We start from the raw sequence: 56,618 nt of genomic DNA on the forward strand, positions 1-56,618 counted from the left end.
CCCGCCGGGCCCACGAGCTGAAGCAGGAGGCGTTCGGTCCCGGCGCCACCGCGCCGCTGATGGTGGTGGCCGACCTGCGCGGTGCCTCTCCCGATGACACCGCCGGGCTGGTCGAGCGGCTGCGCCGCGCCCCCGGCGTCGCCCACGTCGGCCCGCCGGCCACCAGCCCGGACGGCCGGGCCCAGGTCGTCACCGTCGTCCCGCGCACCGACGCGCAGGACGAGGCCACACCCCGGCTCGTACGCGAACTGCGGGAGACGGCACTGCCGGAGGCCGCGGCCGGTACCCCGGTGCGCCTGTACGTGGGCGGGGTGACCGCCACGTTCCAGGACCTCACCGACCGGATGGCCGACCGGCTGGCCGTCTTCGTCCTGGCCGTCGTCGTCATCTCCGCGCTGGTGCTCGGGCTGATGTTCCGCTCGCCGGTCGTGTCCGTGCAGGCGGTGGTCCTCACCCTGCTGTCCCTGGGGGTCTCCTACGGGCTGCTGGTCGCGGTCTTCCAGTGGGGCTGGGCGTCCGGCGTGCTCTCCACCGGCGCCACCGGGCCGGTGGAGAGCTACCTGCCGATGACGCTGATGGCGCTGCTCTTCGGACTCGGCATGGACTACCAGGTGTTCGTCCTCGCCCGGATCCGCGAAGCCCGCCTGCGCGGGGCGGAGGCGGGCGACGCCGTGGCCGAGGGCCTGCGGGACTCACGCCGCGTGGTGCTGGCCGCGGCGCTGATCATGGCGGCGGTCTTCGCCAGTTTCGCGCTCTCTCCCGACCGCATCATGAAGCAGTTCGGACTCGGCCTCGCCGGCGGCGTGCTGGTCGCCGCGGCGGCCGTCCTGGTCGTCACCCCCGCGCTGCTCACGTGCCTCGGCGACCGCGCCTGGCCGCGCACGGCCCGGTACCCCGGCGTCCCGGCGGCCGGACCGCGGCCGGAAGCCGGCGCCCGGAGCGGCGAGCCGACCCGGACGTAGGCGCACCGCCACACCTCCGAACGCGGGCGTGGAACGCACCTCCCGGGCCGGGCGCCGCCGCCGTCCGCCCGGGACGTACGGAGGGCTTGGTCACCACGGTGGTCCGCCCTCCGCGGGGAAGCCGCGCGTCGGGCCGTCGGGCCTTGGCCGTGATCACAGCGGGAGGGCGAACAGGCTCACCGGAGTGGACAGCGCCGCGGCGGCGACGACCAGCACCGCCGTACGGGCGAGAGCCGTGGCCCGCCGCGGCACCAGCAGCCTGGCGGTCCGGGCGGTGACGGCGGTGTCCGCGGCGGCGAAGCCGCCGGCGGGGGGCGGGACGGTGCCGCCCGCGGCGGTGAACCGGGCCAGGGCGTCCGTCAGGTCGCGGCGCGGCAGGCGGCGGCAGCAGGCGTCGTCCGCGCACATCTCCAGCAACAGCCGGACCGCCGCCACGGATGCGAGCAGCAGCGCACTGCGCGGCAGCAGCCGCCGCCAGGCCAGCAGCGGAAGGAGGACGAGATCGTGGCGCTGGCGCAGGTGGGCGCGTTCGTGGGCGACGACGGCGGCGAGGTGCCGCGGGCCGAGGAGGCGCAGGGCGCCGGTGCTGAGCACGACGAGCCCGGGCCGCCCGGGCAGGCAGTACGCGGCGGGGACGGGATGGTCGAGCACTTCGACACCGGGCAGCGCCGCCCGCGAGCGGGCCACGAGCGTCAGCAGGTCGCGGTGGCGGCGCCGGTGCCGGGCGAGGTCCCGGCAGACCAGCGCCAGGCTCCAGCCGCGGGCGGCGAGATACGCGGCGCCGAGCGCCAGGGCCGCCGGGGCGAGCGGCCCCGCGGGGGCGCCGCCTGCGCGCGCGAGGTCCAGCAGGCCGGGCACCAGCCCCTGGTTGGCGGGCGCGAACACGGCGGCGAAGACCAGCCCGAGCAGGGACAGTTCCAGCGTGAGGCCGAGGGCCTGCCAGGTGAGGAGCGCGGTGCGCGGCATCCGCGTCACCCAGCGGGCCCGGGCCAGCGGCCGCACGGCCGCCAGGCAGCAGGCCAGCATGACGGCGAAGTGCAGCAGATGGCTCATCGGCGGCGCTTGCCCTTGTCGTCGGACCCGTGGTGCTCATCCGCTTCGCGGGCCAGCGCGTCGCGCAGGACGTCCGCCTCCGGGCCGGACACGGAGCGGGCGAAGTGCGCCAGAACGGCGTCGCGGTCCCCGGCCTGGGCGAGGACGTCCATCATCAGGCTGGTGACGTAGGACTCCCTGCTGGCCGCCGGAGTGTAGTGCCAGGACCGGCCGATGCGCTCGCGCCGGGCGGTCCCCTTCTGCGCCAGCCGGTCCAGGACCGTGATCACCGTCGTGTACGCCAGCGCGCGGTCCGGCAGCGCGTCGAGCACGTCCTTGGCGGTGCGGGGGCGACCGGCGTCCCAGAGGACGTCCATGACCGCGCGTTCCAACTCGCCAGAACGCCGCACGTGCCCGCTCCCTCCGACGCGACCGCGGTGGCACCGCACTCTACCCCACGTAGAACAACCCCCGGAACCCGCGCGACGCCTTCCCGCGTAGCGTCCCGGCGGGTGACTGAGTACGCTCTGCCGCGGCCCCTCACGGGCGGTGAACTGGTCATGGATCGGGGGGACGTTGGTGGAGGAGACGCAGCCGGAGCGGATCATCGGCGGGCGCTACCGGCTTGTCGGGCAGCTCGGCGTCGGCGGGTTCGGGCGGGTGTGGAAGGCACACGACGAGGCGCTCGGTGTCCACGTCGCGGTGAAGGAGGTGTGGCTGCCGCACCAGGCGGGCTCGGACGCGGAGCACCATGATCGGGTGGTACGCGCGGCCCGCGAGGCCCGCAACGCGGCCCGCCTGCGCGACCACCCGCATATCGTCGCCGTCCACGACGTGGTCGTCGAGGACGGCGCACCCTGGATCGTGATGCGCCTGGTCGACGGGCAGTCGCTGGAGGAGCGGCTGCGCGCGGACGGGCGGTTGCCCGCGCCGCTCGTGGCCGAGACGGCCACCGCCCTGCTCAAGGCCCTGAAGGCGGCCCACGCGGCCGGGATCGTCCATCGTGACCTGAAGCCCGCGAACGTGATGCTCACCGGCGACGACCAGATCCTCCTCACCGACTTCGGCATCGCCGTCCACGAGACCGACACCCGCCTCACCACCACGGGCGGGGTCATCGGCTCCGTCGAGTACATGGCCCCCGAACGCCTCAACGGCCTTCAGGACCAGGCTGCCGGCGACCTGTTCTCCCTCGGAGTCACCTTGTACGAGGCCATCGAGGGTGTCTCCCCGTTCCGCAGGGAGACCCCCACGGCCACCCTCGCCGCCGTGGCCCTCCACGAGCCCCCGCCGATGCAGCACGCGGACCCCGTCCTCGCCTCACTCATCACCGCCCTCCTGGCCAAGAAGCCCGAGGACCGCCCGACCGTGGACAGCACCCTGGCCGTGCTCCGTGCCCGTACCCCTACGGTCACGGCGCCGGCACCCGCGCCCCCGCGCGCGAGCGCCGCACCGGTCGTGCCACCCGCCCCGGCGGCCGCGCCGCCGGCCGGCACCGCGCGGGTCGGGCGTGTGATCACGGGGAGCTGGTTCCTGCTGGCCGGGATCGGCCTCATCGCGTTCGGCTGCTACATGTTCAGCACCGAGGGAGGCTGGGAGGGCGCCTATCCCATCAGTGCGGTCACCGCCGCCGTGGTCGCGCTGTTCTTCGGTCTGGCCGTGATGTTCTACCGGTGGACCGGTCCGGGCAGACCGTCCTTCCGGATCGTGGGCGGGCTCTTCTTCCCCGTCTTCTTCCCGCTGGCCGCGATCTGGGCGGTGTGGAACGCGGTGCTGCTCGCGTAGCGGCGTACACGGGAACCGCTGCCGGCGGCCCGTGGCACAGTGGCGGCCATGACGGTGGACGAGCTGCTGCGCCGGCTGACGACGCTCCGGCGCGCGACGACGGGAACCGGACGGGCACCGCACAGACCACGACAAGCCGCTGAGCACCCCGCGCCCGGGCCGGCGGCCCCGCGGCCGGATCCGTCGCCCCCACGGACACTACGAGATCCGAACTCGTGAGGGCGAGAACCTTCCATCTGCGCAGTTCACGGGGCGATCTGTACAGCGGCCGGCCGGGACTTCACCGATCCTGAACTCGCCGCGTCGGCCGCCGTCAGTCGGTCTTTCGTCCGACTCCTGCGCAGACCCACTGGCGTTCGGCACCGGACGGTGCGGTCGTGTCCGGTGCGGCGGACCACGGCGAGACGGGTGCCGGCTCGGGGCGCCACAGCGACACGGTGGTCAGGCCCGGGTCGAGCAGGTCGAAGCCGTCGAACAGCCGCCTGATCTCCGCGTAGCTGCGGAGTGTGAGCGGAGACCGGGCCTTCTTGTAGACGTCGGCGGCCCTCTGGACCCGGCCGTCGGTGTCGAACTCGGAGGTCGAGTGCGAGATGACCAGATGGCTGCCGGGTGCCATCGCCGCGCGCAGTCGCGCCACGATCCCCGGTGGGTCCGCCTCGTCGTCGATGAAGTGCAGCATGGCCAGCATGATCACGGCTACCGGCCGGTCGAGGTCGATGACCTCACGCAGATCGGGATCGGCCAGGATGTCCTCGGGGTGCCGGGCGTCGCCGTGGGAGACGGCCACCAGGGGCGATCTGCCGAGTAACGCCCGTCCGTGGCTGACGACGACCGGGTCGATGTCGACGTACGCCACGCACGAGTCCGGGGCGACCTCCTGGGCGATCTCGTGCAGGTTCTGGTGCCCGCCGCCCTCGACCGGCATACCCGAGCCGATGTCGATGAACTGCCGGATCCCGGAACCGGCCAGGTACCGTACCGCGCGCCGCAGGAACGCGCGGTTCTCCCGGGCCATGAGGGGTGCGTCGGGAACGTGCCGCCGGACTTCCTCCATGACCGCCCGGTCGTGGGCGAAGTTGTCCTTGCCGCCGAGGAAGTAGTCGTAGATGCGGGGGACGGCCGGGGTCCGGAGCTGGAGGGGGTTCTCCTCCTCGCGTCCTCTCCCGTTCGGCGACGACTTGTGCATCGATCTCTCCCGCCATGCCCCTGCCGTGCTGCAGAATCCGTGGAACCATGCGAGCGTAGCGACCGGCCGGCGAAGTCGCCCGGCCGGAGCCGGTTTCAGCCCGACAACGTTGCCGGGACGTGACCCGAGGAGGGAGTGCCATGCCGGACGGCGGCATCGACAGGATTCCCGGCCCGCCCGCGGGCGGTGACGGCGTCAAGGCGATCGTGGCGGCGGGAGGGCTGCACAACTATCAGCTCAAGCTGCACGCGGAGTTCGGTCCGGTGGTGCGCTTCCCCTTACCGGGGGCGGACGTGGCGGTGTCGGTCGCCGATCCGGTGCTGCTGGAGGCCACCGCGGAGATCAACAAGCGGCCGGAGAAGCTGTTCGAGTTCCTGGAGCCTCTCCAGGAGTCGGGCAATGTGCAGACGCTCCCGGCAGACGAACACGTGCCGTGGCGGCGGGTGATGCTCTCCGTGCTGGCCGGACGGCCCTCGCACGAAGCGCACTTCGCGCAGTTCGCCGCGCTCACGACGTCGATGGCAGACCGGTGGGCGGAGAACGCCGCGCGGGGCCCGGTGGAGCTGCAGAAGGACCTCAGCGAGCTGTCGCTGCGGATGATCTGTGAATACGCGCTGGGCAACGGCCTGCAGTCCGAGGAGGCCGCCGGGCGGGTCGTGTCGGCGTTCGAGGACGTGCTCACCGACTACCTGGCGCGGCTGTACCAGATGGAGGTGGGCGGCACGGAGGAGGAGCGCCGCGTACGCTCCGAAGAGGCTTTGGCCTACCTGCGCGCGACCGTCGACGAGGTGCTCACCGCGCACCGCGAACGCGGCACCACCGAGCACGCCGACCGGAGCGACCTGGTCGCGGCTCTGGTCAGAGCGGGCGAGTCGCCGGCGCGGATACGCGACACGGTGCTGACGACCATGTTGGCCGCCCACCACACCACCGGGGTCGCCATCTCCTGGACGCTCTACCTGCTGGCCCGGCACCCGGAGGTGGCCGGGCGGGCCACCGAGGAGGTCGACCGGGTTCTCGGTGACCGGACCGCACCCGACTACGGCGACCTCAGGCCGCTTTCGTACCTGGACACGGTGCTCCGGGAGGCCATGCGGCTGTACCCGCCGGGACCGTACGGCGCCCGGGAGGCCACCGAGGACCTCACGCTCGGCGAGTACACCGTTCCCGCGGGCACGACCATCTTCTACCCCTTCTGGGCCGTGCACATGAACCCCGAGCACTGGCCCGACCCGGAGGTGTTCGACCCGGACCGCTTCACACCGGAGGCGTCGGCCCAGCGGCACCGGTTCGCGTACATCCCGTTCGGGCTCGGACCCCGCAGTTGTGAAGGCTCCGTCCTCGCGATGGTCGAGGCCAAACTCGTCCTGGCGATGCTGCTGAAGCGGTTCCGGTTCCAGATGGCGCCAGATCAGACGGTCACGCCGGTCGAACGCTTCGTCCTGTGGGCCGCCGAGGACATCCGCATGAACCTCACCCCCCGGTAACCCGCCCGTGCCCCGAGGGGCAGCCCCCGCGTGCGCCGTGAGCACGGCGGATCTGGAGCGGCTGGTGGCCGACGCGAGGCGGCCGGGCTGCGGGTGGAGTGGAGCGTGTCCGGCGAACCCCGGGAGCCGCCGCCGGCCGGCCGACGACCTTGAGGTGGTCGGTGAGGCGGCGAACGGCGTCGATGCCGTGGAACTGGCCCACAGCACCCGCCCCGACGTGGTGGTGAAGGACATCCGGATGCCGGAGCTGGACGGTCTTGAGGCCACCCGGCAGATCGTCGCGGACGGCGATCTCGCCGGGGTCCGGGTGCTGGTGCTGACCACCTTCGAAGTGGACGAGTACGTGCTGCGGGCGCTGCGCGCCGGCGCCGGCGGCTTTCTGGGCAAGGGCGCCGGGCCGCGTGAACTCGCCGACGCGATCCGGCTGGTGGCACGCGGTGACGCGCTGCTGTCGCCCACGGCGACCCGCAGCCTGATCACCCGGTTCCTGGCCCGGCCCGACCGTACGGACGGTGCGGTCCCCGAGTTGCTGAAGGTGCTGACCCAGCGGGAGCGGGAGATCGTCGCGCTGGTGGCCACGGGGCTGAGCAACGACGAGATCGCCGGGCGGCTCTTCCTGGCCGAGTCCGCGGTCGGCCCCCAACGGCTCCGGGAAGTCCACCACCATGCGCGTCATCCTCGGCCTGGCCGGCCCCGACCGCCGGCACCGTGCGGGTAGGCGGACGCGCCCCCGGCGAGCACCCGGCGCCGCTGCGGGAGATCGGGGCGCTGCTGGAAGCCGGGGCCTGGCACCCGGGCCGGTCGGCGTTCGACCACCTGCACGCGCTGGCGGCCACCAACGGCATCGGCAGGCGACGTGTCTCTCAGGTGCTGGACCTGGCCGGGCTGACCGACGTGGCCCGTCGCCGGGCAGGCGGCTTCTCCCTCGGCATGTCCCAGCGCCTGGGCATCGCCGCGGCGCTGCTCGGCGATCCGGCGACGGTCGTGCTCGACGAGCCGGTCAACGGACTGCACCCGGAGGGCATCCTGTGGATCCGTGACCTGCTGAACCTGCTTGCCGGAGAAGGCCGCACCGTCTTCGTCTCCTCGCATCTGATGCGGAAGATGGCCGAGATCGCCGAGCACGTCATCGTCATCGGCCGCGGCCGGCTGCTGGCCGACCTGCCGACCTGCCGACCTGCCGACCTGCCGACCGAGGATTTCACCGGCACCCTGTCCGGACGCCGGGTGTCGGTACGCACCCCACAGGCCCACCGGCTGCAGAAGCTGCTCCTCGGCCCCGGCGTCGGTTCGGGCGGGGATTCTGAACGGTGCTGTACGTCGGTGAAGAGACCAAAACTGAGACCAGAGTGCCGGAGTCATACCTTCTTGACGACGACCGGCTCCGGAACCAGCTTCTCCAGGTCGTCCACGTCCGAGGTGAAGACGGTGACCTGCCCCTTCTGCTGGCGCGCAATGACGGCGAGCACCGCGTCAATCGCGTACTTGTGGCCGTGCAGCTTGACGTCAGCGAGCAGGCGGCGTGCCTGACGTGCCTCGTCCTTGCCGATGTCCGCGGCCTTGATTCGGGAGAGCACCCAGTCCCAGCGCTGCTCGGTGGTTCTACCGTCGTACGCCTCGACCAGCGTCATCGGAGACGTCACCACCTCGGCTTCCCCTCCGGCCGCGAGGTCGAGCCACGCGATCATCTTCCGGTCGCCGCGCACAGCCAGGGACAGGGCTTCGCAGTCGAGTACGAAGACGCGCAGTGGCCGTTGCCCTCGTTCACCGGCCTGCTTCCTCACGCGGCCTCTCCGTCGCTGCGCGTTCCGACGGCCCGGCGGCGCTCGTGCTCGGCGTCGAGCTCCTCCAGTTCTGCGAACGCTGCCGCGCGCTCATCCTCGGTGAGCGGACCATGCTCCTCCTGCAGCCAGTCGGACAGCTCCCGCAGCCGGTCCCGGTCGCGCTGGAAGCGCAGTGCCTCGGCGACGTACGCCGACAGGCCCCGCTCCGCCGCCTCCGCGCGGATCTCCTCCAGGAGGTCCTCGGGAATCGTCACCGTTACCTTCTTCGTTGCCATACAAGAGACCATACTCATGGTGTCGCGCTGCTTACCAGTGACTTCCCGTGACCAGCAGAAGAGCGATCAGGCGGGCACGGCCGTTGTCGATATCGCCCGGTCCGTCGAGCGCCCACCAGCGCACCTGAGCGGCTTCCAGTCCCGCCGGCACCGCGCCGATGCTGCCGTCGTACCGCAGAAAGCGCGCTGGTACCCGTAGGCCGTCAGGACCACCTCCCTCTCCCGGATCCGCCGGCCCCGTTGCCTGCGCGCGGCCGAGAGCCGTCCGGTTTCGGCCTCGCAGCGTCGCGGCGGGCTACCCGGGCATGACGCCGTGGATGCGGGAGAGGGTGAAGACCCGTTCGTCGTCGCGCAGATGGCACCAGGCATAGAGGTGGGGCGGGTCGAGATCGAGCTCGCTGAGTGTACGTATGGTCCGGTTGCCCGAGGCGGCGACGTACTCGACCGTGATGGCCGTGCCGGTGTCGACGGCGTGGGCGAGCTGGCGGACATCGCTGTACGTCAGGTTCTTCGCATGCCCGGCGACGATCTCCTCGGTGTCCGTGCCGTAGGGGGCCTCGGTGCCGGACGGGTCGGGAGCCGGGGGCGTCGGGGAGGCGGACCGTAGCCTGGCGGCCAGGGCGCTGGGGCCGGTGGTGGCCGCCCGAGGTGCCGTCGGCACGGACCGTCGGCGTCGGCCTGGGAGCGGTGGCAGGGCCGCGGTGGTGGCACGGTGACGCCGGGACTTTTCGAGGCGTACGGTCCCGTCGGCCCTCTCGGCCACGGGGGCGTAGCCCACGGCCCTCAGTGCGGCCAGGGTTTTTTCGAGCGGGGTCCGGCTGACCAGCACGGTCGGTGCCAGCAGGCGCAGGCCGAGGTCGCCGAGCCTTCTATGGGCGACGAGTTCGGCGAGGAGGGTGGGTTCTTCGCTGTGGATCACGCAGGCGGCCGGGGCGACGCGCACACGGCCGTGCGTGCGCGCGGTGTCGTGGATCAGGTAGGACAGCGGCTGGGGGAGGACGCCGACGGCGACGTCGGCCAGGTCGGCGGCGATGGCGTCGGCCGTACGGCCGGTGTCCAGGGCGCGGCGGACAGTGCCCGGGCTGAACCGCCACACGGATGCCGTGCCGACGGCTTCCCGGTCCGCGACGGTGTCCAGCAGGGCAGCCAGGCGGGCCGACGGTGTACCCGTGACTACGGCGGTGAGGTCGGCGCCGAAGCGGGCCGTGCTGGTGGCCGTCGGCAGCAGCCGCCGGCTGGCCAGGGCGAGTGCTTCGGCGTCACCGGCCTGCAGGGCGGCACCGATGCGGGACAGGGTGCCGCGGGCGATGACGCCGAGTAGTTCTGCTTCGCGAACCAAGGAGGCGAACGGCGTGGCGTCGTGGGGGAGCTGATCGGCGAGCGGACGATGCCAGGCAACGAGGGGGCCCAAGTCTTCAGGGCTCTTCACTCCCTGGTCTGCTGGGAGCCCTGCTGCGGCGGTGAGCAGCCCGTCCCGGGCTCGCACACAGCCGCTGCAGGGTGGTGCCCCGGCGAGTGCGGGCAGTGCCTTGCCGTCCGTGTCCCGGGTCTGGGTCGGGGTGAGCGGCAGCGTCCGCCACGCCTGGAACAGCACGGTGACCTGCTCCGCCGGCTCTTGCTCCGCCCAGGCGTCGTAGCCTTCCGTCGCCGCGACCCGGTAGCCGTCCCGGGCCAGCAGTCCGGCGGTGTACGCGGTCTCCAGGACGAGGCGTACGACGATGTCGTCGCACTGTGCTGCCTTGCCTATCCGGGACAGCTCACGTGCTCCGACCCCACCGGACTTCAACCGGGTCGGCGGAGACGCGGCGCACGCCCCCAGAACCGAGGCGGCATGGCCGGCGAACGCCGTAGCTGCGGCTGCCGCTTCCCGGTCCACCTCCGCCGGGGCGACGGACGCCGTACGCACCACGGGCGGGACGGGTTCGAACGGCGCGTGCCAGTCGGCTCCGCGCAGGGCGAGCGCCACCTCGGCCGGGATACACACGGGCCCGTACCCGGAGTACCTGCCCTGGACCAGCAACCCCCGCTCCAGCGCCCAGCGCACACCCGGCTCGGAGTCGGCCTGCGGGGTCCCGAACATGATGAACTCCGCCTGGGGCTGCGGCTGTCCGCCCTGGTGGCGGGCTCGCCGCTCAAGCAGTTGCCGGGTGGCCGCAGGCGCCGAAGCGACGACCGCGGCTACTCGCTCCGGATCACTGTGGTGTGCCAGCAGGGCGGTCAGCCGCTGCTTCTTGGTGGTGCCCGGCGACGGGACGCCCAGGGCCGCCAGTATGCGGCGCAGTTCCTCGGAGGTCGTGTCCGCAAGGAGCCGGGCAAGCGGTGCGTCCAGCCCCAGGGGCGAGTCCCACGCCTGCCGTAACGGCGCCGCCATGTGCAGCAGCCCTTCTCCGTCCGGCCAGACGAGTGCACGATCAGCCAGTGTCTCCAGGGCCGTGTCCAGCTCGCGATCGCCCTCCGTTCCGGTCACGTCCAGCAGATCGGCCAGAGCGGCACGTGGAACGGGGCCCATTGCCGCCAGCGCCTCGGCCACCTGCAGGTGCGGCAGCGCGAGCTCCGCCAGAACCGGAGCCACCGACGCCGGGCGCTGAAGACGGTCCGCGAGTTCCCCGAATGACCGTGGTTCCGGCGGGGAGACGGTATCCGGACGAACCGCCAGGATCCGCTCGAGCCGGTCGACTTCCAGGCCACTCAGCCACGTGGCCAGAGATGATCCGCTGTGCTTGCTGATGGAACACCTCACAAAGACGAGCGCCGTCGGACTCCGAACCGGAACTGCTCCTGGACAGGCCCCAGAATGGCGCATCGCGGGGACGTTCACGTCCTGGACTGGCGGAAATCCCCTTCTGAGGGATGGAGATGCCCTGTGGCTTGACCTGGCAGCGCCAGGGCGCGCGGTGATGTGCCTTATGTCAGAAATGAACGAGACCAGAACTGAGACCGGGGCGGCGCGCGAGGAATGACGGCTCCAGCCGCAGCGCCGCCCGGAGTTCTGGCGCGAGTCGTCCCGCGGCTCCCCGCCGCCCGCAGCTCCCGCACCCCGCTGCCGGGGCTGCCAGGACCCGCGATCGGTGTGTGCCTCCCGCACTCCATCGCTGATCCGATGGCGGAACGAAGAGGCGGGTGTCGTCCTGTTACGCGGACCTACTCGGCGGGGAGACGCTTCAGCTCGTCCTCCACCGCGCTGGGTTGCGTCCTGGGAAGTGGTGCACGGGTCCGGCTTGATCCGGGGTTGCTCCGGCGTCGGGTGGGGCCTGCATGGATGAACGGCCACCGGCTGATCTTCGAAGTGTCGAAGCCTCGAAGGGGATCAGCACGATGACCGCACCTGACTGTGTGCCCCTGCACGCTCTGACCGAAGACCATCTCGCCGCGGCGAGTCCGGATCTGCTGCGCGCGATGGTCAAGACGTTCGCCGACGCGCTGATGGCCGCGGAGGCCGATGTTCTCTGCGGTGCCGAATTACGGGCAGGTCAGCGATGAACGGATCAACCGGCGCAACGGCTATCGCCCGCGGGAGTGGGACACCCGCGCAGGCACGGTGGAGTTGGCCGTGCCCGAGCTGAGGCAGGGCAGCTACTTCCCGCACTGGCTGCTTCAGGGAGGCGCCGGGCCGAGCAGGCCCTGATCAGCGTGGTGGCCACTGCCTACTTGCTCGGCGTCTCCCCGCCGCGTCGGGAAACCCGCCGAGTCCGTAGGCGTGACCCGGCTGTCGAAGTCCCAGGTCCCGGCGATGGCCAGGCATAGGACCTGCGGTACCGGAGGCGCAGTTCTCTCCTCGGCTATGGGACTGCGTCGTCGGTGGTGTTGCGCTGGTAGATGTCCGGGATGCCATCGAGGTCGGCATCGGTGTTCTCCTCCTCGTACAGGAGCCGGTAGATACGGTTGCGACGGCGCAACAGCACCACGGCGAGCAGTGCGGCGAGGACGGAGCCCACGAGGACGGCCGCTTTGACCTCCTCGCCCAGCGCGGAGCCGGAGAAGGCGAGATCGCCGATGAGCAGCGAGACGGTGAACCCGATGCCGCCCAGCGCCGCGAGCGCCAGGACGTCGGCCCAGGCCAGGTTCGGGTTGAGCTGTGCACGGGTGAAGCGGGCGGCGAGATACGTGCCGGCGAAGATCCCCAGGGTCTTGCCCAGAACCAGCCCCAGGACCACGCCCAGGGCCTCCGGCCGCGTGAAGACGTCACCCAGGGCGGTGGGGGATACGCCGACCCCGGCGGCGAAGAGGGCGAAGAGCGGCACGGCGACGGTGGCGGAGAAGGGATGCAGCAGGTGTTCGGTGCGCTCGCCGGGCGAGGACTTCTCCCCTTCGTCGCGTGAGGCGCGCAAGAGCAGCGCCATCGCCACCCCGGCGACGGTGGCGTGGACTCCGCCGTTGTACGTCAGCGCCCAGATCACCACGCCCAGCGGCACGTACCACCACCAGCCCGTCACCCGCAGCTTCTGCAGCAAGGAGAAGACGGCGAGTCCGGACACGGCTCCTGCCAGGGCGGGAACGTTGAGGTCGGACGTGTAGAACAAGGCGATCACGAGGATGGCCCCGAGGTCGTCGACGACCGCCAGCGTCAGGAGGAAGGCCCGTAGCGAGGTCGGCAGATGCGTGCTGATCACCGCGAGGACGGCCAGGGCGAAGGCGATGTCGGTGGCCATCGGCACCGCCCACCCGACAAGGTCGCCGCCCCGGAAGGCCGCTGCAGTGACGTAGACGGCGGCCGGCACGGCCATGCCGCACAGCGCCGCCACGACCGGCAGCGCCGCCGTCGCGGGCGTGCGCAGTTCCCCGATGACCAGCTCCCGCTTCAGCTCGATGCCGGCGACGAGGAAGAACACCGCGAGCAGCCCGTCCGCGGTCCAGTGCTGCACCGACAGGTCCAGCCCCAGCTCGGAGACACCGAAGTGGAAGCCGCGGACCTCTTCGTAAACGTGGCTGAGTGGGCTGTTGGCCCACACCAGTGCCACCAGCGCGGCGACCAGCAGCACCAGGCCACCGAGCGTCTCCGTACGAAGCGCCCGGGCGACCGCCTGCCGCTCGGGCCACGGCAGCACACCGAGGAACAAAGAACGACGCGGCGTGTCGGCCACAGCGGCGTAACCTCCAGGGAGCCGATCACGGGCGCATAGGCCCTCGGACCGCCGACCAGACTTCCCGGCACACCCTGCGCCCCGGCGCATTGCCAGCACCTTATCCCACATGCCCGAACACGCTGAGTGACCGATCGAGGAGTTCGACTGCCGGTGGATACCCGGGCCCGGTCAGCCAGAGCGACTGCTGCACGTTGCGACCCCAGCGCCGCCCGGACGTCGGGAAGCGGCGGCTCCCCGCGTACGAACCCGCCGGTAACGCGTATGGCCGAGCGGGGGCTCGCAGCGTTCGAGCACCACGAATTCGATCAGAACGGCGCGTGAAACGGGTCGCGACGTGATCGGCGGCGGCAGAGGGTCCCAGGACAGGTGCGAGCCGGTGGGTACACGCGTGGCTGGGGAGACTCCATGCGCGCGGCGGGCAGGAGTATGCGGTGACGTTTTCGGATGTGGTGTATCTCTGCCTGGGTCTCGGGGCGCTCGCGGCGGCAGTGCTGCCTCGGGTTGTTTCCAAGCGGCCGTTCTCCCTGCCGATGATCTTCCTGGTCGCAGGCGTGCTCATCCAGTTGCTGCCGCTGCCCGTGCCGGCGGTGGACCCCGTACAGGACCGCCTGTGGGTCGAGCACACCACCGAGGTGTGTGTGATCGTGTCGCTGATGGGAGCAGGGCTCGCCATTGACCGGCCCTTCGGCCTTCGGAGGTGGTCCAGTACCTGGCGGTTGCTGGGCGTCACCATGCCGCTGACTGTGGCGGCCGTCGCTGTGCTGGCCTGGGGTCTGCTGGACTGGCCGCCCGCCGTCGCCCTGCTGCTGGGTGCTGTGCTCGCGCCCACCGATCCGGTGCTGGCCGGGGAGGTGCGGGTGGGGGAGCCGCTGGGCACCGAGCATGAGGAGGAGGCGCAGTTCGCTCTCACCAGTGAGGCGGGGCTGAACGACGGCCTCGCCTTTCCGTTCGTCTATGCGGCCATCGCCCTCGCTGCGGCGGCGGGCGCCGGTTGGTCGACGGAGTGGATCGGACGTTGGGCTCTGGCAGACGTGCTGGGCAAGTGTGCCGTCGGGCTGGTCGTGGGTGCGGCCGTCGGCTGGTTGCTGGGGTGGATGTTCTTCCGTGCGAAGACGCCGGTGCTGCGGCTGTCCGAGCACATGGAGGGCTTCGTGGCGCTGGGGGCCACCTTCTTGTCCTACGGGATCGCCGAGGTGCTCCACGGCTATGGATTCCTGTCCGTGTTCGTCACCGCATGCGCTGTCCGTGCCGCAGAGCGCAGCCACGGCTACCACAAGGTTCTGCATGAGTTCACTGAGCAGATCGAGCGGTTGCTCACCGCGCTTCTGCTGTTTCTGCTCGGCGGCTACCTCGCCACCGGCGCCTTGTCTGCCCTGACCATGAGGGGGGTGGTCGTCGGTGTCCTGGTGCTGCTGGTCGTCCGGCCTCTCACCGGGTGGCTGGCTCAGGTGAAGAGCACTATGGGGCGACCGGAGCGCGTTGTCGTAGCGTCGTTCGGTATCCGCGGGATTGGCTCGCTGTTCTACCTGTCCTATGCGCTGGGTCAGAATCCGTTCAGCGGGCTGGAGCGCGAACTGTGGGCCGTGGTGGCCTTCACCGTGGTGGGCTCGGTGGCACTGCACGGCGTCATGGCGGCACCGGCCATCAGCCGTATGGAACGAAGAAGCCGCCGTGCCGAGCCCGGCACGTGCCCGTAGACATGCCCTGACCTACCTGGCCGGACTCCACCTCGCCACCGTTTTCATGTGCTCAAAGCCGTGACCTGTCAAGCATTGTCTGGGTGGTAGGGGCTGAGAGGGTTGCGTGCGCGGCTGATGGGCGGCTGTCCGATGCCCGCCGCATGCCGATCAGGAACGGTCGGTCCCGTACCTGCGCATGCGCTCGGCCAGCGGGACGGGTGTCTCGTCCACCCCCGTGACGGACCCGCTTGCCATCCGTGCGCACACACCCTGGCAGGCCAGCAGCTGCTTGTCGTCGCGGTGGGAGACCACACGCGCGTTCGCAGCCGGGGCGTGACGGTAGTCGGTGCCGCAGATCACACAGGCCAGTCCCCAGATCATCTCGTCGGTGGGTGCTGAACGGCCGCTACGACGGCCGGAGATCGCGTCCTGTGAGTACATGCGCCGCACATCCGTCCTCTTGATCGGTCCTAGGGGCCTGACGGAAGGTGCGCCGACGGCCTCGTCGTTCGCCGAGGGCGACGCTGGAGGGATGGCTGCGTCTGAGACGCACTCGGTACCACAACAGTACTCCCGGACGGGGCGGGGCATGTCGGTAGCGGCAGGCGGTGCCTGCCCGAACGCGCGAACGGATCAGCGGCCGGCGGCCGGTCTCACCGTGCGGGCGGACGCATGGAATATGCCGCGGCATCGGCTACTGCAGCGGTCCGTGAAGTGGCTGCCCTCCGCCGCGGCGAACTGCTCGTGTATTCCGCGGAAGAGGGCCTGCAACTAAGCTCAGGGGGTGGGGGTAGAGGGGTGGCAGGCTGTGGATCTGCGCCAGCTTCGCTTTTTCGTGACGCTGTCCGAGGAGTTGCACTTCGGCCGGGCCGCGGCCCGCGAGCACATCGTGCAGTCGGCGCTGAGCCAGCAGGTGCAGCGTCTGGAGCGCGCCGTGGGGGTGCGGCTGGTGGAACGGAGCACGCACCATGTCGCGCTGACCGCCGCCGGCGCGGCGTTCCTGGTGGAAGCACGGCAGATCCTGGCTCATGTGGAGCGGGCCGCCGCGGTTGCGCGCGGCGCGGGGAGCGCGTCTCCCGCGCTGCGGGTGGGGATCATCGATGCCGGCTACGACTCGATGGCGCAGATCTTGTACGAGGTGCAGGCCCGGTTCCCGGAACTGGTGATCCATCAGGTCGAGGCGGGTGTACCCGAGCAGTACCAACTGCTCGTCGACGGACGGCTGGACGTGGGTATCGGGCGGGCGGCGCTCGCCCCGCCCGAGGTGGCCTCTCAGCTGTTCCGCCACGACCCGCTGGGGGTCATGATCCCCGCTGGCCACCGGTTTGCCTCAATGGCCGACGTACCGGTCGCGGTGCTGGCCCAGGAGCCGCTGCTGCTTGCCGAAGAAGTCCAGGCCCCGGAGTTCAATCAGTTCACGGTCGAGATGTGCCGGGAAGCCGGTTTCACGCCGACCGTGTACGAGGGCACGGTCGAGAGCATCCGGGCGGCCGCCGACCTGGTCGCCCAGGGCCGCTGCCTGTACTGCGTGCCGGCCTCCTGCATCTCCGCCTATCCCGGCACCCTCTGGCGCCCGCTCACCGAACCCACGTCGTACTACCCGTGGTCGGTGCTGTGGCGCGCGAGCGACGACTCCGACCATGTCCGAGCCATCGTCGCCTGCGCACGCACCATGTCCGCCCGGCTGGGCTGGCTGGCGCGTAACGATCAGACTGCGCGCTGACGCTCGGGGAGCCGGGCGCCGCGGCCGTTCTGCCCCGCGAGGGGGCCGCCAGAGCGGAGCAGAACGTGCTGCCGCGGCGCCCGGGCCACCTGCCCCGGTCACGGCGAGCCGCACGGCGAACCTATGTCTGCGGTGCGCACGGGCGCGGCCCGCCGGGACCGGACGGTGGCGTTCATGAAGGCTCGGTTCAGCGGCGGGCGGAGCGCCGGCCGGAGCGCCTTCCGGCACGTCGGCTCCCGACGCCGCGCCCTTGGACCATGCGGAAGGAGAGCAGCAGGACGCCCGCGCCGGCGACGGCGGTGATCCAGGTGGTGAGGTCGAAGAACCCCTGGTTGCCGTCGACGTCGAACAACTCGGCGGCGAGGAAGCCGCCCAGCAGGGCGCCGGCAATCCCTGTCAGGGTGGTGATGATCAGTCCGTGCCCGTCCCTGCCGGGGATCAGTAGTCTGGCGATCACCCCGGCCAGCAGACCGAGGATGATCCACGCGATGATGCCCATGGCTGACTCCTGAGCGAGAGCGGATGGAACTCTGCGGGGGTCGGTCGTCCGGACCGGTCGACGCAGCAGGGCCGCCGGGTACCCGCTTGGTCCACGGGCGCCGGCGCGAGGGAGACACTCGGTCACCGTGAGCCAAGCCGAACCGCGGGCTGTGGGAAACAGGCGATCGGGGATGGGCTCATCTCGCTCACCGATCGCCATGTGGACGCCGCCCGCGCTGATCCATGACGCGGTGCGGTGCGCCGGCGTCGGCCAGCACTTGATCACGCAGGCGTGCGCAGGTGGCGCTGATCAGCCGGGAGATGTGCATCTGGGAGAACCCGAGTTCGTCGCCGATCCGGCGTTGTGTCATGTCGCAGAAGAACCGCAGGTACAGGATGCGCCGCTCCTGCTCGGGCAGTGCCTGCACCAGCGGGCGCAGCGCCGCTCGGTCGATGGCCCGGCCGAAGCCGGGATCGTCCCGGCCCAGCGTCGCGGCCAGCGGGTAGTCGTCCTCTGAGGGGTCGAGGGTGGCGTCCAGCGACTGGGCGGTGAAGCAATCCAGCGCGCCCTGCCCGCGTCGCACCTCCTGCTCGCTCAGTCCGGTGTGCGCGGCGATCTCCGCCACGGCGGGGCCTGCGCTGGTGGGGGAGTCGCCGAGTTCGCGGTTGGCGGTGTGGACTTGCTGGCGCAGCTCTTTGGCGCGCCTGGGCACGTGGACGGCCCACATGTGGTCGCGGAAGTGCCGTTTCACCTCGCCGACGATGGTGGGCACCGCGTAGCTCGCGAACGCGGTGCCCACCATCGGGTCATAGCGCGAGACTGCCCTGACCAGGCCGAGCCGGGCGACCTGTTCGAGGTCTGCGAAGGACTCGCCGCGGTTGCGGAACCGGCCGGCGAGCCGGGTGGCCATGGGCATCCAGGCACACACCGCGTCCTGCCGTAGCGCGGTCTTCTCCGGGCCGTCCGGCAAGGCGGCGATGCGGCGGAAGAGGGCAGCGGTGTCCGGGGCGTCGTCGTGGGGGTGTGTACGCCGGGTGCTCTTGGTGCGTGCGTCCAGCATGGAACGTTCCTTCGGTAGGGGTGGTCGCTCATCGGGCCGGATCCGGATCAGTCGCTGTCGGGGCAGCGATCTGCTCCCGGGCACGTTGCGGGTGGAGCCTGGCGAGTTCGGCGTTGAACTGGGCGCCGGCGAGCAGGGTGAGGTTGGACACCCAGAGCCAGACGAGGAAGACGATGCTCCCGGCGAGTGAGCCGTAGAGCCGGTTGTAGGTGCCGGCCCAGGTGATGTAGAGGGCGAAGCCCGTGGAGGCCGCCAGCCACAAGACGAGAGCGAGCGCGCCGCCCGGCGCGATGCGCCGCATCCGGCGGGTCGGGGGTGGGCCGCTACGGAACAGCAGCAGCACCAGCACCACCGCCACGCACAGAAGCAGCGGCCACTTGAGCGCGTTCCAGGCGGTCAGGGCGGCGTAGTCCATGCCCAGGGCGGAGCCGAGGGTGCGGGCCGCCTCACCGGTGAGCATGAGCAGGATCGTGCTCGCTACCAGCAGGGCCAGCAGCGCCGCAGCCGTCAGCACGGTCTGCGGTGCCGTCCGCCAGAAGGGCCGGTGGTCCCGTACCCCGTGCATGGTGTGCAGGGAGCGGCGGAAGACGGCGAGATAGCCGGAGGCGGACCACAGGGCACCCGCCGTGCCCGTGATGGCCAGCAGCCAGGCGCCGGCACGCTGGTCGGCCATGTCCCGCAGAGTGCGCTCCGTCACGGCTCGGACGTCTGCCGGGACCATGGCCGTGACCTGGCTGATGAGATCCCGGGTGGCGGCAGGGCCGGCGATCCCGATCAGTGAGACCGTGACCAGTACGCCGGGGACCAGCGCGAGTATCGCGTAGTAGGTGAGCGCCGCGGCCCATTCGTCGGCGTCCTGGTTCCACAGGGACACCGAGGTCCGGCGCAGCGCGGTCATGCAGTCCCGGCAGCCTCGCCGCCCGCGCGGTGCACGCCGCACGCCGGACCTCATCGTCGGGGCGGGGTGCTGCCGGCTCAGCACGGGACGACCGGGCCGGCCGGCCCTGAGCACGAGCCACGACCGGCGGAGGCAGAAGGCGGTCCTCCAGCCAGGACAGGCCGATGATCATGCCGAGCGAGAACAAGGGCGTCAGGACCGGGATGAGCAACATGTACACAGTGACCGCCTGTTGTCAGCTGCGTGCGAGACCGGCGGGTGGCGCGAGCACGGCCGCTGTCGGCGGCTCCGAGCCGGGGTGTCACCGCGCACCCCGGGGCACTGCAGGCAGCGCCGCGACGGCCTGCGTCGCGATGTCATAGGCGGCCGGGGGCCACAGCAGGAGCGGACCGGCCGTCGGCCGGAGCGAGGCTTCGTGCGACGGCGCGGCCGGCTGGCCGAGCAGGAGAGAAGCGGTGCCGGTCAGGTCGAGGATGCGGACCAGCACCGTGGGCGGGTCGTGCAGACGCAGCGTGCCCCCGGCCTCGGAGGCCCGGTGCGACATCTCCAGGAAGGCGCGCAGACCGCTGCAGTCGCAGAAGGTGACGGCGATCAAGTCGACGTCGACGGTTCGGACACCCTCGCGCATACACTCCGCAAACAACTCACGTAGGAGCGGCACCGATTCCAGATCGATCTCACCCGCGAGGTAGATCACCGTCCGGTCCGCCAGATCGCGCCGGATGAGGTTCAGTTGCGGCATACACACCTCCGGCAGGTCCGCGAGGGGGGCAGGGGGCGCTCCGCCGCTCCTCGTCCCCCCTGGCCAGCGCACCGCGCGGTACGGGACCAGACGTGTCTCGGCCATCGGGGAACTCCCTTTCTGCAAACGCCGTGGACGGTGCCGGCTCGGGACTGGCGGCCGATCAGACCGGACGCCGGTGGACGTAGCACCAGCGCGGTCTGGTTCCTTGTTCGAGGGCGCGGGCAATGGGGTGGTCGGTCTCTTCGTAGTGCGCCTTGGCGTGCTGGTTCGGTGAGTCGTCGGAGCAGGCCACCCAGCCGCATGACTCGCAGACCAGCAGAGCCACCCAGCCCGCTCCGAGCTCCTGGCAGCTGTGGCAGCCGTCCGACCGGGGTGGGACCGGCGAGAGTCCGTCGAGGTGGTCGCACCGCGGCGCCGAGCCATTCGGGCTCACGGCGGCTGCCATCCGAAGGATGCGTTGCCCGAAGGCCATGACAGTCGCCAATGAGTCGGAGTCACCGGGCGTTGCCCGGTCGATCGCCACCAGTCAACGCCCGTCGCCACCCGGGCGGAAACCGGCAACGTGAGAAGGGCTCATCACCGCTGGGGATGGCGGACGGAAACCTCGGGGCCGCGACTACGGACAAGGGGGTGCGGACTGTTGTGGACGAAGCCGGACACTGCCGTGATCGGGGCCACCGAGCGAGCGCCTGACCAGGGTGCTCACGGCGCCGCCTGAGGGGCGACTGCAACCAAAACTGCAACAGGCACCGTCTACCGCCACGACGAGGCCCCGCAGCGGCATGCCGTTGCGGGGCCCGGTTTCGCCTGGTCAGGCGGGGTGCGGAGGATACGAGATTCGAACTCGTGAGGGTGTGAACCCAACACGCTTTCCAATTCGCCGTGTGGGTTCGCGGGCGGACAACGGCGTCCTGACCTGCAGCTCAGTGGCGCACTGGTGGCCGTCGGGACGCGCCTGGACTGAGGCGAATGAGACCAAAATTGAGACTACGTGCCTGCCGCGAGCCAGCCCGGCTGGTCAGCTCCGTTGACGCCAGGAGGTCGCATTCAACCGAAGTTCGGCCGGTTTCGTACTGTAGTCAGACACGGGGGTTGAGTGCACGATCGACGTTCGGACGCATGAGCCGTGCGAGTAGTCGTTCACCAGGGGTGGCCTATGGGGTTAGGTCCCAAGTTCAACAAGACCGTACCTGGCCAGGTTGTTGACCGGTTCACCGGGATGAACAAGACACTGGGGTTTCCGGCGGTGCCGACGCCCGATCTCGGCGACGACGATGACGGTCCGTCGGACGCGACACGTTTGCTGTGTGCCGCCGCGCATCTGCGCCCGGAATGGGACAAGCAGATCAAATCGAAACTGCGTCAGGGCTGGAGGGGGATCGTCCGGCAGATTGCGCCGCGGTGGATCAAGGAACTGCTTCAGGAACGGGACGAGAAGGCGAAGCTGTCTCAGGCGGAGACGTTAGCCGACGGGACGAAGAAGGATCCCCAGAAGATTGTGCCGCTGGGTCTGGATTACGCCCGGTGGGTCCACTGTCGCGTGCTGGCGAAAGAGCTGAGGCCGGTCCCATCGCACGGCTTCGACCTCGCAGAAGTCGCTCTGAGCTGTGCGCAAGCCATCCGCTTGGGCCGGCAGCGCCGGGTGCTCATGCTGATGGCCTGGATCGTCGCGGGACTGTGCTGGTGGCGGATCGGTGTCGACTGGGCACTCCTGACCTTGCTCGTAGGCATATGGGCCGTCTGCTTATCGGACCGGCTCGTCAGCCAGAGACTTCTCCGCGATGTCATGGCCCGCGAAGCCGATGGAGGGCGGAGCCCGCAGCGCCTGTCTGCTGCGCACGATGGAACCGTTCAGCGTATGCACGGCATGGAGGGCCAGCCGGTCATCCCATACGAACAGCAGATCCGTCCCGGACAAGTGCGCTACCACTTCCTCGGGGCCGGCAAGCCCTGGTACGAGCGGAACATCGGCATCGATGTTATGGCACCAACAAGGCAGTGGGACTCGCTGCATCGATCATCACACTGCTTACGGTCGTGTAACAGGCGGCGGTGTCAATTCGTTGAAGAACGCTTTCGGTGAGGATGCCCGTGTGAACCGGGTACCAAGCACGTTGTCCCACCATGTGCGTCGGTCCCAGCTGGAGGAGGCGTCAGCCCACCCACACGACTCGGACGATGGAGATCACGCGCGCCCGCTCGGGGGCGAGGTACATGAAGAAGCCGCGGCCGCCGAAGATGTCGAGAGTGCGCAGGCCGCCGCCGTGGGCGGGGCCTCGTCCGGCTGCCGCAGCGTCGTGTCCGAGGGCGGTGAGCTGTTCCGCGAGCCGCTCCACCTCGACGACGACTTCGACGGGAAGTCCAGCGGTGACGAGTTCGGCGTCGGGGTTGTAGTGCCAGGTCCAGTCGCTCACCCGGCGACCTCGCGCTGGGCCTCGCCCAGGATCTGCTGGATCTCCGCGACTAGTGGAGCAAGTGCGTCCGGTGACTCGGCTGTGTCGGCCTCGGCCTCCAGGTCCCGCAGGCGGGCGGCTCGCTCCGGGTTGCGCTGTATGGCGACGAACTCGCCCCAGTACTGCAGGAAGGCGCGCAGCGGGGTGATCGTGCTCTGCGCAGAGGCTTGCTCGGCGGCTCGGTCGAGGTGCTCGGCGAACGCTGGAAGCTGTGCCGGGGCAATCTGGGCGATAGCGGTGCGCAGGGCGGCCGGGGTGAGTGCGGGCATGGAGATCAGCGGGCCGGAGGTGATGTGCTGCTCGGTCATCGCTTCGCTCCTCGGTCTGGTTCGGCACGATCTCTCGTAGCCGCTCCGCTTGGCGATCGAAGTCATGCTATCGAGCATGGCGATGTGCGGGACGAGTGTGACGGCCTTGTCGACGACAGGGAGGCGCCGTGAGGCGTGCACCTCCACGTCCACGGCGTAGTGCCCATTTGGCTTGAATGTCCGATTTTGAATGAGACTGAAACTGAGACCATGGCACACACGAGGCCCCGGCCGACAAGTCGGTCGGGGCCTTCGTTTTGCCTGGTCAGGCGGGTTGCGGAGGATACGAGATTCGAACTCGTGAGGGTGTGAACCCAACACGCTTTCCAAGCGTGCGCCCTAGGCCTCTAGGCGAATCCTCCGCGGGCAAGAGTACAAGACGGGGTGGGGTGGTCGCGAACTCGTTCGTTGGGGGTCGGATCGGTTAAGGTGGAGTCGCCCCTCACGCGGCGCTATCTCGCTGAACTCCCCCAGGGCCGGAAGGCAGCAAGGGTAGGTGGGCTCTGGCGGGTGCGTGGGGGGCACCTTGCTGTCCGCGGTGGGGTGGCGGGGGCGGGGGATTTCGTGGGTGGGCGCCGTTGTCGGCGGTCACCGATATCGTCGTAGTCGTGTCGCAGCTCGCTCTCTACCGCCGCTACCGACCCGAGACCTTCGGCGAGGTCATCGGGCAGGACCACGTGACCGGCCCGCTGCAGCAGGCGCTGCGGAACGGGCGGGTCAACCACGCGTATCTGTTCAGCGGGCCACGCGGCTGCGGGAAGACGACCAGCGCGCGCATCCTCGCCCGGTGTCTCAACTGCGAGCGCGGGCCGACGCCGGAGCCGTGCGGGGAGTGCCGGTCGTGCCTGGACCTCGCGCGGAACGGGCCGGGGTCCATCGACGTCATCGAGATCGACGCCGCGTCGCACGGTGGCGTGGACGACGCGCGTGAGCTGCGCGAGAAGGCGTTCTTCGGGCCCGCCGCCAGCCGGTACAAGATCTACATCGTCGACGAGGCGCACATGGTCACCTCCGCGGGGTTCAACGCCCTGCTGAAGGTGGTCGAGGAGCCGCCCGAGCACCTGAAGTTCATCTTCGCCACGACCGAGCCGGAGAAGGTCATCGGGACCATCCGGTCCCGGACGCACCACTACCCCTTCCGCCTCGTCCCGCCCGGCACCCTGCGCGACTATCTCGCCGACGTCTGCCGCGTCGAGTCGATCCCCGTCGAGGACGCGGTGCTGCCCCTGGTCGTACGGGCCGGGGCCGGCTCCGTGCGGGATTCGATGTCCGTCATGGACCAACTGCTCGCCGGTGCCGGCGAGCAGGGTGTGACGTACGCCATGGCCACCGCCCTCCTCGGGTATACGGACGACGCCCTGCTCGACTCCGTCGTCGACGCCTTTGCGGCGGGGGACGGGGCGGGTGCGTTCTCCGTGGTGGAGCAGGTGATCGAGGGCGGGCACGATCCGCGGCGGTTCGTCACCGACCTGCTGGAGCGGCTGCGGGACCTCCTCATCCTCGCCGCCGTGCCGGACGCCGGGGACAAGGGGCTGATCGACGTTCCTGCCGACGTGCTGGAGCGGATGCGGCGCCAGGCCGACGCCTTCGGCGCGGCCGAGCTGAGCCGCGCGGCCGACCTCGTGAACGAGGGGCTGACCGAGATGCGCGGCGCCACCGCGCCCCGGCTGCAGCTCGAGCTGATCTGCGCCCGCGTGCTGCTCCCTGGGGCGTACGGGGACGAGCGCTCGGTGATGGCCCGGCTGGACCGCCTGGAGCGCAACGCCCCGACCGGTCCGCCGACCGTGGGGTACGTGCCCGGGCCGGATGCCCATCGGCCTCCTGGCGGGAGCGGGAGCGGGGGCGGGGATGTCCCCGGTGGCGGTGGCGGTGGCGGTGGTGCCGGTGGCGGTGGCGGTGGTGCCGGGGCTGCTCGTGCCGCCCTTGCCGAGCGGGATGGGCCGGCTCCCGATGCCGGTAGTCGTGGTTCTGGGGCTGGGACCGGTGCCGGCCCTGCGCCTGCGCCTGGTCCCGGGGGGCCTGCGGTCGATACCGGCGGGGGCGTGCCCTCCGGGCCGCCCGCCTCCGGCGGCCGTGACCCGCAGGGACGGCGGCCCGGGGCCTGGCCCGGGAGTGGGGCCCCGGCCGCGTCCGGGGGCCCTGCGCCCGCGCCGCCGCCTGCTCCGGCCCCGGCACCCGACGCTGCGCCCGCGCCCGTGGCCGCGCAGGCCCCCGCCGCTACGGCCCAGGGCGTGCCCGCGCAGCAGGGGGGCGGGGCCGCCGGGGCCGCTTCCGTGCGGCAGATGTGGCCCGACATCCTGGAGGCCGTCAAGCACCGGCGGCGCTTCACGTGGATCCTGCTGAGCCAGAACGCCCAGGTGAGCGGGTTCGACGGCGGGACCCTCCAGCTCGGCTTCGGCAACGCCGGCGCCCGGGACAGCTTCGTCAACGGCGGCAGCGACGAGGTGCTGCGCGAGGTGCTGGCGGAGCGGTTCGACGTGCAGTGGAAGGTCGAGGCCATCGTGGACCCGACCGGCGGTGCCGGCGGCGGGCCCGCGGCGGGGCCCGGTGGCGGCGGGGGGCCGGGGCCGGGCGGCCCGGGTCCCGGAGGCGGCGGGTTCGGCGGCGGTGGTGGCGGGGGCGGCGGCGCCGGGTTGCGGCAGTCCGTACAGACGACCTCGCCCGCGCCCTCCGTACCGGCGCCCGCTCCTCCCCAGCAGCCCCGGCCCGCCTCGGCCGGTCCCGGCGGCCGGCGCCCGCCCGACCCCGGGCCGCCCCCCGATCCGGGGCCCCCTCCGCCGCCGCTGGAGGACGACATCCCCGACGACGACGATCCCGACCTCGTCGACACCGCCCTCTCCGGCCACGACCTCATCGTCCGCGAGCTGGGCGCCACCGTCATAGAGGAGATCCGCCACGACTAGGGCCTGTCGTCAATCTCCCGTCTGCGGCTGGGGGCACCGCCCACGTGTGCGCAGCGCGCTGGGGGGGAGGAGCCCGGCACGCACGCTCGCCGCGTTGTCGGGATCGGCCGAAGAGGCCCCCTATGCGGTCGGCCCTCCGCCTTGCGATCGCACGCACCGGACTCCCCCTACGCCCCGGGGGCGTGGGCGGTGCCCCCTGCCCCGCCCGCCCTGCGGGCGAACGACGCGAGAGTGAAGGCAGACCCCAGGCGGGCCCGCCCGTCCGCGTACTCCGGAAGGATGAGGACGGCGGGAGGAGCGCGACTCCCCGCGGGGCAACCCAAGTGGCGCGCGTCCTCCCTGCGATGGACGGCAGCGCGGCGGCTGAGAACGTAGGCTCGCCTGGACGACCGGCCCCGCCCCCGGCCGGCGCCCGGACGCGGACGCGGACGCAGCCGCAGAAGACGTAGACGTAGCCACAGAGAACTGCAGTAGCGCGACAAGGAGCGAGCGACGTGATGCCTGGTAGTGGCCAGCCTGACATGCAGCAGTTGCTGCAGCAGGCCCAGAAGATGCAGCAGGAGCTCGCCTCCGTCCAGCAGGAGCTGGCCGAGACGCCGGTCGAGGGGACCGCGGGCGGCGGGCTGGTGAAGGCCACGGTGACCGGCTCCGGCGAGCTGACCGGACTGGTGATCGACCCGCAGGCCGTCGACCCGGAGGACACCGAGACGCTGGCCGACCTCGTTGTGGCGGCCGTACGGGACGCGAACAACGCCGCGCAGCAGCTTCAGCAGGAGCGGCTCGGCCCGCTCGCGCAAGGGCTCGGCGGTATGCCGGGGCTGCCCTTCTGACCCCTCCTTCTTCCGTCGTCCCGCGGGGGCTGTTCCCTGCCGTCCGGATCTGCCGGGTTCCGGAACCGGAGGCCACCCCCGAAGCGGGTTGAACCCGGCGGTAGCGGCTAGCTTGGTGCAGGAGAGCGGACACGAGAGAGGCGTTGCGTGTACGAAGGCGTGGTCCAGGATCTGATCGACGAATTGGGCAGGCTGCCCGGCGTCGGTCCCAAGAGCGCGCAGCGCATCGCCTTCCACATCCTGCAGGCCGAGCCGGCCGACGTCCGCCGGCTGGCACATGCGCTGACCGAGGTGAAGGAGAAGGTCCGGTTCTGCGCGGTCTGCGGGAACGTCGCGCAGGAGGAGCACTGCCGGATCTGCGCCGACCCGCGGCGCGACCCCGCCGTGCTGTGCGTGGTCGAGGAGCCGAAGGACGTCGTGGCCATCGAGCGGACCCGTGAGTTCCGCGGGCGGTACCACGTGCTCGGCGGCGCGATCAGCCCCATCGAGGGCGTCGGCCCGGACGACCTGCGGATACGGGAGCTGCTCGCCCGGCTCGCGGACGGCGCCGTCACCGAACTGATCCTCGCCACCGACCCCAACCTCGAAGGCGAGGCCACGGCCACGTATCTGGCCCGCATGGTCAAGGCCATGGGCCTGAAGGTGACCCGGCTGGCCAGCGGCCTGCCCGTCGGCGGCGATCTGGAGTACGCGGACGAGGTCACTCTCGGCCGCGCCTTCGAAGGCAGGCGGTTGCTCGATGTCTGAAACGGAACCACGTGCCCGCCGGCTGGATCCCGGCGCAGCGCCCAGCAGCCCGGCAGGCCGCCGCACGCGGCCTGCCGGTGCGCGGGGCGCCGACAGAGGAGGTCTGCTCGATGTCTGACGCCACCACGCACCAGGCGACGCAGGACCCGGACAGCTTCGCGGTCCAGATCGCCGACTCGATCGAGAGCTTCATCGTCGCCGTCACCGAGGTCGCCAAGGGCGACGAGCCCAACAGCGCCGTGCCCTTCCTGCTGCTGGAGGTCTCGCAGTTGCTGCTGGCCGGCGGCCGTCTGGGGGCGCACGAGGACTTCGTGCCGGACGAGCGGTACGAGCCGGACACCGGCCCCGAGCCCGACGTGGACGAGCTGCGCGAGCGGTTCGCCGAGCTGCTGGACCCCGTGGACGTCTACTCCGAGGTCTTCGACCCGTACGTGCCGCGCAGCACCCCCGTCGCCAGCCGGATCTCCGACGACCTGGCCGACGTGATCACCGACCTGCGGCACGGCCGCGCGCACTACGCGGCGGGGCGGGTCAACGAGGCGCTGTGGTGGTGGCAGTTCTCGTACCTGTCCAACTGGGGGCCGACCGCGAGCGCCTGCCTGCGCGCTCTGCAGTCGCTCGTGGCCCATGTGCGGCTGGACACGCCCCTGGGGGAGCTGGACGGGCTCGACACCGACAGCGACGCCGCGCTGGACGACGGGCGGCTGGAGGAAGAGGCGGGCCGCGTGATGGCGGCGGAGATCGCGGAGCCGCTGGGGCTGCGGCGTAGCTGAGCCAGGGGGCGGGGCGTACGGGCAGGGCGCGCGCGGTGTCGCGTACGCCGTGCGTACGCGCCGAGTGCCGATCCCCCGCCCCGAGTTCGTGCGCCGCTTCCGCGCCCCGGATTTTCGGGCTCCGGATGTGACCTGCCTTACGTTTCCGTGTGCTCGCGGTGCTCCCGGGCAGGTACGTCTCCGAGCCGGCCCGCCCTGGGGGTATCCGCCGGCTCGGTAGACTGAGCCGACCGAAACACCATTGCGAGGAGCGCACGTGGGCCTTGTCGTGCAGAAGTACGGCGGCTCTTCCGTCGCCGACGCCGAGGGCATCAAGCGCGTCGCCAAGCGGATCGTCGAGACCAAGAAGGCCGGCCACCAGGTCGTCGTCGTGGTGTCCGCGATGGGCGACACGACGGACGAGCTGATCGATCTCGCCGAGCAGGTCTCGCCGATCCCGGCCGGCCGCGAACTCGACATGCTGCTCACCGCGGGCGAGCGGATCTCCATGGCCCTGCTCGCGATGGCGATCAAGAAGCTCGGTCACGAGGCGCTGTCGTTCACCGGCAGCCAGGCGGGCGTGATCACCGACGCCGTGCACAACAAGGCGCGGATCATCGACGTGACGCCCGGCCGCATCCAGGAGGCGGTGGACAAGGGCGCCATCGCGATCGTGGCCGGATTCCAGGGTGTTTCGCAGGACAGCAAGGACATCACGACGCTCGGCCGCGGCGGCTCGGACACCACGGCGGTGGCGCTCGCGGTGGCGCTCGAGGCGGGGGTCTGCGAGATCTACACCGATGTGGACGGCGTGTTCACCGCCGATCCGCGGGTGGTGAAGAAGGCCCGTAAGATCGACCGGATCCCGTACGAGGACATGCTCGAACTGGCCACCAGCGGATCGAAGGTCCTGCTGCACCGCTGCGTCGAGTACGCCCGCCGGTACAACATGCCCATTCATGTCCGCTCCTCGTTCTCGGGGTACCCGGGCACCTGGGTAGGCAATATCTCCGAGGGAGCAGAAGGCATGGAGCACGCGATCATCTCCGGAGTCGCGCACGACGTCTCCGAGGCGAAGATCACGGTGGTCGGGGTCCCGGACAAGCCGGGCGAGGCCGCCGCCATCTTCCGGGCGATTGCGGACGCCGAGATCAACATCGACATGGTGGTGCAGAACGTCTCGGCCGCCGCCACCGGCCTGACCGACATCTCCTTCACCCTGCCCAAGACCGACGGCCACCGCGCGATGGAACTGCTGACCAAGGCGCAGCCGGCCATCGGCTTCGAGTCACTGCGCTACGACGACCAGGTCGGCAAGATCTCCCTCGTCGGCGCCGGCATGCGCTCGCACCCCGGCGTCACGGCCACCTTCTTCGAGGCGCTGTCCAACGCGGGCGTCAACATCGAGCTGATCTCCACCTCGGAGATCCGGATCTCGGTGGTGACCCGCGAGGACGTGGTCAAGGACGCGGTACGGGCCGTGCACACGGCGTTCGGTCTCGACAGCGAGAGCGACGAGGCGGTCGTCTACGGCGGCACGGGCCGTTGAGCCAGTCGTAACCGATCCGTTGGTCCATACCGCTTGCGCCGAACACCCTTGCCATCCGACGATTTCGGTTCGCGCCGTCTGCAACCGCGGCGGCGCCGCGAAGCGTCTCTGTCCCCGCCCGCATTGGCCGGCCGCACGGAGCAAGGGAGTGGGCATGGCAGTACGCGCGGTAACACCACCGGCGTCCCCGCCGTGCGCGTACAACCTTGACGGGGGTCGGTGTGTCAAACAGGCGTGGCAGAGGCACTCAGCATTGCGACCCTCCCGGCCGGCCCCGCGCTGCGCCCCGGTTCCTCCGCGGCGCCCCGGGGACTGCCGGTGATCGCGCCGTGGTCGGCGCGGCCTGCCGGGAAGAAGCCCGCGGCGGACGCTGACGATGCCATGGCGGAGGGCACCAGCGTCGACCACCTCACCGAGACGTACCAGACCCACTACCGGTCGCTGCTCGGTCTCGCCGCCCTGCTGCTGGACGACCTCGCCTCGTGCGAGGACGTGGTGCAGGAGGCTTTCATCCGCGTGCACTCGGCGCGCAAGCGGGTCAAGGACCCGGACAAGACCCTCGCCTATCTGCGGCAGACGGTCGTCAACCTGTCACGTTCCGCGCTCCGTCGGCGCATCACCGGGCTGAAGCTGCTCTCCAAGCCCATGCCCGACATGGCCAGCGCGGAAGAGGGTGCGTACGAACAGTTGGAGCGCGACCAATTGATCCAGGCGATGCGCGGGCTGCAGCGCCGGCAGCGCGAGGTGCTCGTGCTGCGCTACTTCGCGGACATGACCGAGGCTCAGGTGGCCGAGTCGCTGGGCATCTCGCTCGGCTCCGTCAAGGCGTACGGCTCCCGGGGCATCGCCGCACTGCGAACAGCCATGGGAGCGCGGGCATGAGCGAGCGTTTCTACGGATCGGGCCCGCCGTGGGACCGGGGATCCGAGGGATCCGGCGGGTCGGGGTCCGGCGGTTCTTCCGGGCTCGGTGCCGGGTCGGGGCGCGGACGTGGGGCAGTGGACGTGGCGGAGACGGCGGAGCTGCCGGAGGTGCCGGCGGGTTCGGATGAGGCGACGGCGGCGGTGCCGGAGATTCCGGGGCCTGGGGCTTCGGGGCCCGGGGGCGCGGAGCCCGGGGCCGCGGGGCCGGATGACGGGGCGAAGGTGCAGGGCGCGGCGGGTACGTCGAAGGGGACCGGCGCGGGCCCGGGCGAGCCGGGCGGTGCCGCCGGCTCCGGTGGTGCTGCCGCGTCCGGGGGTACGGAAGGGGCGGACGGCCCCGGTGGTCCGGACGGCCGCCCTGAGCCGGGCGGTCTGGACGGCTCGGACGGCGCCGGTAGCGCGGCCGCCCCGGGTGGTGCGGGCGGCTCCGGCGGGGCCGGGATCCCGCGGTGGCCCGGTGGCTACGGCGACGGTGACGGCGGCGACGACGCGGGCGGCGAGGACGAGCTGCGGCTCCTGCTGCACTCCGCCGTCGACGGCCTGGAGCCGGCGCCCGGCACGCTCCAGTACCTCCAGCGGGCGGTGCCCGCGCGGCGCACGCGCCGCCGCCAGTTGGTCGCCGTCGCCGCGGTCGCGGTGGTCGCGCTGGCGGTCTCGGTGCCGGCGCTGATGAACGTCGCCGGCTCGACCAGCGAGAAGAACCCGCGCCAGGACATCGCCAACAGCAAGCTGCCCGGCGCCGGGCAGCAGGGCGGGGGCGGCGCCGTCGAGGGCAACGACTCGGATGCCACCGCCGGCAGCAAGGAGCCGAGCGACAAGGAAGAGAAGACCGAGAGCCCCGGGCACGAGGAGAACACCGCCGCCCCGACCGGCGGCTCCGAGGGCACGGCCGCCGCGGAGCCGTGCGCGCCGACGCAGATCAGCGAGCCGGTCGCGGCGAGCGGCATGCCGGACGAGGCGGGCCGGGTCACCGGGTCCTTCACCGTCACCAACGTCTCCACCACCGCCTGCGTGGTCGAGTCGTCGGAGGGCGTCCGGGTGGGCGGCACGTTCGGCGCGGCGAACGCCAGCGCGGTCGACACCCGTACGCACACCGTCGGCGACGCCGCCACGGACCTGCTGCCGCCGCCGGAGGCGGCCGGTGCGCTGGTGCTCGCGCCCCACGAGTCGTACGTGGTCGAGTTCGCCTGGGTGCCGGAGACCAGCACGGACGGCGGCTGCACCACCACGGCCACCACGCCGGCGCCGGACCCCACCGACGACACGCTGTCGTCGCCGGACGAGACGCAGTCCGAGACCGACCAGGGGACCGAGACCGGCGGCGACACCGGCGGCACGGGCGAGCCGGGCGAAGGCGACGGCACGACCGACGGCTCCGTCACCCTGACCCACGCGCCGGAGGCCGACTCCTCCGCCGTGGCCAGCGTCACGGTCGAGAACGCCTGCGCCGGGACCGTCTACTACACCGAACCGCTCCCGAGCGCCTGACCCGGACCCCGCCCCGATCCCGCCCCCTGGGCGGGATCGCCGCGGGGGAGGCCGTACCGTGGAGGCGTGTACCGGTTCCTGCTGACGCCCCGCTGGTGGGTCGTCAACGTCCTCGCCGCACTCGCCATCCCGGTCTGCCTGGTCATGGGCAGCTGGCAGCTGAGCCGCTTCGAGACGCGCGTGGACACCCACCAGGAACAGCAGGATCAGCAGGACCGCGCCGCCGACGGCATCGACGGCCGGCCCATGGCCGAGCTGCTGCCCGTGACCCAGGAGACCACCGGCGACGCGGCCACCGTCACCGGGCGCTACGGCCCCCAACTCCTCGTCCCCGACCGCACCCTCGACGGCGAGACCGGCTTCTACGTCCTGACCCTCCTGCGCACCGACGCTCCCGTGGGCGACGGCGGCGACGCCGGGACCCGTACCACCTCCGTTCCCGTCCTGCGCGGCTGGCTGCCCGGCGAGGCCGACCCGGCGAAGGCCCCCGAGCCGCCCGCCGGCGAGGTCACCGTCACCGGCGCCCTCCAGGCGTCCGAGCACCAGGGCTCCCCCGGCGTGCACACCGAGGGCGGGCTGCCCCGCGGCCAGGTCGGCATGATCAGCGCCGCGGCGCTGGTCAACCTCGTGGACGAGCAGGTCTCCACGGCCTGGATCACCCTCTTCGAGGCCGACGGCGGGATGCAGCCCGTCCCCGCCGAGGTCCCGCAGGGCAGCGGGCTCGACCTGAAGGCGTTCCAGAACCTCGGCTACACGGCCCAGTGGTTCGTCTTCGCCGGCTTCGTGATCTTCATGTGGTACCGGCTCTTCCGCCGCGAGGCGGAGGTGGCGCGCGACACGGCTCTCGGCCTCACCTCCCCCGATCCTGACGAGGGCGGTCCCGGGGCTCCGGATCCGGCTGCTGCGGCTGCGGAGCCAGGTCCGGAAGCAGATGACGGCGAACGAAGTCGAGCTCCAGCCCCAACTGCTTGATCCGCTCGTCCACGACCAGCGAGCCGTGCCCCGCGTCGTAGCGGTACACCTCGTGCGGATGGCCGCGTTCCGCCAGCCGCCCGACGTAGTTCTCCACCTGCCGGATCGGGCACCGCGGATCGTTGACGCCCGCGGAGACGAAGACCGGCGCCCGCACCTTGTCCACGTACGTCAGGGGTGACGACGCGGCGTAGCGCTCGGGGACCTCCTCCGGCGAGCCGCCCATCAGCGTGCGGTCCATCGCCTTCAGGGCCTCCATCTCGTCCTCGTACGCCGCGACGTAGTCCGCGACGGGCACCGCCGAGAGGCCCAGCGCCCAGACGTCCGGCTGCGTGCCCAGCGCGAGCAGCGCAAGGTAACCGCCCCACGAGCCGCCGCCGATGACCAGCCGCTCCGGGTCCGCGAGGCCGGAGGCGACGGCCCACTCCCGCACCGCCGCGATGTCCTCCAGTTCGATGAGGCCCACCCGGTGCTTGAGCGCGTCGGTCCACTCCCGGCCGTAGCCGGTGGAGCCGCGGTAGTTGACGCGGACGACGGCGAAGCCGTGATCGACCCAGGCCGCCGGGCCGGCCGCGAAGGCGTCGCTGTCCTGCCATGTGGGGCCGCCGTGCACGTCGAACAGGCAGGGGAACGGTCCCTCGCCCGGCGGCCGCTGCACCAGCGCGTGGATCCGGCCGCCCGGCCCGTCGACCCAGGCGTCCTCCACCGGTACCGAGCGCGGCGCCGCCCGCCCCGGCGGCTGCAGCACCACGGCTCCCTGGGCGGACCGCACCTGCGGCGGCTCCGCGCCCGACGACCAGTGGAACTCCACCGCGCCGTCCGGCCGCGCCGTCGCCCCCGAGATCGTCCCAGGCGGGGTCTCGATCCGGGTCATGGCGCCGGAGTCGGCGCCCTCCAGCCCGTACCGCCACAGCTCGCTGCGCGCCTGGTACGTGTGGAGGACGAGCAGCGCGCTGCCGTCCGGATACCACTCCGCCGACACGTCCCCCGGCAGGTCGAGCTCCAGCTCCCGGGACCGGCCCGTGACCGGGTCCCAGATCATGGGCTCCCAGCGGCCGCGCCGCTGGTGTCCGACGAGCAGCCGCGTGTCGCCCGCCACCGGGGCGAAGCCCAGCACCTCCAGGCCCAGCTCCTCCCGGCCGCCCTTGGTGTCGTCCAGCTCGGCGACCGCCGGGTCGCCGCCGGGGGCGCCGCCGAGCCGCAGCACCCGCAGGGCGGCGTGCATCGCGTCGCCGTGCTCGGTGTGCTCGATGGCGAGCAGCCTGCCGTCGTGCGAGAGGTCGCCGACGCCGGCGGACTCCCGGTGCCGGTAGATCTCGCTGGTCTCGCCGCCGGGCCGGACGAGGTGGATCGTCGTCCCCGTCTCCTCCGTGGACCGGCCGACCACCGCCGTGCCGTCCCGTCCGAGCGCGAGTCCCGCCGAGTACGCCGCCGGCAGCCCCGGCGCCGCCGCCCGGTCCTGCCCCGGGGCGGCGCCCGCGAAGGGCTGCCGCCGCCACACGCCGAACTCGTCTCCGTCGGTGTCGCAGAACCACCACACCCACTCGCCGTCCGGCGTCAGCGCGCCGTCCGTCGTGCCGTTCGGCCGGTCGGTGACCTGGCGGACGCCGCCCGTGCGGCGGTCCCAGGCGTACAGCTCGAACGTGCCCGTCACGTTCGACACGTACAGCGCGCGATGCGGCGCGTCCTCCGCCCAGCCCGGCAGGCTGATCCGCGGCGCCCGGAACCGCCGCTCCCACGCCGGGGCCGCGTCAGCGGCACTGCCCGAGCCGGCGCCTGCCTCGCCGCCGTCCGCCTGGGCGCCCATCCCGTTCCCGCTGCTTCCCCGGGCCGCGCCGATTCCGCCGATTCCGCCGTCTCCGTAGCCCTCGCCGCCGACGCTCGCGTCGCCACCGGCACGTCCCGCCTTGCCCCCGTCGATCTCGCTCATGCCGACATTCTGCGTCCTCGGCCCGGCCTGTCGGCGCCCGCAGCGCCAATCTGTGGATTACTCCCCAGTTGTGGATAAACCACCGCCGCCGCGGACCGCCCCGCGGCTCCCCGGCGGACCGGCCCCGCCGCCTCCGCAGCCCGCGAGACCTACGCCCGCCCGCCCGACACCGCGTACTCGAACAGCGCCTTGTTGCTGTTCCGTTTGCGGATCACCTCCACCTCGACCCCCGCGAAGCCCACCTCACGCAGCAGCGCCGCGTACCACTCCTGAGCCGGCACCTGGTTCCCGTAGAAGGTCGAGTTGCCGATCACGTAGACCACCCGCCCGCCGCGGCGCACGTTCTTGTACGCCGCCCGGAAGTGCCCCCACATGTCGTGCATGTACTTGCCGACGTAGTTCGCCAGCAGCGGCCCGTTCCGCCCGCCGTCCCGGCGGATCGCCGCCTGCGTCCTGGCCAGCTCGCCCGCGACCGGCTCCGGCACCCCCCCGGCGTCGGGGCCCGGCGGCCGCCAGGCCCGTACGCGCGAGGTGGCCGCGCCCCAGGTGCCGCCGATCGCCTGCCAGTCCAGCCGGCCCGCGTCCTCCGCCCGCCGCAGGTGCCGCATCCAGTACATGTACGGGCGCAGCTCGCGGATGTACGACATACGGTTCACGTACGGCGGCGAGGTCAGCAGCAGATCGCAGGGCGTGAGCCGGCCGGCGGCGGGCTGCATGTCGCGGGAGTCGCCGTACAGGACGCGCGCCGTGCCGGGCAGCGGGGTCGCGGCGTTCGCGAGCGTGGTGCCGGCCTCGCGGCGGAACGTCTCCAGCACCGCCCGCGCGGCGTCGGGGTCGAGTAGCTGGAGGGTGCTGTCGCCCCCCGTCCGGTCTTCCTTGAAGGACATGCTCTGGTGGTTGAACGCCGCGTTGCTCGACGCGATCAGCGTCCGGCAGAAGGCCACGTCCAGCAGATCCCGCCCGCCCGGCGGCAGCGCGCCCGCCGCGACGTCCAGTGCCCGGCGTATCGCCTTCAGCGCGTCCAGCGCGCTCCGCGCCCACCAGCGCCCGATGTTGTGCAGCTCCGGCTGCCACAGCTCGCCGGCAGCCGGTAATAACTCCTCGGCCCGGTGCACCAGCGGGGCGAGAGCCCGCCGGGTCTCGCGCAGGTGATCCGGCTCGTACGCCGCCGTCTTCATCTTCCCCAGCCAGATCAGGAAGGGGTTCACGTCCAGGGACTGCCCCGTCAGCCCGTGCTCGGCGGCGGCGAGCGGGGTGGTGCCGGTGCCGGAGAAGGGGTCGGTGACGACGGAGCCGGGCGGCATCTCGGCGGCGTAGCGGCGCACGAGGCTCACGGAGTAGGCGGGGGTCAGCCGGAGCCAGCCGTGGCGGCCGGCGCCCGCGTTGGCGCGGTAGGTGAGGTGTGCGTTCTGACGCGTGTCCGACCGCATGCTCTCGCTCTCGCCGAGGGGGGTGGGGGGTAGCGTGGATCGTAGTGGGCCGCGGCCCGTCACCCGGCTGGAACCGGCAAGTCTGGTCGTACGGAACGAAAACGCACTGCCGTACGACGTGCCCCCTACGCGGCGGCCGCCCCCTCGCGTACACGGGGGAGCGGCCGGTCGTCTTCTGGCGGTGTTTCCCGTGAAACCTCCGCCGAGAATGTCTGATTGTCAGCCCCGCGCGGTCGCCTCTGCGAACCGCGCCGAGACGTCCTCCCAGTTCACGAGGGACCACAGCTTCATGCATCAAGCTGGGTTCCACCGGGCGGGGCCGGGCGGTAGGTGATCGTCTTCCCGCCGGTGCGCTCCGGCTACCTGTGCGCCGGGCCCTGCCCGTCACGTGCCCGTTCCCCTCCGGCGCGATCTCCGGGCGCGATCTTCCGGTAGGGGGGCGCAAGCGCTTGTCGGCGCCTCCCCCATCTGCTTGACTCCGGCTGCCAGTGCCCCAACGCACCGGGGGAGGAACCCGATGGAGTTCACCCGCAGACGCCTGCTGTCCACCCTGCCCGCCGCCGGTCTGCTGGCGGTCCTCCCGGCCCGTACGGGCTTCGCCGCCGGGAGCGCCGCGGCCGCGGACCCCGCCCTCCTCCTCGCGAACACCCGCGCCGTCTTCGCCGGCACCGCCGAGAGCAACGCCCGCCCCGAGGCCGCCGCCAAGGTCGCCGCCCTCCACGCCACCGCCCGCGCCAACCTCGCCGCGATGGCCGGCACCGGCACCGCCACCACCGAGCTGTTCACCGGCGTCCCCCTCGGCACGAGCGACGTCAACCTCGCCACCTCGTACCGCATGCTCTACGAGATCGCCCTCGCCACCCGCGCCCCCGGCGGCGGCCTCCACGGCGACACCGCCGCCCAGCAACGCGCCGTCGACGGCCTGGTGTGGCTGCACGAGCGCTACTACGGCGACCAGGCCCGGGGTTACTACGGCAACTGGCACAACTGGGAGATCGCGATCTCCACCCACGTCGGCAAGACCTTCGCGCTCCTCGCCGACGTCCCCGGCGCCGTCCCCGCCGGCCTGCTCACGACGTACGTCGCCTCCATGGACGCGTACCTCCGCAACGGCAAGGAAGGGGACGTCGATCTCGACTCCCGCTTCCACACCGGCGCCAACCTCGCCGACATCACCACCAACCGCATCCTCCAGGGCGCCCTGCTCGCCGCCGCCCAGGAGCCGGGCGGCGAGGCGCGCATCGCCAAGGCGCTCGAAGACCAGCTCACCGTCTTCGCCACCATCGACCCGTACGACATCCGCCACGGCAACACCGACGGCTACTACGCCGACGGCTCGTTCATCCAGCACCACTCCGTCGCGTACACCGGCTCGTACGGGAAGGGGCTGCTCACGCGCGTCGTCCAGACGCTCAAGATCCTCGACGGCACGGGCTTCGCGAACACCGGCGCGCTCGTGCCCGTCGTGCAGCGCTGGGTGCGCGACGGCTTCGCGCCGCTGATCTTCGAGGGCTGGATGATGGAGATAGTCAAGGGCCGCGCCGTCGTCCGCACGACCTCCGGCTACACCGACGTCGCCGCCGTCGTCGAGGCCGTCGTCGACCTCGCCGACTACGCGACCGGAGCCGAGGCCGCCGCGCTCAAGAGCTACGTCAAGCACATCCGCGCCACCTCGCGCGCCGCCCTCGACCCCGCGGGTTTCATCTCCCCCGTCAGCGTCGTGCGCTACGCCGACATCGTCGGCGACGACGCCGTCCCGCCCGCCGACCTCAACCCGGCCGCGCGCAGCGTCGCGTACAACGCCATGGACAAGCACGTCCACCGCCGCCCCGGCTTCGCGTTCGCGCTGGCGCGCAGCTCGGACCGCATCAGCAAGTACGAGTACATGAGCGGCGAGAACCTGATGCCCTGGTTCCAGGGGGACGGCGCGTACTACCTGTACCTCTCCGGGCAGGACCAGACGCGCGCGTACGGCGTCGACTACTACACGGTCGTCTCGCCCTACGGCCTCGCCGGCGCCACCGCGCCCGTCGAGCGGCGCGGCACCGTGCCGGAGCTGTACGACGGCAAGCTCTGGTACGACAACCCCGGCCACCCGCTGAACTTCACCTCGTCCTCCGAGTCGCAGAACACCTACGTCTACTTCCCGCGCGGCACCAACCGCCACTCCGGCGGCGCCGTCCTCGGGGCGTACGGCACGTCCGCGATGGTGCAGTCCGACGACGTCGCGTACGCCCAACGCGAACGCCTCCCCGATGACTTCGTCGTCTACCGCAACGCGACCGCCACCAAGTCGTGGTTCATGCTCGACGACGAGATCGTCGTCCTCGCCGCCGGCGTCGGCGACCCGGCCGGGCGCACGGTGACCACGACCGTCGACGCCCGCACCGCGGACCCCTCCGCCGACGTCGCCGTCACCGGCGTGCGCCGCGACGGCCGCGCCTGGGAGGGGCCCGGCACGGCGCAACTGAGCTGGCTGCGCTACGCGGACGCCGCGGAGGGCACGGCCGTCGGGTACGTCTTCCTGGACGCACCCCGGGTACGGGTCGGGCTGGAGGACGTCACGCGCAGCCGCCGCGTCGTACGCACCGGCAACCCGGACACGGCGGTGACGCGCACCGTGTTCAGCGCCACCGTCGACCACGAGCCGCGGCACGGGCTCGCGCGCCTGGCGTACGCGCTGGTGCCGCACGCCTCCGCCGCGCAGTTGGACGCGTACCGCCGCGGCGGCCCGCTCACCGTGACCGCCAACTCCCCGCGTCTCCAGGCGGTCCGCCACTCCGGCCTCCGCCTGACCGCCGCCAACGCCTTCACCCCCGGCCGCCACGACACCGCGGAGCTGAGCATCGACGGGCCGGCCTCGGTGCTCGTGAGGACCGGGGACGACGGGCGCGTGGAGGTGGCGGTGGCGGATCCGACGATGGACCGCGACACGGTCACCGTGGTGCTGCGCGGGCGGCCGCTGCGGAAGGCCGATGGGGACGACGCAGTCCGGGTCAGCCGGGTGGCCGGCGGGACGAAGCTGGTGGTGGACACGCATCACGCGTACGGCAGAAGCCTGACGGTGAGCCTGGAGAAGTAGGCGGCAGGTCGTCCGGTTCGGGGGCATGTGCACGGCGGTCGGCGGGTCTACCCTGTGGTCACAGGGGCTCGGGCCGGTCGCGGCCGGCCGGACCGGGGGAGGACGAGTGTCCGAGTTGTTCTTACGTGGTCTGAGCCGGTGGCAGGCGGACACGCAGCGCGAGGCCGTGGCGGACGTCTACGTCGCGGCGTACAACGGCGCGGTCGGCGGGGCGGCGCCGGAGCGGGAGGGCTTCCTGCGCCGGCTCGAAGACCACGTGCAGCGGCCGGGGTTCGAGATGGTGCTGGCCGGGGGCGACCGCCCGGTGGGCTGCGCGTACGGGTTCCGGGCGGACCGCTCGGGCGTGTGGTGGCCGGACTTCCCCGAGGGGCCGCCGCTGGCGCTGGCGGAAGTCACCTCGTCCCCGCGGGCGTTCGTGGTCGCGGAGCTGATGGTGGTGCCCGACCAGCGCCGCCGGCACATCGCCACCCGGCTGCAGCAGCACCTGCTGGCCCGCTGGGCGCCGTCCCCCGCGGTGGCGCTGCTGCCGCAGGACAACGCGGCGGCGGGTGCGGCGTACGAGACCTGGGGCTGGACCAGAACGGGCAGCCTCCACCCGGTGCCGCCGACCCCGCCGCTGGACCTCTGGACGCACCGCCGCCCGTCGGCCTGACACGGGGGCGGGTGGGGCCCAGGGTCTCCGCGGGCGGGCACAGGGCGATACGTACGGGCACGCGGGCCTCGGTGCCGCGGCCGGTGGTCGAGCCGGGGCGGGCGGTGGCCGGACCCGCGGCGGTCACGCGCGGCTGCTGGTCCGCCGCGAGGCACTGGAGGACTACCGCAGGCGCGACGTGGGACTGTGACGGCTTCCGGCGCTACTCAGGCGCGCCGCCGAAGCCGATCTCGTTGCCGTCGGGGTCGCGGTAGACCGCCTTGCGCACGCCGTTGCCGTACGTCTCCCGCTGCACCGGCTCCAGCCCGCGCGCCGATATCGCGGCCACCCGCTCGTCGAAGTCGCCGACGAAGACGGTGGTCAGCGCGTGCCCCGCGTGCTCCGGGCGGTGCTCGACGGCCAGCGAACGGTGCTCCGCCAGCTCCCACACCACCTCCTCCGGGGACGCCACGAAGGTCGGCGGCGTCCCGAGCAGGCGCTCGTACCAGCTCAGCGCGGCCGCGAAGTCCCGTACGGAGACGCAGGCGAAGAGATCGACGCTCATGCCGGCCATCGTAGGAACCGCCACTGACACCGCCACTGACACCGCCCCCGGGCGGCCGCCGGAGGGCGTACGCCTGACCGGCGGGGCCGTGCTGAACCTCCTCGTCAGCCTCACCGACCGCTCCCTGGCCCGGACCCGTCGCGAGAGCTAGTCAACTCGCCTCCTCTTTTTTCACCTGAAAGAGGCGAATAAAGTGCGGGTGGGGCAGAAGTGGCTACGCTCAGTCGCGTGCCGGGTACTCACGCCGCCTCGCTGCCGCGACTCTGCCGCGCCGTGATCGCTCTCCTCGCGGGGCTGGCGATCGTCGTGCTGGCCCCGGTGTTCGCGTGCGTGGACGCCGGTACGCCGCACCACGACGGCGGCGGGAGTCTGCGGGGGAGCACGCCCGCGCTGGCGCTGGCGCCGGTGGCGTACGCGGAGGTGACGCGGGCGCACGCGGCCCGCCACGTCGAGGACCACCTCGACGACCACGCCGGCCACGCCGACTGCGGCGAGCCGTGCTGCGAGCCCTCGGCCGCCCTCCCGCACGCCGTCGTACGGGACGATCCCGCCGGTTCCGCCGCCCACCCCGCCGCGGCCGTCCCCGCCCCCGCCCCCGGTGCGCTCCGCGATGACGGCGGGGCCCGCGCCGCGCCGCCGGCCGCCGCCGTCCTCCCCGCAGCCCGCCCCGGGGCCGCCCTCCTCCGCCTGGTCTGCGTCAGCCGTACGTGACGGCCCCCGCGCGCCCGCGCGCGCCCGGCGCCCCCCCACGTACGCACGCGAACACCCGGCCCCGTACCCGCGCAGCCGCCGAAGGACCACCCATGCACTCCACTCTGCGCACCGTCTCCCCCGGCGACCTCCGCGGCTTCGCCGCCGGCCATCGCCTCCCCGCCCCCGCCGACGGCGCCCGCAGCACCCCCGCGGGGCTCGTCGGCAACACCCCCGTCCTGTGGATCGGCGAGCCCTTCAGCCCGGCGGGCCACGGCTTCTGGGCCAAGCTGGAGGGCGCCAACCCCGGCGGGCTCAAGGACCGGTCCGCGCTGCACATGGTCGCCGCCGCCCGCCGCCGCGGCGAGCTGGCGCCCGGCGCTCCCGTCGTCGAGTCGACCAGCGGCACCCTCGGCCTCGGTCTCGCGCTCGCCGGGATCACCTTCGGCCACCCGGTGACCCTCGTGACCGACCCGGGTCTGGAGCCGCTGATGCGGCACCAACTGGCCGCGTACGGGGCGCGCGTCGAGGTCGTACGCGCCCCGCATCCCACCGGCGGCTGGCAGCAGGCCCGCCGCGACCGGGTCGCGGAACTGCTGGCCGCCCGGCCCGGTGCCTGGTGCCCGGACCAGTACCACAACCCCGACAACCCCGCCGCGTACGACGCCCTCGCCCTCGAACTCGCCGTCCAGCTCGGCCGCGTCGACGTCCTCGTCACCGCGGTCGGCACCGGCGGCCACTCGGCGGGCGTGGCCCGCGCGCTGCGCGCGTTCTCGCCGGGGATGCGGCTCGTCGGGGTGGACTCGGTGCGCTCCACGGTCTTCGGGCAGCCGGCGGGTGAGCGCCTGATGCGCGGGCTCGGCAGCAGCATCCACCCGCGCAACGTCGACCACGCGGCGTTCGACGAGTGCCACTGGGTCGCCGCGCACGAGGCGGTGTGGGCGGCCCGGCGGCTGGTGCGGCACCACTACGCGGGGGGCGGCTGGAGCGTCGGCGCGGTGGCGCTGGTCGCGGGGTGGCTGGCGCGTACGGAGGGGCCCTCGGTCCGTATCGCGGCCGTCTTCCCCGACGGGGTGCAGCGGTACTGGAACACCGTCTTCAGCGACGACCACTGCCGCGCCCACGACCTGCTCGACCGCCCGCCGGCCGCGGACCCCGACGAGATCGGGCACCCGGGGGAGCGGACCGTCGAGCGCTGGACGCGCTGCGCCAACGTCACGGCCGTGTCGGCGGGGGTGCCGGCCCGATGAGGGACCTGGTGCGCGAGTTCCGCTCGTACGGCGGCGGGGTGCGGCTGCCGATGGTGCAGCAGTTCACCATCAACACCGCCTTCTACATGCTGATGCCCTACCTCGCCGCGCATCTCGCCGACGGGCTGGGCATGGCGGCGTGGGCCGTGGGCCTGGTCCTGGGCGTACGGAACTTCTCCCAGCAGGGCATGTTCCTGGTCGGCGGCACGCTGGCCGACCGGCTGGGCTGCAAGCCGATGATCGTCGCGGGGTGCGTGCTGCGGACGGCGGGGTTCGGGCTGCTGGGCTTCGTGCAGTCGCTGCCCGTGCTGGTCGTCACCTCGGCGCTGACGGGCTTCGCGGGGGCGCTGTTCAACCCGGCGGTGCGGACATACCTCGCTCAGGCCGTGGGCGAGAAGCGGCGCGTGGAGGCGTTCGCGCTGTTCAACGTCTTCTATCAGACGGGGATGTTCGTCGGCCCGCTCGTCGGCCTGGCGCTGCTGGCGGCCGACTTCCGGCTGGCGTGCACGGTCGCGGCGCTGCTGTTCCTGGGGCTGACCGTGGTGCAGGTGCTGGCGCTGCCCGAGGGGGAAGCCGTACGGGCCGAGCGTCCGGGGGCGCGCGGGGTGCTCGCCGACTGGCGCACGGTCGTCGCCAACCGCCCCTTCATGCTCTTCTCCGCCGCCATGATCGGCTCGTACGTCCTCTCCTTCCAGGTGTATCTGGCGCTCCCCCTCCAGGCACACCGCGCCTTCCCGGCCGCGGGCGACGGAGTGACCACCGCGCTCTTCGCCGTCTCGGCGGGCGTGGCCGCGGCGGGCCAACTGCGCGTCACGGGCTGGGCGAAGAAGCGCTGGCCGGCGCAGCGGGCCCTGGTGTACGGCATCGCCCTGATGGGCGTCGCCTTTCTGCCGCTCCTGCTCACCGGCGCCCCGCCGGGCGGCGGCGGGGCGCCGGCGGCCGCGGCGGCACTGACCCCGCTGCTGCTCGCCGCCGCCCTGCTGGCGCTGGGTACGGCCCTGGCGTACCCCTTCGAGATGGACACCGTGGTGTCCCTCTCAGGAGGCCGTCTCGTCGCCACGCACTACGGCCTCTACCACACGGTGTCCGGCCTCGGCATCACGCTGGGCAACCTGGCGACGGGCGCGCTGTGGGACGCGGCGGAGAGGTATCCGCGACTGCCGTGGCTGGTGCTCACCGCGACGGGCGCGGCCTGCGCGGGCGCGCTGGCGGCGCTGGCCCGCGGCGGGCGGTTGCGCGCGATGCGGCCGGAGCCGGAGCCGGCGTCCGCCTGACCCGGTGCCGGCGGGGGCGCCGGCGTGAGCCGCACCGCGCGCGTGGGCGCCCCTAACGGACGCTGACGAACACCGGGTTGGAGTAGAACCACAGGTCCTCCCACGGGCTCTCCAGCCCGTCCGCCGCCGGCTCCGCCTCGTCCGTGCTCGTACCGCGCACGCGCGCGTACATGTCGCCGTCCACGTCCCGCAGGGTGTGCCGGATGACGTACTCCTTGCCCTGGCGGCGCCAGTCGTTCGGGCCGAAGCGGGCGACGACCTTGGTGGTCGGGTTGGTGTCGGCGTCGCGGTCGGCGCTCGGGCCCGTGATGCCGCCGGTGATGAGGTCGACGCGGCGCACCTCGGGGCGATCGCCGTTGCCGTTCTCGCCGTCCAGCGGGCGGAAGCGGATCTCGACGTCCACGTCCGCACCGTTCCGGCCGCTGACGGTGAGCGTCTCGCCCATGGCCGCGCTGCGGCCGCGGTTGCCGGCCGTCAGGTCGAGGGAGGTGACGAGGTCGCCGGTGCCCACCCAGACGCGGCCGTTGCGCAGGCCGTCCATGACGTCCGCGTAGTCCTGCCGCGCCATGACGTACGTCTTGCTGTACTCGCCCGGCCAGAAGTCGGAGCCGCCGCGCGTCCAGTGCACGTGCGAGTCCGACGTGGCCGTGATCCACCAGCGCCGGCCCTCGCCGAGCAGCGCGTCCCACAGGCCGCCGAGGCGCGCGGTCATCTGGTCGAAACCGCCGTACGTGGGGTGGTTGCCGTAGCCGCCGCGGGCGCCGCCGACGAGGGGGCCCGCCTGGTGGCCGGGGGCGCCCTCGAAGCCGACATAGACGTCCGGGGCGACGTCGTTGCCGTTGCGGAACTCGCGCGGGGTGTCCTGGCCGTAGACGCCGAGGCCCGGCGCGGACCGGGACGCGTGGTGGGCGAGCACCAGCGGCTTGCGGTCCATGGTGGTCGCGGCCTTGAGGAACTCGATCATTCCGCCGGGAACGGGTCGAGCTTGGCGAACCGGCGCTCCAGCTCGTACAACTGCTGTGCCTCGTCGCGGTGGTGGGGGATCATCAGGGTGTGGTGGTCCAGCGCGGGCGCGTCGAACTCCATGCCCCAGAACTGCAGGACCTCGGGCACGAGGACGCGCGAGCGCAGCAGGTCGGGGTAGGCCAGCTCCAGGTTGACCTTCGAGTGGGTCGGGCCGCCGTGGTCGGTGCACATCACCCAGGAGAGGCCGAAGTGCTTGGCCATGATGGCGTTGGTGACGATGGGGTACACCGCGTCGGCGCCCTTGTGGAACGTCGGCGGGTTGGTCGACGTGTCGAACCGGCCGCTGTACTCGGAGTGCACGTGGTGGTCGCCGGCCCGCCAGGCACGCCGCCCGTCGCTCCCGCGCCCGCCCGCGGCGTTCCCCCGCGCGTCATCGGCGACCGCCTCGCCGCTCACGACGAGCGGGCCGGCCGCCGCGAGCGTCGCCCCCACGCCGGCGTACCGGACGAGGCGGCGCCGCGAGATCCCCGTGCGCTCGGGACCTTCGGCGCCTTCGATGTGTCCTTCGTTCATGCTGCGGGCCTCTCCTTCGCGTCGCGGGGGGCGACCAGCGAGTTTCGACGGCGGAACGGAACGGGGCGTGAACGGCGGTGCCGAGGGCGGAGAACAACAGATCACGCGGGAAGCGCCGGTGCCGGGTTCCGCGGTGCGGTGGCCGCCTCTGCCGCCCGCGTACGGGCCGCCCGCGTACGGGCCGCCCGCGTACGGGCCGCCCGCGTACGGGCCGCGCGCGGCCTCAGGCCGCCGCCCCCTCCGGCCCCGCCCGTACGCCCGTCAGCCGCTCCTCCAGCGGCCGTATCGCCACGCTCGCGACCAGCGCCAGGCAGCCGACCACCACCCACGGCAGCACCCGCTCCACGCCGTACAGGAGCCCGAAGAGGCCCGGCGTGACCATGTCCGCCGTCGCGAACGAGTACTGGAACGCGGCCAGATACGTGCCTCGCGCCCCTTCCGGCGCCGCGTCCGCGGAGAGCGCGTTGGAGGCCGGCCCGTGCAGCATCTCCGCGGCCGCCCAGAGCAGCATCACCAGGGCCAGGTAGCCGACGAGCACCGTGACCGCCGCGACCGCCTCCGCGCTCCTAGATAGAGCCCGCTCCCGACGGCGTCGACGCCCAGCGCCACCGGAATCGCCCAAGCCGCCCCGTCCCGCGCCAGAACCCGTCCCCGCACCCGTCCTCCGGTCCGCACCGACAGCCGAGTGCAACGTTGTAACCCCCGCCGTCCGGCGAAGTCAATACGGTGTCCGCGTCCGGCTAGCGTGTGCCGTATGGGAGTCATGGACGCGCTCGGCCGCTTCAACCGGCGGCATCCCTGGAGCCACAACGACCACTACGGCCCGTGGATCGCCCGGCGGGTCGCCGAGGCGGGGGCGCGGGACGTGCTGGACGTCGGGTGCGGGGCGGGGAACCTGCTGGCGCTGCTGCGGCGGCGCGGCGGTGCCGTGACCGGGCTCGAACCCGATGCCGCGCTCGCCGCCGTCGCGGCCCGGCGGTTCGACGGCGATCCGGCGGTCACCGTCGTACGGAGCGACTTCGCCGGCCGCGAGCCGGGGCGGCGCTGGGACGGCGTCACGCTCGTCGCCGTACTGCACCACATGCCGCTGGTGCCCACGCTGCGCGAGCTGCGGGACTGCCTCGCGCCGGGCGGGCGGCTGGTCGTCGTCGGGTGCTACCGCGAGGCCGGCGCCGCCGACCTCGCCGCCGCCCTGCCGGCGGTGGTCGCGAACCCGCTCGTCGGGCTGGCGAAGCACCCGGCGCGCGCCGACGCCGTACCCGTCCACATGACCGCGCCCACCGCCGACCCTGAGGAGACCCTGGCCGAGATCCGGGCCGCCGCGGCGGCGGAGCTGCCGGGCGCGCGGATACGCCGCCGCCTGTTCTGGCGCTACAGCCTCGTCTACGACGCGCCCCGGCCCGACGGCCGGCCCGTCTGACGCCGCGGCGTGACGCCCGCCCTACTCCGTCCAGCCCGCCGTCGCCGCCGCGCGCTCCGCCCGGAGCCGTACGCCCGGACCGCCCGGCTCCCACCGCTCACAGAACCGCCGCATCTCCGCGCACTTCGCCAGCATCGCCGCCCGCCGCGCCGGCCACGGCGGCACCTCCCGGCCGTACGCGCGGAAAAAGCGGCCGAGTGCGCCGTGCCGCCCGGGGTGGTGGGTCCGTACGGTCCACTCGCACCACGCCAGATCCTCCACCGCGGCACCGCGGCGGGCGGACTCCCAGTCCACCACCGCTGTCACCGCGCAGGTCCGCGGGTCGAGCAGCAGGTTGCCGGGCCCGAAGTCGCCGTGGACGAGCACGGTGCCCGCGGCCGTCCCGCCCTCCGGCAGCACGTCCGGCGCGACCCCGTGGATCCGCCGCAGCACCTCCCCGCACGCCGCCGGCACGGCCGCGGCCCGCCCGCCGTCCAGCAACTCCTGGCCCGGCACGCCCGCGACGTGGCCGAGCGTCAGGGCGTCCGCGGACGCGGTCCGCACCGGCGGTACGGGCAGCAGGCCGCGCAGCGCGGTGAGCAGCGCATGCTCGCGGTGCAGCCCGAATGCGGCGTCCGGCCCGTCGTACGTCTTCCGCATCACCGCGCCGTCGCCGAAGGTGCGGTTGGTGTAGCCGTGCTTCATCGGACGCATCCCCCGAATTTTCCCCTCGGCCCCGGCGCCCGCGCGCCGATATTCGCTTGCGTGTCCGGTCGCCGAGCCGCATCGTGTGTACGGTGAGTGACGACGACGCACCTCAGCGGTGGACCGAAGCCAGCGTCTACCCCGACATGTGGGCCGACCCCGACAAGGACCCCCGCAACAACGACTCCAGTCCCGACGGCGAGTTGGCCACGCTCCAGGACTTCCTGGTCAACTACCGGCTCACGCTGCAGATGAAGTGCGAGGGGCTGACCGCCGAGCAGTTGGCGCGCCGTTCCGTGCCGCCGTCGACCATGTCGCTGCTCGGGCTCATACGCCACCTCGCCGAGGTGGAACGGGACTGGCGCAACTGGGTCGTGCCGGAGAACCCCGCCCCCAAGATCTACGGCGAGCGTGACGCCGACTTCCACGGCGCCGCCGCCGACCAGGCGCTCGTCGACGCCGCCTTCGCCGACCTCGCCCGCGAGCAGGCGGAGTGCGACGCGGTGCTGGGCGCGTACACCGACCTGGGCGCCCGGCTGCCCAAGGACGGCACGTCGGTGCGCGAGCTGTGGGTGCACCGGGTGGAGGAGTACGCGCGGCACTGCGGCCACGCGGACCTGCTGCGCGAGTGCGTCGACGGCCGGGTGGGGCAGTAGCGGCGCGCGGTAGCTGAAGGGGCGCAGGGGAGGCAACCCGGCGCGGACCTCATCGCGTTCGACGAGTGTGCGACGTGAAGTGGGGACCGGATGGCAGGCGCAGGATGCTGAGACGGGGCGCGGCCCAGCCGCCGGGATTCGAGGAGTTCGTGGCGGCCCGCGGGCCGCGGCTGCTCCGCGTGGCCTGGCTGCTCACCGGGGACGCCCAGCTCGCCGAGGACCTGCTGCAGACCGTGCTGGCCAAGGTGTGGCCGAAGTGGGAGCAGATAGCGGACGGCAGCCCCGAGGCGTACGTCCGTACGGCCATGGTGCACACCAACATCTCCTGGTGGCGCCGCCACTGGTGGGGCGAGGTGCCGCACGGCGAGCTGCCCGACGCGGCGGCCCCCGCCGACGCCTTCGCGCAGGTGGACCTGGAGCAGTCGCTCGCCGCCGCGATACGCCGCCTGCCGCCGCGCCAGCGCGCGGTGGTCGTCCTGCGCTACTTCGAGGACCTGAGCGTCCAGGACACCGCGGCGACCCTCGGCTGCGCGCCGGGCACCGTCAAGAGCCAGTCCGCCAAGGCGCTGCGCACGCTGCGCGGCCTGCTGCCCGAGGCCGAGCTGGTGGAGGGCGGTGAGTCCGGTGGCCTGGAACGCGGCTGAGACGGCGGGACCGGGCGAGCCGGCCGCTTCGGCCGACCGCATGGAGTCGGCCGAGGAGGAGCGCGCGCTGCGCGCACTGCTGGAGCGCGCCGTCCCGCGCCCGGCCGCTCCCGCCGAGCGGATGGAGCGGATACGGGGACGGGCGCTGCGGCGCCGCCGGTACCGGCGCGCGGTGTGGGGTGCGACCGCGACGGCCGCGGCCGTGGGCGTACTCCTGCCGCAGGTGCTCCCCGCCGCCGACACGCCGCCCCGCGCCACGTCTCCCGCCGCGGACGCCGGGTCGCCGGAACGGCGGGACGCCGAGACGCGGTTGACGGAGCTGTCCGACCTCACGCTGGAGGTGCCCGCGGGCTGGAGCAGCCGCACGGTGCGTACGGACTCGCCGAAGGGGGAGTACGTCGGCTACGTCGCGAGCCTGTCCCTCCGTCCCTCCCCCGAGCCCTGCCCCACCGGCGCGGACGGCACCTGCACCACCCCGCCGCGCGAACTGCCCCGCCGCGGCACGCTGATCACCCTGCGACTGCTCTACGGGCCGAAGGAACCCGACCCTGGCCTGCGCAATCGCGAGCTGGGCAAGGCGTGCGTCGTCGCGGGCGGCACCGAGGAGCTGTGGGCCGTACGCAGCCCGGCGGGCGCGGCGGAGGGAGTGCAGGTACTGGCCACGGTCTGCCTCGCCACCCCGGCGAACGGAGACGTCGCCGAGGCCAGCACCGTCCTCGGCTCGATGCGCTTCGACCCCGCGGGACAACCCCGCCGACCGGAGCGGACCGACCGCTGATGCTGCCTCGTCGCCGGATGCTGTACGCGATCGGACTCCCCCTGCTCGCCGCGGCGGCCTGCACGGAGGCCGCCCCGCCCCGTACAGACGCCGCCCCGCCGCCCGCCCCCGCGCCGACCCGCTCGCCTGTCGCGGCGGCCCCCGCGCGACTGCCGCGGGACATACCGGGCCTGGGCCCGCGCATCCGCGCCCGCGTCCCCGCCCGCGCGCGCCAGGCCCTCGTCGTCACCGGCACCGACCGCCGCTCGTCCGGCTCCGTCGCCGTGCTCTACGAACGCGGCCCCGGCGGCTGGCGCGCAGGACCCACCTGGCCCGCCCACAACGCCCTCCGCGGCTGGACCCACCGCCACCTGGCCGGCGACCTCCGCACCCCGACCGGGGTCTACGGCCTCACCGACGCCGGCGGTCTCGACCCCGACCCGGGCACGAAGCTCCCGTACGACCACGGCCCCGCCTTCACCGCCACCGGCCGCGGCTACGAGGGCGAACCCCTCGCCGGCTCCTTCGACTACGTCGTGGCGATCAACTACAACCGCAAGCCCGGCACCACCCCGCTCGACTGGACCCGCCCCCTGGGCGACGCCCGCGGCGGCGGCATCTGGGTCCATGTCGACCACGGCGGCCCGACGAGCGGCTGCGTCTCGCTCGCCAAACCCCACATGCGCACCCTGCTGCGCAGCCTGGACCCGCGGAAGCACCCGGTGGCGGTGATGGGCCCGGAGAACTGGCTCGCCCGCTGACGCGGGGCTGACGCCGGGCTCTGCTGCCGTGTTCTGCCCTCGCCGCCGTCCCGGACACCGCTGTCGGTGACCCGCGTTACTCTTCGGAGTCGTACCAACTCGCTACGGCGCGCAGGGGAGGGGTGTGTGATGACGGATCCGGTGTCGTTGGCCGCGATCTCCGGGGTGCTCGGCGCGATCGGCATGGGGATGGCCAACGAGGTGGGCCGGGCCGCGTGGGAGACCACCGGGGCGCTGGTGCGCAGGGCCGCCGGGCGGGAGGTGCGGGCGCCCGGGCGGGCCTCCGACGTGGAGCGGGTGGCCGCGCTGCTGCGGGAGGGGGCCGCGCGCGATCCCGAACTCGCCCGGCTGTGGGAGCGGTTCGCGTCCACCCTGCCGGCCGGTTCCGGCCCCGGCTCTGTAGGTGCGCCCCGTCTGCCCGCCGCTACGCGGCACTTCACCGACCGCCGCCCCGCCTTACGGCTGCTCGACCGCGAGGCGGACCGCAAGTTCGACGGCAGGCCGCGCGTGGCGCTGCTGCACGGCCCCGAGGGCATCGGGACCTCCGCCACGGCGCTGTTCTGGGGCAGCAGGCGCGCCGCGGACTTCCCCGACGGGCAGGTCCACGTCGACCTGCACGGCTGGTCGTCGCAGAGCGCCCTCGGCCCGGCCGTGGTCGCCGGCCGCCTGCTGCGGGAGCTGGGGCTGCCGGCGGAGGAGACGCCGCACGCGGCGGACGGGCGGCTGGACCTGTGGCGGCGGCTCGTCGGCGAACTGCGGCTGCTGGTCGTCCTCGACCACGCGTACTCCGCGGCTCAGGTGCGCCCGCTGCTGACCTCCGCGCCCGGGGTGTTCACGCTCGTGACGGCCCGTCACCCGCTGCCGGGTCTGGACGCCGTGCCCGTGGCGCTGGGGCCGCTGGCGGCGAAGGACGCCCGGCGGCTGCTCACGCACTTCGCCGGGCCGGAAGCCGTGGCCGCGGCGCCGGACACGGCGAAGGACCTCCTGGTGCGCTGCGCCGGGTCGCCCTACGCGCTGCGTACGGCCGCGCCGCTGCTGTCGGTGCACGACGATACGGCGCGGGGTGCCGCGGACGCGGCCGGGCCCGTCGCCGCCCTGACCGAGTCCGCGTACCGCGCGCTCGACGCCGACGCCGCCCGGATGTACCGGCTGCTGGCTTTACGGGACTGGCCCCACATCGACGCCAGGACCGCCGCCTGGGCGACGCAGCCGGACCAGCCCCTGGCCCCCGACCCTGACGCGACCCCCGCCGCGGCCCTCCTCGGCCTCCTCGCCGACCGCGGTCTGCTGGAGCCCGCCGGCACCGGGCGCTACCGCTTCCGTCCCGCCGTACGCCGCCACGCCGAGCTGCTCGCCCGGCACGAGGACGGCCCGCACGCCTGCGCCGAGTCGGCCGCCCGCGTCGTACGCGGCTACGCCGACCTCGCCGAGGACGCCGCCCACCAGGCGCTGCCGGAGAGTTGGCGCGTACCGCGGCCGTCGAGGCCCGGTCCGCCGCTGGGCAAGGCCGAGGCCCTCGGCACCCTGGTGCGGGAAGCGGCGAACGTCCTGGAGGCCGTGCAGGCCGCCGCCGACGCCGGCGACCGGGCCGCGGCCGTGCGCCTCGCGCGCGCCCTCTGGCCGCTGCAGCTCAAGGCCGGCCGGCACGCGGAGGCCGTCCCCGCGCTCCGCGCGGCCCTGCGCCTGCCCGCGCCGGAGAGCGAGCCGCGCGCCACCGGCCTCCGCGACCGCGCGGCCCTCCGTGATCGCGCGGCCCTCCGCTTCCAACTGGCCATGAGCCTGACGGAGCTTGGCGAGCACGCCGAGGCCGAGACCGAGTTCCTGGCCGCCGCCGAGGACGATCGGACGGCGGGCCACATACGCGGGCACGCCTCCGCGGTCGAGGCGCTGGGCCTGCTGCGGCTGCGCCAGTGGGCGGGGCCTGAGGCGCTGGCCCTCTTCGACCGGGCGGACACGCTGTACGGGACCATCGCCCCCGGCGAGGAAGGCCACGCCGACCTGCGCCGTGCCCGGCCGCTGCTCGTGCGCCACCGCGGGCGTGCGCTGCGCCTCGACGGCCGCTTCGAGGAGGCGATAGCCCTGCTGCGTACGGCCGTCGGGTCCTTCGGGGAGATCGGCGACGACTACAACCGCGCCCGCGCCCTGACGGATCTCGCCGAGACCCACGTGCTCGCCGCCGCGCCCGCCCGGGGCCTGCCGCTGATCGACGAGGCCATCGCCCTGCTCGACGCGCAGCGGGCCGAGCACCCGCTGGCCTACGCGCGGTCCGTACGGGCGCGTTGCGTCACGCCCTGAGCGGGGCGACGGTCACGCGGTGCTCGTGCGCGCCGGTACGGACCAGCAGGCCGTGCTCCGCGAGGGCGGCCGCGCTCCGGCCCGCCGCCAGCCAGGCGTGCAGGGCGGAGGCGTAGGCCGTGGGGTCGGCGTCGGCGGCTCCGGGGACGGCGGTGAGCATGAGCGCGTCGCCGTCGCGGGTGCGGACGGTGCAGTCGCCGGGTCCTGTGACGTAGGCGGCGAGGGCGCAGTGCGCGTACCGCCGCAGGGTCTCCGCGCACCAGGCGGCGGGTGAGCCGAAGCGCGGGTCGTCGGGGGTGCCGTGACGGAGGATCACGTCGGCCAGGTCGAGGCGGCCGGGGTCGCGGGTGTCCTCGGGCACGGCGGTGTGCACGGCGCCGTCGCCACCGGGCTCGTACGCGGGATCGGCCCACCGGCGCAGCACGACCGCGCCCGCTCCGGTCGGCAGCCGGGTCAGCACCCGCATCGGGGCGCTGCGGTGGACCGCTTCGTACGCGGGCAGCGGCAGCGGTTCCAGCAGCGCCGGCCGCTCGGGCTCGGGCAGCTCCATGAGCCCGTAGAACAACTCCCGCAGCCGGCCCGCCGACTCCCCCGGCACCGACGAGGTGAACCGCGCAGGACCGGGCTGCGGTCGGTGGCCGGCGATCAGCGCGTCGAGCTGCGCCGGCAGCGGCGCGAACGGGTCCAGTCGGGGCGAGTCGGCGAGGAAGCCGGCCAGCGGCGCCCGCGGGTCGACGTGGTCCAGCGGAGCCGCCGCCAGCGCTACGGGCACGCCGAGGGCCGCGGCGTAGTACGTCACGGCTCCGTGGTCGCCGATCACCGCGTCCGCGGCGAGCAGCGCCTGCCGCCAGCCGCCCAGCGGATCGACGAGCGCGAGCCCGCCGCGCCTGGCCCCGTCGAGCCAGGACCGCACCTGCCCGGGGCCGTGCCCCTGCCAGATGTTGGGGTGCAGGACGGCCGCCACCCGGTACTCGTCGGCGGCCAGCTCGCCCGTCAGCCGCGGCAGCAGAGCCGGGAGCACGTCGCCCGCGCCGCCGTCGCCGAACAGGCCCTCGGGGTTCCACGTGGCGGACACCACGACGAGCCGCTGCCCGTCGCGTACGCCCAGCGCCCGCCGGAACCGGTCCCGGTGCCCGCGGGCGGCGAGCATCCGGTCGAAGCACGGATCCCCGGCCAGCACCGCGGCCCCGGCCGCCTCGGGGCACGACTGCCGCAGGCGCTCCGCCTGCTCGGGGTGCGAGAGCACGAACGCGTCGGCCACGGGCCGCCCGTCCTCAAGCAGCCACTCCGGCGCCAGCCCGAAGACGGGAGCCCGGCGTCCGGCGTCCGGCGACCGGCGACCGGCGACCGGCGACCTGAGCCTCTTAGTATATCCAACGCCATGCGACAGAACTGCCAATTTGCCGTGCAATGCGGCTATTTGACCACCCAGACTTGCGGAGACGGCCAGGTCGACGGGCGTACGGACCGCCTGCTCCCACGGCAGCACCGGCACCCCCACCGCCGCCAGCAACTCGCCCACGCCGCCCTGGAACGGCGAAGACCCCGTGCACGTCGCCAGCATCTGCACCCGCAGGTCGTCGTCGAAGAGGGGCATCACGTCCAGCAGCCGGGTGGCCGACGTGACGTTGTGCACGACGAACAGCACCCGCCGGCACCGCCCCCGGGAAGCCCACCGCCGAGCCCCTTCCCCCACCGGAACCCGTACCCAGCCCTCCCGCGCCTCCGCCATCCAGCCCCCCACGTGCCGCCACCCGGGTGTGAACCCGCCACCCTAGACGGTGCGGTGCGGCATCGGCAGCAGACGACCGGCCTGCTGAGGGGGGCGGAGTCAGCGGGCCGTGCCGCCCGCACGTACAGCCGAGGAGGAGAGAGGCCCGCGGCCCCGCGGGTGCGGGGCGCGACCGTCAGCGGCGGGTATGGCCGAAGAGGGTCATGGCCTCGTCGAGGCGGATGCGGGCCCAGTCGTACTGCTTGCTGTCGGAGTGGCCGCGGTAGACCGTCTCGATGACCATGATCAGCATCAGATGGAGGCAGTACAGGCGGCGGCGCACCTGCTGCGTCGCGGTGAGCTCCGGATGGCCGTAGCCGCGCATGAACGGCACCGGGTGGCCGAAGGCCGCCATCTGGGTGCCGGCGAAGCCGGACTCGATCAACGGGTCGCCGTAGAAGGCCCGCTCGTGGTCGATGATCCCGGCGATCTTGCCGTCGCGCACCATGACGTTGCCTGCCCACAGGTCCCACTCCACGAGACGCGGCTCGGTCACCTCGTCGAGGCTGCCGGCATGGGCGTCCACGACGGCACGCACGGTGTCGTAGCCCCAGCCGAGGTCGACACCGCGGCGCTCGCCGTCGGCGAGGACGTCCTCGACCATGCCGGTGAACACCCGCCGCCAGCTCGGCTCCCCGGGCCCGGCGAGCGGCCCGAAGGCGTCTCCGCGCAGCGAGTTGATCTCCCGGTTGGCCGCGCCGACCTGCTCCATGAGCGAGTCCCGCGCGGCGGCGGGGAGTTCCTTCGCGATGACGCCGAGGTTGTCGCCGTCGATGTACGGCATGAAGAAGTAGTCCGCGTCGCACAGCTCGCGGCTGAGGTCGGCGAAGTCGACGGCGGGGACGGGCACGGTGGTGTGCGTACGGAGGAGATCCAGCATGCGCAGCTCGGCGGCCATGGCGCCGCGCTCGTACGTCATGACCTCCACCTGCGGCGACGGCGCGATCTTCACCACGACCTCGGCCCCGTCACGCAACCGGATGCGATAGGCGACGTTGAACCACCCGTGCCCCAACTCGACGGCCCACCCGTCCCCCACGGGCACCCGGTCGGCCCCGTACGCCCGCTCGACCATGGCGCGCAGAGCGTCGGGGGACTGCCTGTTCTTCGTGATGCTCTCCACACCCGTTCCCTTCGCCGATGACGCCTCGGGGGAGAACATCTACCGCACGGACGGGTCACCGGGGACCGGGTACACACCCGGTCGGCTCCTTCGGACGGATCGTTCTCAAGGGGCGGCCAGTTGTCGCGCCAGCTCTGCGGCATGACGTGCTCGATGGTCAACTTCGCACCCGCGTGCTCGCCGACCGGAACGGTCAGCTGTTCGGTGTGGTCAGTGCGCAACTCGTCCTCCAACGCTTCCAGCATGACGCGCACGCTGCGGCGGACGAGCCGGGAGTAGATGGGGTCCTGTTCCAACGAGGCACGGAACTCCTGGTCGCTTGGCCAATGACGGTGGTGGCCCTGCATAGCGGAGAGGGACCGGATGACGGCTTCGTCCGCACGGTCTGGTTGCCGGACCGCGGCCGCGACCAGATCACGGAAGACGTTGTTGTAGTCGCGAGTGCTGAGATTGAGCACCGCCCGGCGAACGAGATAGCTGTCGACTGCGCGGATCGCGCGTCGACGGCGCTCCAGTGACAGCACGGACTCGTCCAGACCGTAGAGGAAGAGGAGTAGGGGCATCGGCGTGGAGGTCTGAAGAACCTTCATGCGATACAGGAACCGGCCCTCCGTACCGTGCAGCGGGTGGTCGTCGATGAGGTCGTAGATCTCGGCGTATCGCGTCAACTCGGCAAACACCTCCTCCGTGGGGATGGCGGACGAAAGGAGCCAGCGCTCGAACTCCTTGAACAGGGCGGAGGCGGTGAACTCAAGCTGCGTGCGCATGGTGAGCCAGTACGTCAAGAACACGTCGAGGCGGCTTCGTGTAATTCGGCCGGTCGTCTGTTCCGTGCGCCCGCGGCTGGCCTCCAAGCACCCCTGTCCTTCGGCCTGGTGGCCGCGCTCGCCCTCCTGATCAGCTTCCCGCTGGCCGACCGCATACGACGGCTGCCCGGCTTCCGCAGGGTGCTGTGAAACCGGCGCTCCGCCACGACGGGAACCGAACCGGCCCCTCGATCGCCTCGGCCG

General features: G+C 72.8%; 50 protein-coding genes, 1 tRNA gene, 1 other RNA gene and 7 pseudogenes (1 of these 59 cut by a window edge). 31 read left to right on the top strand and 28 right to left on the bottom strand.

The window, feature by feature from the left end:
* Positions 1–962, top strand: partial view of an MMPL family transporter gene (locus FB457_RS29075; RefSeq protein WP_145783756.1) — the 3' portion only. It extends 1,201 nt beyond the left edge of the window; the window shows 962 of its 2,163 coding nt (coding positions 1,202–2,163); its start codon lies off the left edge, out of view; the stop codon is at positions 960–962.
* Between the two features lie 153 nt (positions 963–1,115).
* On the opposite strand, the gene FB457_RS29080 is transcribed toward FB457_RS29075, so the two are convergent.
* On the bottom strand, positions 1,116–2,015 hold the full coding sequence (locus tag FB457_RS29080; protein ID WP_047016595.1) for a M56 family metallopeptidase: 900 nt from the start codon (positions 2,013–2,015) through the stop codon (positions 1,116–1,118).
* Entirely contained in the window at positions 2,012–2,404 is a 393-nt protein-coding gene (locus FB457_RS29085; protein WP_047016594.1) for a BlaI/MecI/CopY family transcriptional regulator, read from the bottom strand. The genes FB457_RS29080 and FB457_RS29085 overlap by 4 nt, the downstream gene beginning before the upstream one ends.
* Positions 2,405–2,573: 169 nt before the next feature.
* Here FB457_RS29085 and FB457_RS29090 point away from each other — a divergent pair, with 169 nt between their 5' ends.
* Positions 2,574–3,779 (top strand): serine/threonine-protein kinase, encoded by a 1,206-nt coding sequence (locus FB457_RS29090; protein ID WP_486589176.1) that lies wholly within the window; start codon positions 2,574–2,576, stop codon positions 3,777–3,779.
* Positions 3,780–4,092: 313 nt separating this feature from the next.
* On the opposite strand, the gene FB457_RS29095 is transcribed toward FB457_RS29090, so the two are convergent.
* Positions 4,093–4,965: an SAM-dependent methyltransferase gene (locus FB457_RS29095; RefSeq protein ID WP_145783759.1), complete on the bottom strand. Its 873-nt coding sequence runs from the start codon at positions 4,963–4,965 to the stop codon at positions 4,093–4,095.
* A 140-nt stretch (positions 4,966–5,105) separates the two neighbouring features.
* On the opposite strand from FB457_RS29095, the gene FB457_RS29100 reads away from it, so the two are divergent.
* From FB457_RS29100 to FB457_RS29110, 3 genes and pseudogenes are all read left to right on the top strand, one after another.
* Positions 5,106–6,452 (top strand): cytochrome P450, encoded by a 1,347-nt coding sequence (locus tag FB457_RS29100; protein ID WP_145783761.1) that lies wholly within the window; start codon positions 5,106–5,108, stop codon positions 6,450–6,452.
* Between the two features lie 139 nt (positions 6,453–6,591).
* Positions 6,592–7,086: pseudogene (locus tag FB457_RS29105) on the top strand (response regulator); the annotation flags it as partial.
* 31 nt (positions 7,087–7,117) lie between these two features.
* A pseudogene (locus FB457_RS29110) lies at positions 7,118–7,739 on the top strand (ATP-binding cassette domain-containing protein); the annotation flags it as partial.
* Positions 7,740–7,810: 71 nt separating this feature from the next.
* On the opposite strand, the gene FB457_RS29115 reads toward FB457_RS29110, so the two are convergent.
* The 5 genes and pseudogenes from FB457_RS29115 to FB457_RS36520 all read right to left on the bottom strand — a co-directional run.
* A complete protein-coding gene (locus FB457_RS29115; protein WP_047016592.1) occupies positions 7,811–8,236 on the bottom strand; it encodes a hypothetical protein in 426 nt (141 codons plus the stop codon).
* The gene (locus FB457_RS29120; protein WP_145783763.1) at positions 8,233–8,511 is read right to left on the bottom strand and encodes a CopG family transcriptional regulator; all 279 of its coding nucleotides are present in this window, start codon (positions 8,509–8,511) and stop codon (positions 8,233–8,235) included. The genes FB457_RS29115 and FB457_RS29120 overlap by 4 nt, the downstream gene beginning before the upstream one ends.
* 79 nt (positions 8,512–8,590) lie before the next feature.
* Positions 8,591–8,787: pseudogene (locus FB457_RS36515) on the bottom strand (phosphorothioated DNA-binding restriction endonuclease); the annotation flags it as partial.
* A gap of 19 nt (positions 8,788–8,806) precedes the next feature.
* A complete protein-coding gene (locus tag FB457_RS29130) occupies positions 8,807–11,083 on the bottom strand; it encodes a helicase-associated domain-containing protein (protein WP_486589170.1) in 2,277 nt (758 codons plus the stop codon).
* Between the two features lie 373 nt (positions 11,084–11,456).
* Positions 11,457–11,694 (bottom strand): annotated as a pseudogene (locus tag FB457_RS36520) (phosphorothioated DNA-binding restriction endonuclease); the annotation flags it as partial.
* Positions 11,695–11,826: 132 nt separating this feature from the next.
* Between FB457_RS36520 and FB457_RS29140 the strand changes: the two are divergent.
* A pseudogene (locus FB457_RS29140) lies at positions 11,827–12,250 on the top strand (transposase); the annotation flags it as partial.
* Between the two features lie 40 nt (positions 12,251–12,290).
* Here FB457_RS29140 and nhaA read toward each other — a convergent pair.
* Positions 12,291–13,592: a Na+/H+ antiporter NhaA gene (gene nhaA, locus FB457_RS29145; RefSeq protein WP_047016589.1), complete on the bottom strand. Its 1,302-nt coding sequence runs from the start codon at positions 13,590–13,592 to the stop codon at positions 12,291–12,293.
* Positions 13,593–14,026: 434 nt separating this feature from the next.
* Between nhaA and FB457_RS29150 the strand changes: the two genes are divergently transcribed.
* Complete coding sequence (locus FB457_RS29150) at positions 14,027–15,292, top strand: cation:proton antiporter domain-containing protein (RefSeq protein ID WP_145783767.1); 1,266 nt, start codon at positions 14,027–14,029, stop codon at positions 15,290–15,292.
* Between the two features lie 150 nt (positions 15,293–15,442).
* On the opposite strand, the gene FB457_RS29155 is transcribed toward FB457_RS29150, so the two are convergent.
* Positions 15,443–15,715, bottom strand: a complete 273-nt coding sequence (locus FB457_RS29155; RefSeq protein WP_047016588.1) for a hypothetical protein — start codon at positions 15,713–15,715, stop codon at positions 15,443–15,445.
* Positions 15,716–16,082: 367 nt separating this feature from the next.
* Here FB457_RS29155 and FB457_RS29160 point away from each other — a divergent pair, with 367 nt between their 5' ends.
* A complete protein-coding gene (locus FB457_RS29160; protein WP_164492542.1) occupies positions 16,083–16,997 on the top strand; it encodes a LysR family transcriptional regulator in 915 nt (304 codons plus the stop codon).
* 187 nt (positions 16,998–17,184) lie between these two features.
* Here FB457_RS29160 and FB457_RS29165 read toward each other — a convergent pair whose 3' ends face one another.
* The 5 genes from FB457_RS29165 to FB457_RS29185 form a co-directional block, all read right to left on the bottom strand.
* Positions 17,185–17,496, bottom strand: coding sequence for a GlsB/YeaQ/YmgE family stress response membrane protein (locus tag FB457_RS29165; RefSeq protein ID WP_145783768.1), 312 nt, complete (start codon positions 17,494–17,496; stop codon positions 17,185–17,187).
* A gap of 187 nt (positions 17,497–17,683) precedes the next feature.
* Positions 17,684–18,538 (bottom strand): SigB/SigF/SigG family RNA polymerase sigma factor, encoded by an 855-nt coding sequence (locus FB457_RS29170; protein ID WP_047016586.1) that lies wholly within the window; start codon positions 18,536–18,538, stop codon positions 17,684–17,686.
* 28 nt (positions 18,539–18,566) lie between these two features.
* On the bottom strand, positions 18,567–19,436 hold the full coding sequence (locus FB457_RS29175; RefSeq protein ID WP_347615620.1) for a YihY/virulence factor BrkB family protein: 870 nt from the start codon (positions 19,434–19,436) through the stop codon (positions 18,567–18,569).
* A 301-nt stretch (positions 19,437–19,737) separates the two neighbouring features.
* Positions 19,738–20,178 (bottom strand): STAS domain-containing protein, encoded by a 441-nt coding sequence (locus FB457_RS29180; protein ID WP_486589171.1) that lies wholly within the window; start codon positions 20,176–20,178, stop codon positions 19,738–19,740.
* Positions 20,179–20,341: 163 nt separating this feature from the next.
* A complete protein-coding gene (locus FB457_RS29185; protein WP_347615628.1) occupies positions 20,342–20,653 on the bottom strand; it encodes a UBP-type zinc finger domain-containing protein in 312 nt (103 codons plus the stop codon).
* Positions 20,654–21,400: 747 nt separating this feature from the next.
* Here FB457_RS29185 and FB457_RS29190 point away from each other — a divergent pair.
* Positions 21,401–22,264 (top strand): hypothetical protein, encoded by an 864-nt coding sequence (locus FB457_RS29190; RefSeq protein ID WP_145783770.1) that lies wholly within the window; start codon positions 21,401–21,403, stop codon positions 22,262–22,264.
* A gap of 70 nt (positions 22,265–22,334) precedes the next feature.
* On the opposite strand, the gene FB457_RS29195 is transcribed toward FB457_RS29190, so the two are convergent.
* The 3 genes from FB457_RS29195 to FB457_RS29205 all read right to left on the bottom strand — a co-directional run bounded on the left by FB457_RS29195 (position 22,335) and on the right by FB457_RS29205 (position 23,304).
* Positions 22,335–22,595 carry a hypothetical protein gene (locus tag FB457_RS29195; protein ID WP_047016584.1) on the bottom strand — a complete coding sequence of 87 codons (261 nt, stop codon included), beginning with the start codon at positions 22,593–22,595 and terminating at the stop codon, positions 22,335–22,337.
* The gene (locus FB457_RS29200; protein ID WP_047020061.1) at positions 22,592–22,942 is read right to left on the bottom strand and encodes a DUF6247 family protein; all 351 of its coding nucleotides are present in this window, start codon (positions 22,940–22,942) and stop codon (positions 22,592–22,594) included. Before FB457_RS29200 ends, FB457_RS29195 begins: the two co-directional genes overlap by 4 nt.
* 277 nt (positions 22,943–23,219) lie before the next feature.
* Positions 23,220–23,304, bottom strand: a tRNA-Ser gene (locus FB457_RS29205).
* Positions 23,305–23,376: 72 nt separating this feature from the next.
* On the opposite strand from FB457_RS29205, the gene ffs reads away from it, so the two are divergent.
* The 9 genes and pseudogenes from ffs to FB457_RS29250 all read left to right on the top strand — a co-directional run.
* Positions 23,377–23,471, top strand: an RNA gene (ffs, locus tag FB457_RS29210) — signal recognition particle sRNA small type.
* 79 nt (positions 23,472–23,550) lie between these two features.
* The gene (locus tag FB457_RS29215) at positions 23,551–25,845 is read left to right on the top strand and encodes a DNA polymerase III subunit gamma and tau (RefSeq protein ID WP_145783772.1); all 2,295 of its coding nucleotides are present in this window, start codon (positions 23,551–23,553) and stop codon (positions 25,843–25,845) included.
* A 521-nt stretch (positions 25,846–26,366) separates the two neighbouring features.
* The gene (locus tag FB457_RS29220; RefSeq protein ID WP_222439523.1) at positions 26,367–26,675 is read left to right on the top strand and encodes a YbaB/EbfC family nucleoid-associated protein; all 309 of its coding nucleotides are present in this window, start codon (positions 26,367–26,369) and stop codon (positions 26,673–26,675) included.
* A 147-nt stretch (positions 26,676–26,822) separates the two neighbouring features.
* Positions 26,823–27,422 (top strand): recombination mediator RecR, encoded by a 600-nt coding sequence (gene recR, locus FB457_RS29225; protein WP_047016582.1) that lies wholly within the window; start codon positions 26,823–26,825, stop codon positions 27,420–27,422.
* Positions 27,423–27,532: 110 nt separating this feature from the next.
* Positions 27,533–28,195, top strand: a complete 663-nt coding sequence (locus FB457_RS29230; protein WP_047016581.1) for a DUF5063 domain-containing protein — start codon at positions 27,533–27,535, stop codon at positions 28,193–28,195.
* A gap of 256 nt (positions 28,196–28,451) precedes the next feature.
* Positions 28,452–29,723 carry an aspartate kinase gene (locus FB457_RS29235; RefSeq protein ID WP_047016580.1) on the top strand — a complete coding sequence of 424 codons (1,272 nt, stop codon included), beginning with the start codon at positions 28,452–28,454 and terminating at the stop codon, positions 29,721–29,723.
* A gap of 318 nt (positions 29,724–30,041) precedes the next feature.
* Positions 30,042–30,605, top strand: a complete 564-nt coding sequence (locus tag FB457_RS29240; protein ID WP_078898300.1) for a SigE family RNA polymerase sigma factor — start codon at positions 30,042–30,044, stop codon at positions 30,603–30,605.
* 122 nt (positions 30,606–30,727) lie between these two features.
* A complete protein-coding gene (locus FB457_RS29245; RefSeq protein WP_486589172.1) occupies positions 30,728–32,134 on the top strand; it encodes a hypothetical protein in 1,407 nt (468 codons plus the stop codon).
* A gap of 66 nt (positions 32,135–32,200) precedes the next feature.
* Positions 32,201–32,899: pseudogene (locus tag FB457_RS29250) on the top strand (SURF1 family protein); the annotation flags it as partial.
* Between the two features lie 85 nt (positions 32,900–32,984).
* Here FB457_RS29250 and FB457_RS29255 read toward each other — a convergent pair.
* Positions 32,985–35,036, bottom strand: a complete 2,052-nt coding sequence (locus FB457_RS29255; protein ID WP_145783778.1) for a prolyl oligopeptidase family serine peptidase — start codon at positions 35,034–35,036, stop codon at positions 32,985–32,987.
* Positions 35,037–35,185: 149 nt separating this feature from the next.
* Complete coding sequence (locus FB457_RS29260) at positions 35,186–36,466, bottom strand: site-specific DNA-methyltransferase (RefSeq protein WP_145783780.1); 1,281 nt, start codon at positions 36,464–36,466, stop codon at positions 35,186–35,188.
* A gap of 517 nt (positions 36,467–36,983) precedes the next feature.
* Between FB457_RS29260 and FB457_RS29265 the strand changes: the two genes are divergently transcribed.
* Together FB457_RS29265 and FB457_RS29270 are read left to right on the top strand one after the other, a co-directional pair.
* Positions 36,984–39,548 (top strand): polysaccharide lyase family 8 super-sandwich domain-containing protein, encoded by a 2,565-nt coding sequence (locus FB457_RS29265; protein WP_145783782.1) that lies wholly within the window; start codon positions 36,984–36,986, stop codon positions 39,546–39,548.
* Positions 39,549–39,654: 106 nt separating this feature from the next.
* Positions 39,655–40,200 (top strand): GNAT family N-acetyltransferase, encoded by a 546-nt coding sequence (locus tag FB457_RS29270; protein ID WP_253911282.1) that lies wholly within the window; start codon positions 39,655–39,657, stop codon positions 40,198–40,200.
* Between the two features lie 202 nt (positions 40,201–40,402).
* On the opposite strand, the gene FB457_RS29275 is transcribed toward FB457_RS29270, so the two are convergent.
* The gene (locus FB457_RS29275) at positions 40,403–40,744 is read right to left on the bottom strand and encodes a VOC family protein (protein ID WP_047020057.1); all 342 of its coding nucleotides are present in this window, start codon (positions 40,742–40,744) and stop codon (positions 40,403–40,405) included.
* Here FB457_RS29275 and FB457_RS35455 point away from each other — a divergent pair.
* The 4 genes from FB457_RS35455 (at position 40,743) to FB457_RS29290 (ending at position 43,958) form a co-directional block, all read left to right on the top strand.
* The gene (locus FB457_RS35455; RefSeq protein ID WP_164492540.1) at positions 40,743–40,895 is read left to right on the top strand and encodes a hypothetical protein; all 153 of its coding nucleotides are present in this window, start codon (positions 40,743–40,745) and stop codon (positions 40,893–40,895) included. The genes FB457_RS29275 and FB457_RS35455 overlap by 2 nt on opposite strands.
* Positions 40,896–40,972: 77 nt before the next feature.
* Positions 40,973–41,455: a hypothetical protein gene (locus FB457_RS29280; protein WP_047016575.1), complete on the top strand. Its 483-nt coding sequence runs from the start codon at positions 40,973–40,975 to the stop codon at positions 41,453–41,455.
* Between the two features lie 92 nt (positions 41,456–41,547).
* Positions 41,548–42,684 carry a PLP-dependent cysteine synthase family protein gene (locus FB457_RS29285; RefSeq protein WP_145783784.1) on the top strand — a complete coding sequence of 379 codons (1,137 nt, stop codon included), beginning with the start codon at positions 41,548–41,550 and terminating at the stop codon, positions 42,682–42,684.
* Positions 42,681–43,958 carry an MFS transporter gene (locus FB457_RS29290; RefSeq protein ID WP_145783786.1) on the top strand — a complete coding sequence of 426 codons (1,278 nt, stop codon included), beginning with the start codon at positions 42,681–42,683 and terminating at the stop codon, positions 43,956–43,958. The genes FB457_RS29285 and FB457_RS29290 overlap by 4 nt, the downstream gene beginning before the upstream one ends.
* 52 nt (positions 43,959–44,010) lie before the next feature.
* On the opposite strand, the gene FB457_RS36525 is transcribed toward FB457_RS29290, so the two are convergent.
* The 3 genes from FB457_RS36525 to FB457_RS29300 form a co-directional block, all read right to left on the bottom strand.
* Positions 44,011–44,922 (bottom strand): CehA/McbA family metallohydrolase domain-containing protein, encoded by a 912-nt coding sequence (locus FB457_RS36525; RefSeq protein ID WP_253911281.1) that lies wholly within the window; start codon positions 44,920–44,922, stop codon positions 44,011–44,013.
* Positions 44,919–45,497 (bottom strand): hypothetical protein, encoded by a 579-nt coding sequence (locus FB457_RS36530; protein WP_253911280.1) that lies wholly within the window; start codon positions 45,495–45,497, stop codon positions 44,919–44,921. The genes FB457_RS36525 and FB457_RS36530 overlap by 4 nt, the downstream gene beginning before the upstream one ends.
* Positions 45,498–45,720: 223 nt before the next feature.
* Positions 45,721–46,035, bottom strand: coding sequence for a hypothetical protein (locus tag FB457_RS29300; RefSeq protein ID WP_486589173.1), 315 nt, complete (start codon positions 46,033–46,035; stop codon positions 45,721–45,723).
* Between the two features lie 216 nt (positions 46,036–46,251).
* On the opposite strand from FB457_RS29300, the gene FB457_RS29305 reads away from it, so the two are divergent.
* A complete protein-coding gene (locus FB457_RS29305) occupies positions 46,252–46,917 on the top strand; it encodes a class I SAM-dependent methyltransferase (protein ID WP_047016572.1) in 666 nt (221 codons plus the stop codon).
* A 21-nt stretch (positions 46,918–46,938) separates the two neighbouring features.
* Here FB457_RS29305 and FB457_RS29310 read toward each other — a convergent pair whose 3' ends face one another.
* Positions 46,939–47,610, bottom strand: coding sequence for a phosphotransferase family protein (locus tag FB457_RS29310; RefSeq protein ID WP_047016571.1), 672 nt, complete (start codon positions 47,608–47,610; stop codon positions 46,939–46,941).
* An 83-nt stretch (positions 47,611–47,693) separates the two neighbouring features.
* On the opposite strand from FB457_RS29310, the gene FB457_RS29315 reads away from it, so the two are divergent.
* The 5 genes from FB457_RS29315 (at position 47,694) to FB457_RS29335 (ending at position 52,714) form a co-directional block, all read left to right on the top strand.
* Positions 47,694–48,257 (top strand): DinB family protein, encoded by a 564-nt coding sequence (locus FB457_RS29315; RefSeq protein ID WP_047016570.1) that lies wholly within the window; start codon positions 47,694–47,696, stop codon positions 48,255–48,257.
* A gap of 104 nt (positions 48,258–48,361) precedes the next feature.
* Positions 48,362–48,901, top strand: a complete 540-nt coding sequence (locus FB457_RS29320) for a SigE family RNA polymerase sigma factor (RefSeq protein ID WP_047016569.1) — start codon at positions 48,362–48,364, stop codon at positions 48,899–48,901.
* The gene (locus FB457_RS29325) at positions 48,882–49,679 is read left to right on the top strand and encodes a hypothetical protein (RefSeq protein WP_047016568.1); all 798 of its coding nucleotides are present in this window, start codon (positions 48,882–48,884) and stop codon (positions 49,677–49,679) included. The genes FB457_RS29320 and FB457_RS29325 overlap by 20 nt, the downstream gene beginning before the upstream one ends.
* Entirely contained in the window at positions 49,679–50,419 is a 741-nt protein-coding gene (locus FB457_RS29330; protein ID WP_047016567.1) for a L,D-transpeptidase family protein, read from the top strand. The genes FB457_RS29325 and FB457_RS29330 overlap by 1 nt, the downstream gene beginning before the upstream one ends.
* 129 nt (positions 50,420–50,548) lie before the next feature.
* A complete protein-coding gene (locus FB457_RS29335; protein WP_145783788.1) occupies positions 50,549–52,714 on the top strand; it encodes a hypothetical protein in 2,166 nt (721 codons plus the stop codon).
* Here FB457_RS29335 and FB457_RS29340 read toward each other — a convergent pair.
* The 3 genes and pseudogenes from FB457_RS29340 to FB457_RS36535 form a co-directional block, all read right to left on the bottom strand.
* Positions 52,704–54,446, bottom strand: a complete 1,743-nt coding sequence (locus FB457_RS29340; RefSeq protein WP_486589174.1) for a hypothetical protein — start codon at positions 54,444–54,446, stop codon at positions 52,704–52,706. The genes FB457_RS29335 and FB457_RS29340 overlap by 11 nt on opposite strands.
* 175 nt (positions 54,447–54,621) lie before the next feature.
* On the bottom strand, positions 54,622–55,608 hold the full coding sequence (locus FB457_RS29350) for an aminoglycoside phosphotransferase family protein (RefSeq protein WP_145783790.1): 987 nt from the start codon (positions 55,606–55,608) through the stop codon (positions 54,622–54,624).
* A 167-nt stretch (positions 55,609–55,775) separates the two neighbouring features.
* Positions 55,776–56,198 (bottom strand): annotated as a pseudogene (locus FB457_RS36535) (hypothetical protein); the annotation flags it as partial.
* Positions 56,199–56,234: 36 nt separating this feature from the next.
* Between FB457_RS36535 and FB457_RS35465 the strand changes: the two are divergent.
* The gene (locus FB457_RS35465; RefSeq protein ID WP_186462064.1) at positions 56,235–56,564 is read left to right on the top strand and encodes a hypothetical protein; all 330 of its coding nucleotides are present in this window, start codon (positions 56,235–56,237) and stop codon (positions 56,562–56,564) included.
* Positions 56,565–56,618: the final 54 nt, after the last annotated feature.

The organism is Streptomyces sp. CNZ287 (genome assembly GCF_007827615.1).

Coding starts and splice junctions, on each gene's coding strand:
- FB457_RS29275 (WP_047020057.1), bottom strand. CDS start 40,744: ATGAGCGTCGATCTCTTCGCCTGCGTCTCCGTACGGGACTTCGCGGCC.
- FB457_RS29200 (WP_047020061.1), bottom strand. CDS start 22,942: ATGACCGAGCAGCACATCACCTCCGGCCCGCTGATCTCCATGCCCGCA.
- FB457_RS29255 (WP_145783778.1), bottom strand. CDS start 35,036: ATGAGCGAGATCGACGGGGGCAAGGCGGGACGTGCCGGTGGCGACGCG.
- FB457_RS29180 (WP_486589171.1), bottom strand. CDS start 20,178: ATGCCGCAACTGAACCTCATCCGGCGCGATCTGGCGGACCGGACGGTG.
- FB457_RS29170 (WP_047016586.1), bottom strand. CDS start 18,538: ATGCTGGACGCACGCACCAAGAGCACCCGGCGTACACACCCCCACGAC.
- FB457_RS29305 (WP_047016572.1), top strand. CDS start 46,252: ATGGGAGTCATGGACGCGCTCGGCCGCTTCAACCGGCGGCATCCCTGG.
- FB457_RS29265 (WP_145783782.1), top strand. CDS start 36,984: ATGGAGTTCACCCGCAGACGCCTGCTGTCCACCCTGCCCGCCGCCGGT.
- FB457_RS29165 (WP_145783768.1), bottom strand. CDS start 17,496: ATGGGCATCATCGCGTGGATCATCCTCGGTCTGCTGGCCGGGGTGATC.
- FB457_RS29290 (WP_145783786.1), top strand. CDS start 42,681: ATGAGGGACCTGGTGCGCGAGTTCCGCTCGTACGGCGGCGGGGTGCGG.
- FB457_RS29155 (WP_047016588.1), bottom strand. CDS start 15,715: ATGTACTCACAGGACGCGATCTCCGGCCGTCGTAGCGGCCGTTCAGCA.
- FB457_RS35455 (WP_164492540.1), top strand. CDS start 40,743: ATGCCGGCCATCGTAGGAACCGCCACTGACACCGCCACTGACACCGCC.
- FB457_RS29330 (WP_047016567.1), top strand. CDS start 49,679: ATGCTGCCTCGTCGCCGGATGCTGTACGCGATCGGACTCCCCCTGCTC.
- FB457_RS29285 (WP_145783784.1), top strand. CDS start 41,548: ATGCACTCCACTCTGCGCACCGTCTCCCCCGGCGACCTCCGCGGCTTC.
- FB457_RS29335 (WP_145783788.1), top strand. CDS start 50,549: ATGACGGATCCGGTGTCGTTGGCCGCGATCTCCGGGGTGCTCGGCGCG.
- FB457_RS29190 (WP_145783770.1), top strand. CDS start 21,401: ATGAACAAGACACTGGGGTTTCCGGCGGTGCCGACGCCCGATCTCGGC.
- FB457_RS29100 (WP_145783761.1), top strand. CDS start 5,106: ATGCCGGACGGCGGCATCGACAGGATTCCCGGCCCGCCCGCGGGCGGT.
- FB457_RS29220 (WP_222439523.1), top strand. CDS start 26,367: ATGCAGCAGTTGCTGCAGCAGGCCCAGAAGATGCAGCAGGAGCTCGCC.
- FB457_RS29095 (WP_145783759.1), bottom strand. CDS start 4,965: ATGCACAAGTCGTCGCCGAACGGGAGAGGACGCGAGGAGGAGAACCCC.
- FB457_RS29120 (WP_145783763.1), bottom strand. CDS start 8,511: ATGGCAACGAAGAAGGTAACGGTGACGATTCCCGAGGACCTCCTGGAG.
- FB457_RS29185 (WP_347615628.1), bottom strand. CDS start 20,653: ATGGCCTTCGGGCAACGCATCCTTCGGATGGCAGCCGCCGTGAGCCCG.
- FB457_RS29340 (WP_486589174.1), bottom strand. CDS start 54,446: ATGGCGGAGGCGCGGGAGGGCTGGGTACGGGTTCCGGTGGGGGAAGGG.
- FB457_RS29080 (WP_047016595.1), bottom strand. CDS start 2,015: ATGAGCCATCTGCTGCACTTCGCCGTCATGCTGGCCTGCTGCCTGGCG.
- FB457_RS29175 (WP_347615620.1), bottom strand. CDS start 19,436: ATGACCGCGCTGCGCCGGACCTCGGTGTCCCTGTGGAACCAGGACGCC.
- FB457_RS29230 (WP_047016581.1), top strand. CDS start 27,533: ATGTCTGACGCCACCACGCACCAGGCGACGCAGGACCCGGACAGCTTC.
- FB457_RS36525 (WP_253911281.1), bottom strand. CDS start 44,922: ATGATCGAGTTCCTCAAGGCCGCGACCACCATGGACCGCAAGCCGCTG.
- FB457_RS29310 (WP_047016571.1), bottom strand. CDS start 47,610: ATGCGTCCGATGAAGCACGGCTACACCAACCGCACCTTCGGCGACGGC.
- FB457_RS29320 (WP_047016569.1), top strand. CDS start 48,362: ATGCTGAGACGGGGCGCGGCCCAGCCGCCGGGATTCGAGGAGTTCGTG.
- FB457_RS36530 (WP_253911280.1), bottom strand. CDS start 45,497: ATGAACGAAGGACACATCGAAGGCGCCGAAGGTCCCGAGCGCACGGGG.
- FB457_RS29260 (WP_145783780.1), bottom strand. CDS start 36,466: ATGCGGTCGGACACGCGTCAGAACGCACACCTCACCTACCGCGCCAAC.